Origin of the sequence: Janthinobacterium sp. FW305-128 (assembly GCF_020858135.1) — a bacterium.
Classification (GTDB): Bacteria; Pseudomonadota; Gammaproteobacteria; order Burkholderiales; family Burkholderiaceae_D; genus Janthinobacterium.
In genome coordinates this window covers 12,992-65,527 of the sequence record NZ_JACYMK010000017.1, presented here as the reverse complement: position 1 = coordinate 65,527, position 52,536 = coordinate 12,992, and the positions used below count along the sequence as shown (strand labels likewise).

Here is a 52,536-nt window from a genome sequence, read left to right as displayed (position 1 = left end):
TTACCGTGGTCGACGTGGCCGATGGTGCCGACGTTGACGTGCGGCTTGGTCCGTTCGAATTTACCTTTTGCCATTTTATTCTTCCTTAGAACAATGATTTAAATGTAGGGACCGGCATTCTCGTGAAAGCCGGCCCGGAACTTCTATTACTTAGCTTTCGAGCTTACGATTGCTTCAGTCACATGCTTAGGTGCTTCAGCATAGTGCTTGAATTCCATCGTGTAAGTCGCACGACCTTGGGTCGACGAACGCAACGATGTAGCGTAACCGAACATTTCCGACAGAGGTACTTCGGCCTTGATGATCTTGCCGCCACCGCCAGCAATTTCATCCATACCTTGCACCATGCCGCGACGCGACGACAGATCGCCCATCACGGTACCGGCGTAGTCTTCCGGCGTTTCCACTTCCACGGCCATCATCGGCTCCAGGATGACTGGCGATGCTTTGCGGCAGCCATCTTTGAATGCCATCGAAGCGGCCATGCGGAATGCATTTTCGTTCGAGTCAACATCATGGTACGAACCGAAGAACAGCGTGACTTTCACGTCAACGACTGGGTAGCCAGCCATCACGCCCGAAGTCAGCGTGTCGCGCACACCTTTTTCAACTGCAGGGATGTATTCGCGAGGAACGGTACCGCCCTTGATCGCGTCAACGAATTCGAAGCCCTTGCCCGGTTCTTGCGGTTCGATCTTCAGAACCACGTGACCGTATTGACCACGACCACCCGATTGCTTGACGAATTTGCCTTCCGACTCTTCGCACACTTTACGGATCGTTTCGCGGTAAGCCACTTGTGGCTTGCCGACGGTCGCTTCAACGTTGAATTCGCGCTTCATGCGGTCAACGATGATGTCCAGGTGCAACTCGCCCATACCGGCGATGATGGTCTGGCCCGATTCTTCATCGGTACGCACGCGGAACGATGGATCTTCTGCAGCCAGGCGGTTCAGTGCCAGGCCCATTTTTTCCTGGTCGGCCTTGGTTTTTGGCTCGACTGCCTGCGAAATCACCGGCTCAGGGAAGACCATGCGCTCCAGAACCACGCTGGCTTTTTCGTCGCAAAGCGTATCGCCCGTGGTGGTGTCTTTCAGACCCACAACGGCGGCGATGTCGCCAGCGCGCATTTCCTTGATTTCTTCGCGTTCGTTCGCTTGCATCTGCACGATACGGCCGATACGCTCTTTCTTCTGCTTCACGGAGTTCAACACCGAGTCGCCCGAATTCAGGGTACCCGAGTAGCAACGGATGAAGCACAACTGACCGACGAACGGATCGGTTGCGATCTTGAACGCCAATGCCGAGAATTTCTCATTGTCGTCAGCTGCGCGCTCGACTGGCTGCTCGTCGTCATCCAGACCTGGGACAGGCGGAATGTCGATAGGCGATGGCAGGTACTCGATGACCGCGTCCAACATGGCTTGCACGCCCTTGTTTTTAAAGGCGGTACCGCACAACATTGGAACGATTTCGCTGGCGATGGTACGCTGACGCAGAGCAGCCTTGATCTCGGCTTCCGACAGGTCGCCTTCTTCCAGGTACTTGTTCATCAGGTCTTCGGACGCTTCAGCAGCGGCTTCAACCATGTTCTCGCGCCACTTGGCAGCATCAGCGGCCAGGTGTGCAGGAATGTCGCCGTATTCAAACTTCATGCCTTGCGACGCGTCGTCCCAGATAACCGCTTTCATCTTGACCAGATCGATCACACCGGTGAAGACGTCTTCAGCGCCGATAGGCATCTGAATAGGTACTGGGTTCGCTTTCAGACGCGAACGCATCTGATCGTAGACCTTGAAGAAGTTGGCGCCGGTACGGTCCATCTTGTTCACGAAGGCCAGACGCGGCACTTTGTACTTGTTAGCCTGACGCCATACCGTTTCCGATTGTGGCTGCACGCCGCCGACTGCACAGTAAACCATGCAGGCGCCATCCAACACGCGCATCGAACGTTCCACTTCAATGGTGAAGTCAACGTGGCCTGGGGTGTCGATGATGTTGATGTGGTGCGCTGGGAAGTTGTTTGCCATGCCTTTCCAGAAGCACGTAACAGCAGCCGAGGTAATCGTGATACCGCGCTCTTGCTCTTGTGCCATCCAGTCGGTGGTGGCTGCGCCATCATGGACTTCGCCCAGCTTGTGGTTCACGCCTGTGTAGAACAGGACGCGCTCGGTCGTGGTCGTCTTACCTGCATCGATGTGAGCGGAAATACCGATATTGCGGTAGCGCTCAATGGGGGTCTTGCGGGCCATAATTAATCCTAAATGAATGGACAAAACCGAGCAGCATTTTTTTGCAAAAATGAGCCCGGCCTCGAACAACAGATGCTTGACAGCCGCCTTGCGGTAGCTGGCTTTATATTAGAAGCGGAAATGCGAGAACGCTTTGTTCGCTTCAGCCATACGATGGACTTCGTCGCGTTTTTTCATCGCGCCGCCGCGGCTTTCAGCCGCTTCCATCAGCTCACCGCCGAGGCGTTGTGGCATCGATTTTTCGCTGCGCTTGTTAGCAGCTTCACGCAACCAACGCATGGACAGAGCCATACGACGGACTGGGCGAACTTCGACCGGCACCTGGTAGTTTGCACCACCGACGCGACGGGATTTCACCTCAACCAGCGGCTTGGCGTTGTTGATTGCGGTAGCAAAAACTTCGAGCGGATCTTTGCCCGATTTTGCTGCGATGTGCTCGAAAGCACCGTAGATGATGTTTTCTGCAACCGATTTCTTACCGGACAGCATCAGCACGTTTACAAATTTAGCGACATCAGTGTTGCCGAATTTTGGATCTGGCAAAATTTCGCGCTTGGGTACTTCACGACGACGTGGCATATCAATTCCTTTCAATCTTCAGTTGAGCGCGCGTTCTTCGCACACTCGCGGACGACCATCATAGTCTTCCACTTACTCGACCAGATGCGGTCGACTACATTCACTTAGCTAGTTGCCACTGAGCGAAACTTGGGTTTGCTGCGTACAACTTATTACTTCTTGCCAGCTTTAGCGCGCTTGGTACCGTACTTCGAACGCGATTGCTTACGGTCTTTGACGCCTTGGGTATCGAGGGCACCGCGAACCATGTGGTAACGCACACCCGGCAAATCCTTGACGCGGCCGCCGCGCAACAGCACAACACTATGCTCTTGCAGGTTATGGCCTTCACCGCCAATGTACGAAATGACTTCGAAACCATTGGTCAGGCGAACTTTAGCGACTTTACGCAGAGCCGAGTTAGGCTTCTTTGGAGTCGTGGTGTAAACACGTGTGCAGACGCCACGTTTTTGCGGGCTGTTTTCCAGCGCCGGCGATTTGCTCTTCACGGTCAAAGCGACGCGTGGATTGCGAATCAATTGATTGATGGTTGGCATCGTTATAAATCCAACAAAAAACTACGATTAATAACCCGGGCAAGATGCCCGGCGACTAAAACCTCGTCCCGCTTTCATCTACTGCGCACCGGAGGCGCCCGCAGCCACTCGATAAGGAGCGGCCATGAAATGCCAAGTAATGCGTAAACGATGAGCAGAATAAAATCGAGAACTCGCTAGTTTAGACCTTGTGTTACAGGGGGTCAATCAGTTTACCGCTTTTTGCTATAAAAAAAGGCAAAAATCGCGGGCATTTGTGGTGTTTTGACTAATTTTCGGCAGCGAGGCGCGGACGCCGCCACGCGCAAACGCTTGATGATTTGGCACTCTTTCCCTGCGGCCAAGCATCTGGCACGCACATTCTTGTATGACCGCAAGACAACAAAAGGATTGATAATAGCGGACATTTTTCGCTGCCCTCCCGCCCTCCTTTATGCGCTCCTTGCTTCGCCCCGCCAATCTGTTCCTGCTCCTGACGTATGCCTTGCTGACGGCCGTGCCCTTCATCCCCACGCTGCTGGGGCGCGCGCTCGAGCATCCGTGGCAGATGTTCACGTTCGAGCTGCTGGCCTGGCTGGCCGTCTGGAGCGTGTTCCAGCGCCCCGCCTACTTCCACTGGCTGCTGGTGCCCGCCTTCCTGGCCCTGCCGACGGAAATCTACCTGTTCATCTTCTATGGCCAGGGCATTTCCACGCACCACCTGGGCATCATCTTCGAAACCAGTCCCAAGGAAGCGATGGAATTTCTCGGGCAAAAAGTATGGCTGATGGGCGCCGTCATGCTGGGCGTGATCGCCTGGTGCGCCCTGAGTTGGTATGCGGCCACGCGCACGCGCGACCTGGACTGGCGCGGCAAGACGCGCCCGGCCGCCTTCGTGCTGCTGATCCTGCTGGGCGGCTTCTGGTGGTATGGCTACGAATTCGGTTTCGAGGCCAAGGTGCTGCACAGCGCCGCCGCATCCGCCAAGGCCAGCCATCCGGCGGCCAGCGGCAAGGCGGGCGCCTCCGGCTTCGGCGACGCCAGTTCGGCCGACGACGAAACGGCCGAGGAAGACGAAGAGAGCAGCAAGCCCGAGAACGCCAGCATCGCCGGCGCCGACGAGACGGGCCTGGGCTGGCCCAGCCTGCCCCACTGGGCGCGCCTGCCCTACGCCTTCGACACCGTCAGCAATTCCTGGCCCTTCGGCCTGGCCGCGCGCGGCTTCGATTTCTACAAGGAACGCAGATACCTGGCCGAGCTGGGACAGAAAAGCAGCAGCTTCCGTTTCGGCGCGCACCAGCAACAACCCGATCCCCATCCGGAAGTGGTGGTCATGGTGATCGGCGAATCGTCGCGTTACGACCGCTGGAGCCTGAACGGCTACGAACGCGACACCAATCCCCTGCTGAAACAGGAAAGCAACCTGGTGCCGCTGGCCGACGTCATCACGGCCGTTTCCGCCACGCGCCTGTCCGTGCCCGTCATCATCTCGCGCAAGCCGGCCACGCAAAGCCTCAAGGATGGCTTCTCGGAAAAATCCTTCCTCACCGCCTACAAGGAAGCGGGCTTCAAGACTTACTGGCTGTCGAACCAGATCTCGTTCGGCCAATTCGACACGCCCGTCTCCGTATTCGCCAAGGAAGCGGACGTGGTGCAATTCCTGAACCTGGGCGGCTTTACCAACAGCTCGAACTTCGACCAGATCCTGTTCGCCCCGTTCAAAAATGCGCTGGCCGACCCGGCGCCGAAAAAACTCATCGTGCTGCACACCCTGGGCAGCCACTGGAACTACAGCCAGCGCTATCCGAAATCGTTCGACAAGTGGCAGCCGTCGCTGTTCGGCGTCGACAAGCCCGTCTACACGGACACGGCCATCAAGCCGCAGCTGAACAACAGCTACGACAGCTCCATCCTGTACACGGACTGGTTCCTGTCGAACGTGATCGGCATGCTGAAGGACGACGGCCAGCGCACCGCCCTGCGCAGCTCGCTCGTCTATGTGGCCGATCACGGCCAGACCCTGTACGACGGCACCTGCCGCCTGGCCTTCCATGGGCATAACACGCAGTTCGAATTCCACGTGCCCGCCTTCGTCTGGTATTCGCCGCAATTCCAGCAGCATTATCCGGACAAGGTGACGCAGCTGCGGCGCCATCAGAAGGCGCGCCTGTCGACGGAAAACATGTTCCACACCCTGCTCGACCTGGGCGACATCCGCTTCGCGGGCGAACAGCCCGAATGGAGCATCGCCAGCCCCCGCTTCAAGCAGCACAAGCGCTACGTCGACAGCTATGGCTGGACCAACTACGACAACGCCATCATCCGCGGCGATTGCCGCGAAGTGATCGACAAGAGCACGCCGGAAAAGCAGGACAAGTAAGGGCGGTCATCAGGCCCGTTCCAGCACGCCGCCGCAATCGGCCGGTTGCGCCATGTGCGTGCTGAGCCAGTCGAAGACGCGTTCCGCCTTGTCTTCGATGGCGCTGTCAAAGCCCCGCTGCGCCAGCAGGGCGATTCCGTTCGTGGCCTGCAGCACACCGCGCGCCAGCAGCAGCGCGCCCGCATCGTCGCGGCGCACGCACCACGGCGCCAGGCAGTCTTCCAGCAAGGGCCCCAGCACCAGGTTGTGCGACGAGACGATCACCAGGTGGCGCGCGGCCAGCGTATGCAGCACGGCGGCGGCCGCCGCCACGGATTCGAGGTGGTTCGTGCCGCGAAAAATCTCGTCGATCAGGAACAGCGCCGGCGTCCCCTCCTCGGCCAACGCCAGCAATTCGCGCGCGCGGCGCAATTCGGCGATGTACAGACTTTCGCCGCCATCGAGCGAGTCCTCGTTCTGCATGCTCGCATACACGGCCAGGCGCGGCACATCGGCGCTGTGGGCATGACAAAAGCCAAAGGCCCGCGCGCAGACCAGGTTCAAGCCTATGCAACGCAGCAAGGTGCTCTTGCCGATACCGTTCTGTCCGGAGATGAAGCCCCCCTTGCCCTGCACGCCGAACGACAGCGGCGCGGCGTTCGCCAGCAGTGGATGCCGCATGCCCTGCAAGGCCAGGGAGCGCGGCGCCGCGGTGCCCGCCCAGCAAAACACGGGAAGCGCGCGCAGGTGCCGCGCCAGCGCCAGGTCCGCTTCCAGCTGCGCCACCTGGGTGAAGCTGTCGCGCAGAAAGGGCAGCTGCCGCGCCACCAACTGGCGCGTGCGGAAATAGCGCTTGATGTTTTTCAGCAGGAGCCAGTCGCCATATTCGACCAGTACCGTATCGATGAAGGGCACGTAGTGCAGCAGCGAGCGCTCGATGGCGCGCGTCAGCCTGGCCGCCTGCGCGCCGCCGGCAGCCCATGGCAAGGCTGCCGGTCCATCAAGCCGCGCCAGCGCGGCACGGGTTTTCAGCAGGAGGCGCAAGGTATCGAGCGTGCGCTCCCATTGCTTGGCGCTTTCGTAAAAACGCACCTGTACGGCCATCAGCGCGACACAGGCGGCCAGCACGCCAAACAGCGCCGGCCAGCCCACCAGCCAGGCGGCGGCGATGGCCAGCAACAGGGCCAGCGGCACCAGCCATAGCCAGGCGCTCCACCATGGCGCCGGTGCCAGCACCGCGCCGAACAGGGTCTCGCTCACCTCTGTATCGGCCTGGCGCAAGGGCAGGCAGGCTCGCTCCAGGCTGGCCACTTGTGCCGGGTCGTCCAGCAATCGCCGGACGCGCGCGACAGAGGCGGGATCGGCCTGGCCGCCGCTCAGACGCCGGTGCAGCTCCTGCTGGCCGAAGATGCTGGTCTCGCGCGCCAGCTGCGCCGCATACTGGTCGAGCAGCAGCTCGTCCCAGGTCTGGCCATCGAGCGATGGCGCCTCACCCGTCAGCCGCTGCAGCATCGCCACGTCGCTGCGCGCGAAAGGATAATCGAGCGCCGGCGCGAAGGCGCTGGCAGGGAAAAGTTGCTGGAGGAACGGATGCATGGCGCCTGCGGAGGAGTCGATGAAGGGAATGCCACAGCAGATGCAGGCGATTGCCAATTTATCAAGTGCCGCCTGCGCCCGCGGACATGCCGGACGGCACGGACACAACGGACAACCGGACGCTCGATATTTTTCCCATTCAAATCAACGACTTAATCATTGGCATGGATTGTGCATTGGAAAAGTCATCCTTCACGAGACATGACCATGATCCGCGATACCTCCTCTCAAGACGCCGTACTGTCCGCCCCGCCGGGCCAGCGCCACAAGCAACGCGCCCTGCTGCTGGCCGGCGCCGTCATCGTCATCGGCGCCGCCGTCGCGGTCGTTGCCGGCTGGCGCAACAGCGAGCATTCCGTCAACAGCAGCCGCCTGCGCATCGCCGACGTCACGCGCGGCACCCTGATCCGCGACGCGGCCGTCACGGGCCGCGTGGTCGCCTCGATCAGCCCCACCCTGTATTCGACCACGGTGGCCACCGTCACGCTGAAAGCGAAGGCGGGCGACACGGTGAAAAAGGGCGACATCCTGGCCGTGCTGGAGTCGCCTGATCTGTCCGACGCCCTCAAGCGCGAGCAGTCGAGCGTGCAGCAGCTGGAGGCGGAAGTGGCGCGCCAGCAGATCCTGGCCAAGAAGCAGAAACTGCTGGCGCGCCGTGAAGCCGACACGGCCGAGATCGAGCGCCTGTCCGCGCAGCGCACGCTCGAACGCTATGAGAGCGTGGCGCAGGTGGGCATCATCGCCAAGATCGATTACCAGAAGGCGAAGGATGCCTTGAATTCCGCCGATATCCGCAGCAAGCACGCGTCGCAGGCGGCGGGCCTGGAAAGCGAAGACGTGACCCTGGCGCTGAAGACCAAGGTCAACGAACTGGAACGCCAGCGCCTCGTCCGCGACAACGCCCAGCGCAGGGTCGACGAGCTGACCGTGCGCGCGCCCGTCAACGGCTTCATCGGCACCCTGTCGGTGGCCAACCGCAGCGTGGTGCAAGCCAATACCGCGCTGATGACCCTGGTCGACCTGTCGCAGCTGGAAGTCGAGCTTGAAGTGCCGGAAACCTATGTGGCCGACATGGGCCTGGGCATGCGCGCCGAGATCGAAACGGGCGCAGTCAAGGCAACCGGCAAGCTGTCGGCGCTGTCGCCCGAAGTGGTGAAAAACCAGGTGCTGGCGCGCGTGCGTTTCGACGGCGCGCAGCCGGCCGGCCTGCGCCAGAACCAGCGCGTGGCGGCGCGCCTGCTGATCGATGAAAAACCGGATGTGCTGATGCTGGCGCGCGGCTCCTTCGTCGAAGCCGAAGGCGGCCGTTTCGCCTACGTCGTGCGCAACGGCGTGGCGATGCGCACGCCGATCAAACTGGGCGCGACCAGCGTGGCGGCCGTGGAAATCCTCGACGGCTTGAAGCTGGGCGACAAGGTGGTCGTCGCCGGCACGGAAAACTTCGAGAACGCCGCCCGCGTCTCGCTCAACTGAATCTCACTCATCTCACCCCACAAGAGGCCCCGCCATGCTGCGCATGCACAACCTGAGCAAAGTCTACCGCACCCACATGATCGAAACCCACGCGCTGCGCGGCTTCGACATCCACGTACAACAAGGTGAATTCGTCACCGTCACGGGGCCGTCCGGCTCGGGCAAGACGAGCTTTCTGAACATCGCCGGCCTGCTCGAGGAATTCACCGACGGCGAATACATCCTCGACGGCGTCAACGTCAGGGGCATGGACGACAATGCCCGTTCGCGCCTGCGCAATGAAAAGCTGGGCTTCATCTTCCAGGGTTTTAATCTGATTCCCGACCTGTCGCTGTTCGACAATGTCGACGTGCCGCTGCGCTATCGGGGCTTCAACCGCGCCGAGCGCAAGGAGCGCATCGAGGACGCGCTGGCCAAGGTGGGCCTGGCGTCGCGCATGAAACACTATCCAGCCGAACTGTCGGGCGGCCAGCAGCAGCGCGTGGCGATCGCGCGCGCGCTGGCCGGGTCGCCCAAGCTGCTGCTGGCCGATGAACCGACGGGCAACCTGGACACGCAGATGGCGCGCGGCGTGATGGAGCTGCTGGAAGACATCAATGCGCAAGGCACCACCATCCTGATGGTCACGCACGATCCGGAACTGGCGCTGCGCAGCCAGCGCAATGTGCACATCATCGACGGCCAGGTGTCGGACCTGGTGCAGCACGGCGCCTCGCTGTCGGCCAGGCCGCAGCACGCCGCGACCGCGTAAGGAGAGACCATGTTCCGCTACTATTTCACGCTGGGCCTGCGCAGCCTGCGCCGCAACCGCGCCCTGACCGCGCTGATGGTGCTGACCCTGGCCGTCGGCGTGGCCGCCAGCGTGTCGACCGTCACCATCCTGCACGCCATGTCGGGCGACCCGCTGCCGCACAAGAGCGACCGCCTGTTCGTGCCGATGATCGACATCCTGCCCGTCAAGGGCTACGTGCCCGGCCAAAAGCCCGGCTTCGCGCAATCCCAGATGAGCTATATCGATGCGCGCAACTTCATGGCCAGCAAGATGGGCGTGCTCCGCACCGTCATGTATGGCGTGGCCGGCCCGGTCGAGCCGGCACGTACGGATATCGGCGCCTTCCAGGCCCAGGGCCTGGCACCCACGCGCGATTTCTTCGCCATGTTCGAAGTCCCCTTCCTGTATGGCCAGCCATGGAGCGAAGCCGATGACGCCAGCGGCGCCGACGTCATCGTGCTGAGCCGCTCGCTGGCGGAAAGACTGCTGGGTACGGTCAATCCCGTGGGCCGGCGCGTGACGGTACTGGGACAGTCTTATCTGGTCAGCGGCGTGCTCGATCACTGGGATCCCGTGCCGCGCATACACCGCATCATCGGCAGCAAGGGCGCCTTTGGCACGGAAGATGAATTCTTCATTCCGTTTGCCAGCGCCATCCGCCATGAAACGCGGCATGACGGCGGCATGGCCTGCAGCGGCGTCGAACGCGGCCCCGGCTTCCAGGGCACCCTGGCGTCGGACTGTACCTGGCTGCAGTTCTGGTTCGAGATGGAAAACGCGGGCCAGCGTGGCGAGCTGCAGGCATATCTCGACAGCTATGCTGCCGAGCAGCGCAAGCTGGGCCGCATGCCGCGCCACGCGCCCAACGCGCTGTACAACGTCAAGGAATGGATGGTGTTCCTGAACGTGGTCGACAACGACAACAAGCTGGCGGCCTGGCTGGCCTTCGGCTTCCTGCTGCTATGCCTGGTCAATACCATCGGCCTGCTGCTGGCGAAGTTTTCCGTGCGCGCCAGTGAAGTGGGGATCCGCCGTGCGCTGGGCGCCACGCGGCGCGACATCTTTCGCCAGTTCCTGATCGAGACGGGCGTCATCGGCCTGGCCGGCGGCGTGCTGGGCCTGCTGTTGGCGTATGCAGCGCTGGCCGTCGTGCGTTCGCAATCGAAGGAACTGGGCACCGTGGCGCACATGGATATCCCGATGCTGCTGCTGACGTTTGCCGTCTCCGTGCTGGCCGCCCTGCTGGCGGGGTTGCTGCCCACCTGGCGCGCTTGCCAGGTGACGCCGGCGATACAGCTCAAATCCCAATGACATTCACCGTACCGCAATGAGGTTCAACATGGAAATCCGCCCCATCCTGTCGGCACTGATGCGCAGCAAAACCGGTGCCGTACTCGTCGCCGTGCAGGTCGCCATCAGCCTGGCCATCCTGGCCAACGCCCTGCATATCGTTAACCTGCGCCAGGCGATCGCCGCCCGCCCCACCGGCGTGGCCGCTGAAAACGACATCTTTTATGTCAACATCCAAAGCATGGACAAAGGCAGCCACCAGCGCCAGCTGGCCGACCAGAAACGCCAGGCCGCCTTGCTGCGCAGCCTGCCCGGCGTGCTCTCCGTGGCGCAGACCTCGCAGGCCGTGCTGTCGCGTTCCGGCAGCAGCACCAATGTCTCCATCAAGCGTGGACAGCCCACGGCCAGCGCCACCACGTCGATGTATTTCACGCCTGACTCGCTGGTCAAGACATACGGCCTCAAGCTGGTGGAAGGCCGTGATTTCCATCCCGACGAGGTGCTGGAAATCGATGAAAAAGTCGATGAGACCTTTCCCAAGGTGGTCATCGTGACGCTCGCCGCAGCGCAAAAAATCTGGCCTGGCGAAAGCAGCTTTGTCGGCAAGACCCTGTTCAACGGCACCGGCGACGATGACGACGAAATGCGCGTGATCGGCGTGGTGGAGCGGTTGCAGACACAGGTCGGCCAGGTCAGCGCGCATGGCGAGCATTCGCTGATCCTGCCGGCGCGCCTGACGGGTTCGCGCGACTCGCTGCTGTACGCCGTGCGGGCCGAGCCTGGACAGCGCGACCGCCTGATGAAGGAGGCCGAGCAAGCCATCCGCAACGCCACCAGCGAGCGCCTGCTGGTACGCACGGACACCTTGGAAAAGCACCGCACGTCACGCTACCGGGCCGACCAGGGCCTGTCCTGGATGCTGATCGCCGTGTCGACCCTGCTGCTGCTGGTGACGGCCAGCGGCATCGTCGGCATCGCCAGCCTGTGGGTGACGCAGCGCAGGAAGCAGATCGGCGTACGGCGCGCACTGGGCGCCCGCCGCGTCGACATCCTGCGCTACTTCCTGACCGAGAATTTCATGATCACCAGCGCCGGCGTGGCGTGCGGCGTGCTGCTGGCCCTGGGCTTGAACCAGCTGCTGGTAAGCCAGCTGGAAATGGCGCGCCTGCCGCCCGGCTACCTGCTAGCCGGCGCGCTCGTGTTCTGGCTGCTGGGCCTGGGCGCCGTGTACGGCCCGGCATGGCGCGCGGCCAGCATTTCGCCGGCCACTGCCACCCGCAGTACCTGAGCCGGCACCTGAGTGATATGCTGCGCGCATGCCTACCGTACTGATTATTGACGACAATGCCGCCGTGGCCATCGCGCTCGACGTGCTGTTTTCCCTGCACGAGATCGACGCCGTGCGCGCCGCCTCGCCCGAGGAAGGCTTGCACCTGCTCGAGCGCCACGCCATCGACCTGGTGGTGCAGGACATGAACTTCACGGCCGACACCACGTCGGGCGAGGAAGGCAGCGCGCTGTTCCACGCGATCCGCGCGCGCTACCCCGACCTGCCCGTGATCCTGCTGACGGCCTGGACCCAGCTCGACGCGGCCGTCGACCTGATCAAGTCCGGCGCGGCCGACTACCTGGCCAAGCCCTGGGATGACCGGCGCCTGATCGCCAGCGTGCAGAACCTGCTGGAACTGGGACAGGCCAACCGCGCGCTGCGCCAGCGCGTGCTGTCCGAACAGCGCCAGCGCCACGCTCTGGAACACGACTTCGACTTGCGCGGCATGGTATGGCAAGACCCGGCCACGGAAAGAGTGGTGCACCTTGCGTGCCAGGTGGCGCGCGCCGACGTGCCCGTGCTCATTTCGGGGCCGAACGGCAGCGGCAAGGAACGCATCGCCGCCATCGTGCAAGCCAATTCCCAGGTCGCCGGCGGCCCCTTCGTCGTGCTCAATTGCGGCGCCGTTCCCGTGGAGCTGATCGAGGCGGAACTGTTCGGCGCCGAGGCCGGCGCCTATACCGGCATCACGCGGGCGCGCGACGGCAAGTTCGACGCGGCCGACGGCGGCACCCTGTTCCTCGACGAGATCGGCAACCTGCCGCTGGCCGGACAAATGAAACTGCTGCGCGTGCTCGAAACGGGACGCTTCGAACGCCTCGGCTCGAACCGCGAGCGGCAAGTGAAAGTGCGCGTCATCAGCGCCAGCAACGCCGACCTGCCCGTGATGATCAAGGCCGGCACGTTTCGCGAAGACCTGTTCTACCGCCTGAACGTGATCGAACTGCGGCTGCCGCCGCTGGCCCAGCGTCCGCTGGACATCCTCGTGCTGGCGCGGCATTTTCTGGGCGGCGAAAAAACGCTGGATGCGCAGGCGCAGGCTAGCTTGCTGGCCCACGGCTGGCCGGGCAATGTGCGCGAACTGAAAAACGTCATGCAGCGCGCCAGCCTGCTGACGGCCGGCCCGGTGATCGGCGCGCTGGAAACGGGCTTGCCGCTGGCCGGTGCGGCATCGCCGCGCGCGCCGCAGGATGCCGCCGCGGCGGAACCGGACCGCGACAGCGTCACCGCGGCGCTCGCGCGCGCGCACGGCGTGGTGGCGCAGGCGGCGCAGGAACTGGGACTGTCGCGCCAGGCCCTGTACCGGCGCATGGAGCGCCTGGGCATCGCGCGCGGCTGATGGCAGACCGCCCCATGCGTCTTTCCCTGCTCACGCGCTGGACGGCGCTGATCGTCACCTTGCTGGTACTGGGCATCGTCATCGCCCTGCTGCTCGCGCATTTTTTGCCAGGCCAGCCGCTGCTGGTGCTGGCCGGGACCCTGCTGTGCGTGCTGCCGGTGGCCGTCATTACCATCCGCGCGCAGCTGCAGGCGATGCTGTCGCTGTTTCGCGCCTTGAGCGGCACGGTCGCCAGCTACCAGGACGGCGACTTCGGCTTCAGCCTGCGCTGGCCGCAGAACGATGAACTGGCCGACCTGGTGGCGGCCCACAATGCGCTGGGCGACGTGCTGCGCAAGCAGCGCCTGGACCTGGTGCAGCGCGAACTGCTGCTCGACACCATGGTGCAAAACACGCCGGTGGCCATGCTGCTGGTGGCCGAGGGTAGCGCCATCGTCTACGCCAACCTGGCCGCGCGCCAGCTGCTGCACCACGGACGCCGGCTCGAAGGGCATCATCTGGCCGACATCGTGCAGCAGGCGACGCCGGCCCTGGCCGAAGCGCTGGCGCGCCGCAACGACGGTTTGTTTACCAGCGGCGAAGGGGAGCAGGAAGAGGTGTATCACCTGGCGCGGCGCAGCTTCAGCCTGAACGGGCGCAAGCACGAACTGCTGCTGCTGCGCCAGCTGACGCTGGAGCTGCGGCGCCAGGAAGTGCAAACCTGGAAAAAGGTCATCCGCGTCATCAGCCATGAGCTCAACAACTCGCTGGCGCCGCTGGCCTCGCTGGCCCATTCCGGCGCCGAGCTGGTGCGCCGTGGCCAGACGGAGCGCCTGCCGCAAATCCTCGCCACCATCGAGGAGCGCACGCGCCATCTGGAAACCTTCATCCTCGGCTACGCGCGCTTTGCCAAGCTGCCCGCACCGCGACTGGCACCGTGCGAATGGCAACCCTTCCTCGACAGCCTGGCCTCGCAAGCGGCCTTCACGCTGGACGGTCCGCCTCCCGCGCAGGCTGCCGTGTTCGATGCGGCGCAAATGCAGCAGGCGCTGCTGAACCTGCTCAAGAATGCGCTGGAGTCCGGCTCCAAGCTCCAGCATATCGGCCTGCACGTCAGCCAGGCGCAAGGGCAGCTGCGCATCGAAGTGAGCGACCGCGGGCCGGGCATGAGCGGCGCCGTGCTGGAAAACGCGCTGGTGCCGTTTTATTCCACCAAGCGCAGCGGCACGGGACTGGGCCTGGCCCTGGCGCGCGAAATCGCCGAAGCCCATGGCGGGCGCATCACCCTGGCCAACCGCGAGGACGGCGGCCTGGCGGTGACCTTGATTCTTCCCTTACTCGACAGAAATTAGTTCCTTGTGTAACGATTTTTAAATCACATCATCCGCGATTAATTTTCAGTGCAACACTGACAATTATCATGTCCAGTATTGCAACTGAGCGAGCCCCATGCCCGTGTGTTAGAAATAAGCTATTTGAGTTTGCATAATGATATCAAAATAACTAATTGACAATGACTAGTCTCGGCGATAATTTATCAACGCGGTACGGTTTTTTTGAAACATTAATCGTTTTTTCGCGGGGATCAATATGAAATTAAAATCACTCATCGCAGCGGCAGTCCTGAGCGCTGCTTCCATTGGCAGCGCCAGCGCCACCGCCTACACAGTCAACCTCGTCAATACCACGGGCAATCTGTGGACCAGCGGCTTCAGCGCCGTTCCCAGCCCGCTCGGCGACTTCACCGATACGTTCACGTTCACGCCCAACGCGACCTTCGGTTCAACCGCGCAAGCCTTCCTGGCCAATCTGTCTGTCACGGGCTCGGACAGCTCTTCCATCAGCTTCAGCAGTGCCAACCTGAACGGCATTTCGCTAAGCGGCTTTGGCGGCCCCACCGTCTTTGGCTATGCCCAGGGCGAAGTCCTGGCGCCTACGAGCATCCTGTTCAACGGCCCGCTGGTTCTGACCGTGATGGGCAACACCAAGGGCGGCAGCTATGGCGGCGTCTTCAACCTGAACCTGGCGCCCGTTCCTGAACCGGAAACCTATGGCATGCTGCTGGCAGGCCTGGGCATACTCGGCTTCCTGGCACGACGCCGCAAGCAATCTTGAGCGCACCACCCAAAAGACGCTACGGCGTCTTTTTCTTTGGCGGCTGCTAAACTGGCGCCATGACGACCGACTTTATCTCCACCAGCCACACCGCTTTCAGCCACCCGGGCCACCCGCCCGCCACCACCACCGAACACCGCGGCATCCGCTACCTGCACCTGGGTACCAAGTGGGTGCAGGGCGCCATGCGCCTGGACAAGCCCGACGCCATCGAGCTCGAATACGTGCAGATAATGATGATGTGGATGCTGTTCAAGACGCAGCCCAAACGCATCGTGCAGCTGGGCCTGGGCAGCGCCGCGCTGACCAAGTTCAGCTACCGCCGCTTTCCCGACGCCACGGTCACGGCCATCGAACTCAATCCGAACGTGATCGCCATCTGCGGCGCCCAGTTCGCACTGCCGCCGAACGACGCTCGCCTCGACGTGCGCGAAATGAATGCGCTCGACTTCGTGCTCGACCCGGCCAACCACGGCACGGTCGACGCGCTGCAAGTGGACCTGTACGACGAAGACGCTCGCGGCCCCGTGCTCGACACGCCCGAGTTCTACCAGGCCTGCTTTGACTGCCTGACGGACGACGGCATCATGTGCACGAATGTCTTCGGCGACTTCCCCAACTACGACAAGAACTTGCAGGCGATGGAACTGGTCTTCGACGCCGTCGTCTGGGTGCCGGAAATGGAAGATGAAAACATCGTCGTGCTGGCCTTCAAAAAATCGCCATCGCTCGACTTCAGTGAGCTATATGAACGCGCCGCCACCATCAAGAAACAGTTCAACCTGCCCGCCAAGAACTGGGTCAACGGCTTGAAGCAGTGGATGCAGGATCAGCAGTAAGCCCCATCGGGCGCGATGCCCGTGCGATCTCATTCAAGAGCCTCTTCCCATCGCCCTTCGGCGCGATAAAACCCCAGCTTCTTGTCGCCCTTGAAGCGCCCGGCCTTCATCAGGCCAGCGAGCTCGCTGGAGATCAACAGGTCGCCCGATTGCGCATCCCTGGCAACCTGCCTGGGCGCCATGGCATCGTCGCGGAAAAACCTGCTCGTGAAATAGATGATGTTGCCCTTGTCATCTCTTTCCGCGATTGAACGCTCGAGGTCCACCGTCTGTACTTGTTGCGCCGCATTGACGATGTAAAACGGCTGCTCCACCGGTTCGCCGCCCGCCATGATGCAGGCGGGGGCGAGCAATTCCACGTCCTGGCCGGCGGCGCCGGCGAGGAACTCCGCCAGGCGGGCCGAGACCAGCGGCACCTCACCGAGCAGCCACAGGCAGTCATATTTCAGCAGCCGTTCCCTGGGACAGACAAAATGCACGGGTGGCTTGTCCATACCGCTCGGAAAAGGCGCACCCTGCAGCAGGTCCAGATAGTCGAAGTTCGATCCGGCCGTCTCATACGACCCACGTTCCTTGTCGTAGGAACCGGTGAGTTTGTCATTGTAATAAATCGGGGCTTTCCAGCTCAGTATCATGGGTAGTACTCTTCCGCAGCCTGGCAAAAGCCTATTGTGCCAGCCTCGCCTGTCCAGCCGCGCCAGCTTGCGCAAGCACTGCGCCCAAGCGGCGCGCCAGGCCATCCATGTTCTCGGCCGGCACCTGCGCATAACCGAGCAGGAAACCGTTCCAGCCTGGTCCCTCGCCGGTGCCATGCGCGGACAGCGCCAGCGCCACGATGCTGTCCTGCGCGGCGCGGCGGCTCAGCGCCAGGTCATCCCATGCGCTATCGTGAAAACGCAGCGCCAGGTGCATGCCGGCCGTGCCGCCATGGATGGCCGCGCCCGCACACGCATGGCGCCGCAAGGCCTCGCTCAAGGCGTCGCGGCGCTGGCGGTACAGCCTGCGCATGCGGCGCACGTGGCGCGCAAACAGGCCACTGCGCAGGAACTCGGCCAGCGCCAGCTGCTCGGCGACGCGGCCGCGTGCGGCGCCCTGCGCCTGCATCTGCGCGAAGGCGCCGGCCAGCGCGGCCGGCACGACGATAAAGGCAATGCGCAAGGCGGGGAACATGGTCTTGCTGAAAGTGCCCAGATACACGACGGGCGCGTCGGCCACCAGTCCCTGCATGGCCGCCAGGGGCGGTCCGCCATGGCGAAACTCGCTGTCGTAATCGTCTTCGATGATCAGCGCTCCGGCCGCGCGCGCGCGTTCGAGCAGCGCCATGCGGCGCGCGGGACTGAGCACGCTGCCCGTCGGATACTGGTGCGACGGCGTCGTGTAGATCAGACGCGGCGGCGTATCGCGCCAGTCGGCGTCCGTCGGCGCGATGCCATCGATGTCGACGGCGACGCCGGTCACCTGCAAGCCGGCGCCACGGCCCGCCGCCAGCGCGCCGCCATAGCCGGGATGCTCGATCCACAAGGTGTCGCCCTGGTCGGCAAACGCGCGCAGGCAGACATCGAGACTGCTCTGCGTGCCGTCCGTGATGAACACCTGGCCCGCATCGCAGACGACGCCGCGCGCGGCGCGCAAATGGTCGGCGATGGCCATGCGCAGCTGGGGCTCGCCGGCAGGGTCGCCGTAATTGAGCTGGCGCGGCGTCAGCGCGCGCCACGCGCGGTCCAGCATGCGCCGCCACTGCGCCAGCGGAAATGCGTCGAGCGCCGGTACCCCAGGCGCGAACGCGCCCATGGCGTCGGCGGGAAACACCAACGCCGCGCTGGCATCCTGTCCTGACACGCCGCGCAAATGCCGGGCGCGGAGCGACAAGCCATCCTGGCCGCCGCTCACTGGCGACGTCACCGGCATGCCGGCGCCGCCGGCGACGACGGTGCCGCGCCGGTCCGGCAAGACAAACCCTTCGCTGGCCAGCTGCTCGTAGGCATACAGCACGGTATTGCGCGCCACGCCCAGTTCGGCCGCCAGCACGCGCGTGGCGGCCAGGCGCGTGCCCGGCGCCAGCTGGCCGCCGCGGATGGCCGCGCGCAGGCATTCATGCAGCAGGCGCTGGCGCGGCCAGCCCCGCTCGCGGTGCGTGCGCTCGAACGCGCCCAGCAGCAAAGCGAAATCCATGCGCCCCTTTCATCGTGGCTCTATATTATTTGGCAGTTCTGGATCTTTTTTCAGGGCCAGATGCCGATTATAGTGCGGCCTGCTTCTTCAACCAACCGGATTCCCGCCATGACCGCTACCGCCCTGCCTCCCAGCCCCCGTACCCGCGTGCGCCGCGTCGCCGAACTGGCCAGCTACGAGCAAGCCGCCCTGTACGCCATCGTCGATGCCGCCTACCTGTGCCATATCGCCTTCCACGACGACAAGGGCAGCCATTGCATCCCGACCGCCTGCTGGCGCATCGATGGCCACCTGTACATCCATGGCTCGAACGGCAGCCGCATGCTCAAGCGTTTGCAAGAGAGCGACGTCTGCGTGACCATCACCCATCTCGACGGCCTGGTGCTGGCGCGCTCCGCCTTCAACCACACGATGAACTACCGCTCGGCGATGGTGTATGGGCAGTTTGAAAAAGTAAGCGATATCGGCCGGCAGCATGCGGCGATGGATGCGCTGATGGAAAAACTGGTGCCGGGACGCCTGGCGCACGTGCGCGGCGGCAGCGCCAAGGAATACGCGGCCACCACCGTGCTGCGCATCGCGCTCGACGAATATGCCGTCAAGCAGCGCCAGGGCGGCCCGCTCGACGACGCGGACGACATGGCGCATGCCGTGTGGACGGGCGAACTGCCGTTTACGCACGGCCGTGGCGCGGCCACCGCCGATGCGCTTAACACCAGCGAGATGCCCGCGTATGCCGCCGCATGGGGTATGGAATCCGCTTGACCGGCCGGCGTGCTTGACCGATGATCGGCGTTGATGGCGATCGCCACCAATTCACCAACCGATCCAATCACGCATGGAGCATATGATGATGAAGCGAGTATCCCTGGCTGCGGCCCTGACGGTCATGCTGGCCTGTGGCGGCAGCGGCGCGGCGCTGGCCGCCGATGCGGGCGACGCGGCCCTGAAGGCGGCCATCGCCGGCAACGCGCGCACGCCGGCCAATGCGCTGCGCGACAGTGCCCGCCACCCGTATGAAACCCTGACGTTCTTCGGCATCAAGCCGACCATGACGGTGGTGGAACTGGCACCCGGCGGCGGCTGGTACACGGAGATCCTGGCGCCCTACCTGCGCGACAACGGCAAGCTGATCGCGGCCGGCAACGACCCGCAATCGGCCAGCGAAGGAGCACGCCGCGGCGCGGCGCGCTTCCAGCAAAAACTCGACGCCAACCCGGCCGCCTTCGGCAAGGTGGAAATCGGCGCCTTCGCACCGCCCACCACCTACCGCATCGCGCCCAAGGGCACGGCCGACATGGTGCTCACCTTCCGCAATATCCACAACTGGATACCGATCGGCGAAGCGGGCATGCAGACCCTGTTCAAGGAGGTGTATGACAGCCTGAAACCGGGCGGCGTCTTCGGCGTCGTCGAGCATCGCCTGCCGGCGAACAAGGCGCAGGACGCCACGGCCAGCAGCGGCTACATGCACGAAGCGTATGTGATCAAGCTGGCCGAAGGCGCGGGCTTCAAGCTGGCGGGCAAGTCGGACATCAACGCCAATCCGAAAGACACGGCGGACCATCAAGGCGGCGTCTGGGCGCTGCCCCCCACCTACGCCAACAAGGATGTGGACCGGGCCAAGTACACGGCCATCGGCGAGAGCGACCGCATGACCTTGAAGTTCGTCAAGCCATAGTCAATCCAACGGCGGCGTGCCAATCCGGCGCGCCGCCCGAGCGCGGATTTACCTGCCGGCTACAGGTGGATGCCGTACACGCCGCACAGGCGACGCACCAGCGCGCAGTCGTTTTCATTGCCATCGGCGAGACAGGAATCGCGGGCTTCCTCGCAGGTTTCGCGCGACGGCAGGGCATACGCCGAAGAACTGACGGCGCCGGCAAAACCGACGGCGGCGCAAAAGACAAATACGGCTTTTTTCACATTGATCATTTTTATCCCATTCCCAAGAGTTGAGTCGTTATAAAAAACATGGCACCAGCGCCAGCCGCCCGCATGCATCGGTCTCCAAGCATAGGGCGCATGGAAATAGTAGCACCTTGAAAAGTTAGTAAATACGCAAACTACAAATCAAGATAACGTTTATTTTTCGCCCCATTTCATGGAATAAAAACCGGCCCGCCGCCCTTGCGCCGCGCATTTGCATGGCAACGGGCGAAAAAAAACCGCAGCACAGGCTGCGGTTTTGGTATCGATCCTTTATTTCTTCGCTTCCTTCGGCTTCACCGGCACCAGGCTCAGGTCCTGGAAGTCGTAGCTGAAATCCGTCTCGGCCGACACGGGCGCCATCTTCACCCGGTCGATGCTGCCATCGGGATTGAGCGAGAACGTCACGTAAGCGTCGGCGTTGAAATTGCGCTCTTTCCAGCGCACGATGAAGGTGTCGTGCTGCCAGTGTTCCAGCTCGCCCGTCAGGTCCGGCGTGCGCGTAAAACTGAGGATATGTTTTTTCCCTTCCGGCTTGATCACGACCTTGCCGTACCAGGCGTCTTCATACTCGCCGTCATACGCCGCCAGCGGCAGCGATGGCTGCGATTTCGCCGCGCGCGCGCTCGACGCCTTGCCCTGCTTTTTCACTTCTTCCGCATGCTGGTCCTGCTCCACCTTGGCTACCAGCGCCAGCCAGTCCAACGGCGCCGCCTGCAGGTAATGGTCGAGGATGCGCCATTGCAGCGCCGTCATCGAACCGCCATTTTCCGCATTGGTGAGGATGGCCACGCCCAATTTCGCTTCCGGCACCATCACCACGCGCGAATAGAATCCCTGCAGCGCGCCGCCGTGCATGGCGACCTTCATGCCCTTGTAGTCGCGCAGCTGGAAGCCCAGACCATACGCGCTGAAGTTCGGTTTCGTCGCGGCCAATGCCGGTTTCGGCTCGGGGATCTTGATCGGCGTTTGCGCCGTCCACATTTCGCGGCCCTGCTTTTCGCTGAACAGGCGCGCTTCCTTGCCGTCCTTGTCCTGCACGCCGGCGATCTTGCCGCCATCGAGCAGCACCATCATCCACTTGGCGATGTCTTCCGCATTCGTGTTGATGCCGACGGCACCCACGGCGTTCGGCACGGGCATCGACTTGACGGCGGCGATCTTGCCGTCGATCTTGCTGTGCGCGCTGGCGACATCGGGATTGCCCGCATTCTCGGCCAGGCTGGTGGTGGTGCCCGTCATGCCCAGCGGCGCCAGGATGCGCTCATGCATGGCCTCGCCCCAGCTTTTCCCCGCCTTGTCGGCGATGATCTTGCCGGCCACGATGTACAGCAGGTTATCGTAGGCATAGCTGTTGCGAAAACTCGTGGCCGGACGGATGTAGCGCAGCTTCTCGATGATCTCGTCGGTGCTGAACGTGGTGGTGGGCCACCACAGCAAGTCGCCGGCACCCAGCCCCAGGCCGCTGCGGTGCGTCAGCAAATCGCGGATGGTCATGGCGCCCGTCACGTAGGAATCGTGCATCTGGAAGCCGGGCAGATGCTTGGTGACGGGATCGTCCCAGGCCAGCTTGCCCTCGTCGACCAGCATGGCCAGCGCGGCTGCCGTAAAACCCTTCGAGTTCGATGCCACCTCGAACACGGTCTGCGCATCGACGGCGGCCGGTTCGCCCAGCTTGCGCACGCCAAAACCCCTGGCGGTGACGACTTTGCCATCCTTGACGATGGCGATCGCCATGCCGGGCACGTCGAACACTTTCAGGGCGGTGGCGACGTCGCGCTCAAGATCAAAGGCCGGCGCGGGCGCGGGCGCAGCGGCAACGACGGGGGCGGCGTCAAATGCCAGCGCCGGCACGGCGATGCTGGAAAACGCCAGCACGATGGCGGCGGCGAGGCGGTTCATGGTATGCATGGTCAGGTTATCCAAAGAAGATTCAATGCGCTTGCGCGGCCATCAATTTATCGACGCTTTCCTGCGTCACCGGGTGGTAGCGTTCGCGCGCCTGCGCATACACGTCCTTGGCCCAGGCATGGCCTTGCGGCGTCTTCATCAAGGCGCTGTACAGGGGCACGACGAACTTCTGGCGGCCCACGCTCAGCAGGAATGCCTGCAAGGGCTGGCGCACGTCGTAGCCGGCGTTCACGGAGGCCAGGTAGAAGCGGTAGGCCACTTCATTGTTGCCGCTCTTGCCCACGCCATACGCCTGATCCAGCTCACGCAATTGCGCCGCGCTGGCCTTGTTGTTGATGTCGTTCAGGAAGTGCATCGATTCGATGGCGATCCACTTGTCCATGCCCAGATCCCTGGTGGACAGCTCACCCTTGAGCCAGGCGTCGCGGTGCTGATCGAGCAGCGCCAGGCGCGGCGAGACGACGCGCTGCGCGCTGGCCGGCACGCCCGTGCCATACAGCCATTCCTCGAGTTCCGCTTCCGGCATCACGTCCGGATGCTGTGCCAGCAGGTTCTTGCGCAAGTAGGCGATGAACTGCTCCGTCGTCACGCTCTGGAACGCATGCTGGTCGAACCAGCCGCGCAGGAAGGGGTCGAACACGGCGCGGCCGGCGCGGCGCTCCATGGTGGCCAGGAACCAGGCGCCTTTCGGGTAGATGATGCCGTCGTCCGTGTACGTTTCCGCCGGGTTGGCATCGGCGTCGCGCGTGATCAGCGCCGTTTTCGCCGCCGGCAACTCCTTGATCGACGCGGCCAGTTCTTCCTGGTCGACCTGCACGCCCATCTGCGCCACGTCGCTGCCATACAGCTGCTCGACGATGCGCGTCGTGACGTAGGTGGTGAAGCCTTCGTTGAGCCACATGTGCTTCCACGAGGCGTTGGTGACCAGGTTGCCCGACCATGAGTGGGCCAGTTCATGCGCGATCAGGTCGACCAGGCTGCGGTCGCCCGCGATCATGGTCGGCGTGAGGAAGGTCAGGCGCGGGTTTTCCATGCCGCCGTAGGGGAACGATGGCGGCAGCACGATCATGTCGTAGCGCCCCCAGCCATACGGGCCATACAGCGCTTCGGCCGCCTGGATCATCTTTTCCGTGTCGGCCAGCTCGTATTCGGCCGCCTTGATGCGCGGCGGTTCCGCATACACGGCGGAGCGTGGGCCGAGTTTGCGCACTTCCAGTTCGCCGATGGCGATCGCCAGCAGGTACGAGGGAATCGGCTGCGGCATCCTGAATTTCCAGCCGCCCTTGCCGGTCGCCTTTTCGTCGTTCTCGGCGCTCATCACGACGCGCATGCCGCTTGGCGCCTCGATGCGCGCGCTATACGTAAAGCGCACGGCCGGCGTATCCTGCGACGGCACCCACGAGCGGGCGTTGATGCTTTGCGACTGGCTGAACATGAACGGCAGCTTGCCCGACATCGTCTGCTGCGGCGTGAGCCACTGCAGGGCGATGGCGTTCGGCGCCGTGTGATAGTAGACGCGCACCTTGCCCGGCTGGCCCGTGGTGGTGATGCGCAGCGCCTGGCCCTTTTCCGGGTCGGCCTTGTCCAGCTGATACGGCGCCATCTGCCAGGCGCCGCGCTTGTCCTGTACCTGCACCTTGGCGATCGACAGATCGCGCGTGTCGAGCACCAGCGTGCGCGCCGCCGGATCGATCCAGTTCAAGGACAGCTCGGCATAGCCGGAGAGCGTCTTTTGCTTGAAGTCGGCTTTCAAGTCCAGCTGCAGGTCGCGCGTGCGCACCTGGTCGTAGCGCGCATAGCTGAGGGGATCGGCGTGCGCAGCCAGCGTTAGCTGGCAAAATAGCGCACAGCCCAGCGCGCGCAGGAAGGTCAAAGTTTGCATGGTCGTCTTTTGAATGATTTGCGAAAGCCCCGGTCCGTGTGCGCCGGGGCGTCGCGCAGAATAGCACTTCCGGCGCGGGCCGGCAGAAAAAAGCGCCGGACCGGCCGGCGCTGTTTTCCTATTTTGCTTCTGCCCTGGCTTGCGGCTTGGCCTCGGGCGCCTTCAGCGGCGTATTCAAATCCTTCATCAGGTTATGCTTGTCCCGGTCCTGCTTGAACAGCTCCAGGCGCGACGGCGTGATTTTTCGCGGCCAGCTATTGTTGCTCGTGTCGATGTCGGCCGTCTCCCAGTACGGGTCCTGCACCAGGCCCACCATCGGCTCGTCCGTGATGATCACCTTGCTGATCTTGTGCGGCGCGTAGCGCCACACTTCGGCCGGCACCCGCTCGATGATCTTCTTGCCGCTTTGCAGTTCGATTTCCAGGATCAGCGGCATCACCAGGCCGCCGAGATTCGAAAAGTCGACCAGGTACAGATGCTTGCCCATGTTGCGCTGTTCCAGCAGCTTTTTCTCCCACGGCTCCAGCGTTTCCTGCTCTTCCGCATAGCTGTTGCGGTCCTTGTTGGTGACCGTGAATTCATCGTGCCGGTTATAGAAATCCTTCAGCGCGGGATCGGCATCGACCTTCTTCGGCAGGGCCTTGTTGCGCTGGTCCGAGATCGAGATGGGCTGCGCGTCCTTCTGCGTCTTCTTCCACGCTTTCTCGACTTCCGGATTCTTCGTGCTCACGCCGTATTCGCTGATGCCGTCGATGCTGATGTCGACCGCGTCGGTGGTATAGAACCAGCCGCGCCAGAACCAGTCCAGGTCCGTGCCGGAAGCGTCTTCCATGGTGCGGAAAAAGTCGGCCGGCGTCGGGCGCTTGAACTTCCAGCGCAAGGCGTACTGCTTGAAGGCGAAGTCGAACAGCTCGCGCCCGAGGATGGTTTCGCGCAGGATATTGAGCGCGGTGGCCGGCTTGTCGTAGGCGTTCGCCGTGAACTGCAGCAGGGACTCGGAATTGGTCATGATGGGCACCTGGTTCTGGCTGCGCATGTAGTCGACGATCTTGCGCGGCTCGCCATTCCAGGACGGGAAATGCTCTTCCCACGCCTGCTCGGCCAGGTACTGCAGGAAGGAGTTGAGGCCCTCGTCCATCCACGTCCACTGGCGCTCGTCCGAATTGACGATCATGGGGAAATAATTGTGCCCCACTTCATGGATGATCACGCCGATCAGGTCATATTTGGTCGTCTTCGAATACGTGAGTTCCCCCGTCTTCTTGTCCTTCACGGGGCGCCCGCCATTGAACGCAATCATCGGATACTCCATGCCGCCCACGGCGCCATTGACGGAAATCGCGTTCGGATACGGATAGTCGAAACTGTATTTGTTGTACTGCTCGATCGCATGCACGACGGCGCGCGTGCTGTACTGCTGCCACAGCGGATTGCCCTCGTTCGGATAATACGACATGGCCATCACGCGCTTGCCGCCGCTATCCAAACCCTGCGCATCCCAGATGAACTTGCGGCTCGAGGCCCACGCCACGTCGCGCACATTGGCCGCCTTGAAGTGCCAGGTTTTCATGCCCGTCGGCTTGCCCTTTTCCGCCGCCAGCGCCTCGGCGGGCGTGATCACCAGCAGCGGCGTAGCGCTGTTTTTCGCCCGCGCCAGGCGCTCGCGCTGCGCCGCGCTCAATACAGCGCCAGGGTTTTGCAGCTCGCCCGTGGCGGCCACCACATGGTCGGCCGGCACGGTCAGGTACAGCTCGTAGTCGCCAAACTCGAGCGTGAATTCCCCAGAGCCGAGAAATTGCTTGTGCTGCCAGCCGACGGCGTCGTAATACGCGGCCATGCGGGGAAACCACTGCGCGATCTGGAAAATCGTGTTCTTGTCGTCTTCAAAATACTCGTAGCCGGAGCGCTCGACGAGCACCTTCTGGTCATTGATCTGATACGACCAGTCGATGTTGAACGTGACGCTCTGGCCGGGCGCCAGCGCCACCGGCAGATCGATGCGCAGCATGGTCTGGTTGACCACATACGGCAGCGGCTTGCCGCTGGCCGCTTTCACGGCGGTCAGCTTGAAGCCGCCGTCAAATTCGCGCCCCGCATGGATGGCGCGCAAGTCCTCGAATTTCAGCGCTTCGTCTTCGTTACCGCTCAGCCAGGCCTGGCGCGACGGTGCGCTCAATACGCGGCGCTGGTCGGCATCCTGGCGCAAACCGTTCTGGTCCAGCTGCAGCCACAGATACGCGAGGCTGTCGGGCGAACGGTTGTGATAGGTGATCTGTTCGCTGGCCGTGATGGCGCGGCGCGCTTCATCAAGCGTGGCGCGGATCACGTAATCGGCGCGCTGCTGCCAGTAGGCGTGACCGGGCGCGCCGGACGCCGTGCGGTAGCTGTTCGGCGTGGGCAGCAGTTCTTCCAGCTGGCGGAACTTGTCGTCGAAGGGCGCGGCGGCGCACAGGCCGGTCAAGGGAGCAAACAAGGTCAAACACAGGGCAAGCAAGCGGACAAGGACCGGCATGGCGCATTCCATCTGGGAGTCGTGGACAGAACTGCATTCTAAGTCGAGTCTGTTTGCAATCGATCATTGTTGTGGAAGTTCCACACGCAGCACGGCGCCCGGGGCCGGCGGCACTGGCGCAGAAACAGGCATAGGCGTATGATGCGCCTCGAACATTGGGGAGTAGTCGTCCCGCGGTCCTGCCGCGGGAACCTGTATCAACATGATTGGCCCGCAGGCCATGGTGCAGGTGGTTGCAAAACTTGACGAGACCATTGATCCAGGGCGGCCGCATGGGCCGGAGTCGCCCGTGGATCATTGGTTAATTCGTCCGGCCCGCGTACCTCTTGCAATCTCATGGAAGCATTCCTCATCTCCACCGGCATCGTCGGTCTCGCTGAAATCGGCGACAAAACCCAACTGCTGGCCTTTCTGCTGGCCGCCAAATTCCGCAAGCCTTTGCCCATCGTGCTGGCCATTTTCGTCGCCACCGTCGCCAACCACGCGTTCGCCGCCGCCGTCGGCGCCTGGATCACCAGCATGCTGGGCCCGGACGTGCTGCGCTGGGTGCTGGGCGTCTCCTTTTTGGCCATGGCCGCCTGGACCCTGATCCCCGACAAGCTCGATGAAGACGAGACCAAGCTGGCCAAATACGGCGTCTTCCTGACCACCCTGATCGCCTTCTTCATGGCGGAAATGGGAGACAAGACGCAGGTGGCGACGGTGGCGCTGGCGGCGCGCTACCACGATATCGTTTCCGTCGTGCTGGGCACCACCTTCGGCATGATGCTGGCCAACGTGCCGGCCGTCTACCTGGGCGACAGGATCGCCAACCGCGTCCCGCTGCGCCTCGTGCATGGTATCGCGGCCCTGGTCTTTGCCGTGCTGGGCGTGGCCACCCTGCTGGGCGCGGGCGCCGCCCTGGGATTTTGAGACAACCCTGTATAATTTCCAATTTACAATATTCATGCTCATAATTACAATATCGTCGGCATGAATACCGGCGCGCCGATCCGGAACGGTCAGCGCGCTTTCTTGAGGAATGTATGCAGTTGAATAGAAACGTGGCGGCGCTGTGCCTGGCCGCTTGCGCCAGCCAGCCTGCCGCCGCCATGGCGGCCCCCTTGCGTCACCACCAGACGGCGACACCATCCGCGCCCGAAGTGCGCACGCGCGATTTGCTGCTATTTGGCGCCGGCCTGATCCTGCTGGCTGGCCGGCGCCGTCCCGAACACGAGAAGTGGCAAAACTAGAGCAGCAGTAGCACCGCATACTCGCGGCCCTCGTCGCGCAGGGCGATGCTGTTGCCGCCCTGTGCCACGCCATCGAGCGACAACCCCGCGGGCCGCCCCTGCGCCTGCTCCACCGTGATGGCATAGATGCTGGCGCCGAAGCGGTAGTGCAGCTTGAAGCTGTCCCATTCGGCCGGCATGGCCGGCGCCAGGCGCAGCACGTTCGCTTCGCGCGTCAAGCCGAGCAGGGATTCGACGATCAGGCGGTACAGCCAGCCCGACGATCCCGTGTACCAGCTCCAGCCGCCGCGCCCCACGTGCGGCGCCACGGCATACACGTCGGCCGTCACCACGTACGGTTCCACCTTGTAGCGCGCCACCGCCTGCGCGTCGACGCCATGGCGCACGGGATTGATCATGCGCAGCAATTCCCACGCCTTTTCGCCGTCGCCCATGCGGGCAAACGCCATCGCCGTCCAGATGGCAGCATGCGTGTACTGGCCGCCGTTCTCGCGCACGCCCGGCACATAGCCGCGGATGTAGCCGGGATTGAGGTCGGCCTTGTCGAACGGCGGATCGAGCAGCTGGATCACGCCGGAATCCCGGCGCACGAGGCGCGCATCGACCTGGCGCATGGCGCCGGCGACCCGCTCCTTGTTGGCGGCGCCCGACAGCACGCCCCAGCTTTGCGAAATCGAATCGATCTGGCATTCCTCGTTCGTGTGCGAACCCAATGGCGTGCCGTCGTCGAAATACGCGCGCCGGTACCACTCGCCATCCCAAGCATGTTCCTCGACGTTGGCCGCCAGTTTCACGGCTTCGTCGCGGCAGAACTGGGCGAATGCGGCGTCGCCGCGCAGCATGGCCACCTCGGCGAAACGCTGCAGCACTTCGTACAGGAAGAAGGCCAGCCAGACACTCTCGCCCTTGCCATGTTCGCCCACCTTGTCCATGCCGTCGTTCCAGTCGCAGGAACCGATCAGCGGCAAGCCGTGCACGCCCATGCGCAAGCCATGGCGGATGGCGCGCACGCAGTGCTCGTACAGGTCGGCCGACTCGCCCGAACGCATGGGCAAGTCATAGTAGGAATCCTCTTCCGGCTTGACGGCCCGCCCCTCGATGAAGGGCGCCACTTCCGAAAGCACGTTGACGTCGCCCGTGGCGATCACATAGCGGCAGGCGGCCAGCGGCAACCACAGGTAATCGTCGGAGCAGTGCGTGCGCACGCCCCGGTCCGACGGCGGATGCCACCAATGCTGCACGTCGCCTTCGACAAACTGGTGCGCCGCACACAGCAGCAAGTGCTTGCGCAGCAATTGCGGCGCCGTGTGGATCATCGCCATCGCGTCCTGCAGCTGGTCGCGGAAACCGTAGGCGCCGCCCGACTGGTAATAGCCGCTGCGCGCCCACAAACGGCAGGCGATGGTCTGGTACATCAGCCAGCCATTGGCGATCACGTCGAGCGACGGCTCGGGCGTTTCGATGCGCACCGCGCCCAGAGTGGTGTCCCAGTGCGCGCGTACCGCGTCGAGCGCCATGCGGGCCGCTTCCTTGCCCGCATGGCGCTGCACCATGGTGCTGGCGTCGGCATTGCGGCGCCCGCCCACGCCGAGCAGGAAGACGATTTCGCGCTCCTGTCCCGGCTGCAGTTCGAACGGCACCTGGATGGCGGCACACTGGTCCAGCCCCGTGCCCGCCTTGCCGGACAGGCGCACGCGGCGCAGCGCCGCCGGCTGCGCCAGGCTGCCGTTGCGGCCGATGAATTCATTACGGTCGCAGGTGATGGAGCGGATGCTGGCGTCCGTATTGAAAAAGCCGACGCGGCCGGAAAACTCCGTGTTGTAGTTATTGCGCGCAAACAGCGCGCCGCTGATCGTATCGACTTCGGTGGCCACATGCATGCCGGACTTGGCGCGCAGGTCGGCCATCACCCATTCCACGTAGCCGGTGACGGACAAACGGCGCGGCACGCCGCTGTCGTTGCGCACCTTGATCACCGAGTATTTGACGGCCGCATCGAGCGCCACATAGGTGCACAACTCGGTGGCGATGCCGCCCTCGCTGTGCTCAAAAATGCTGTAGCCGAAACCGTGGCGCGTCACGTAGTCGCCGCTGCCGCGCGCGGGCAGGGACGAGGGCGACCAAAACTGGCCGGTCTGCTCGTCGCGCACATAAAACGCCTCACCCGACAGGTCCGACACGGGGTCGTTCTGCCATGGCGTGAGGCGGAATTCATGCGCGTTCTCGCTCCACGTGTACGCCTGGCCGGCTTCGGACACCACCGTGCCGAACTGCGCATTGGCCAGCACGTTCGACCACGGCGCCGGCGTCTGCTTGCCTTCTGCCGTGGTGATCACGTATTCGCGCCCATCGGGCGTGAAACCGCCGAGGCCATTTTCCAGGATCAGCTCGCGCTGCGGCGCCCGGTGCGGCACGCCGCCATGCTCGCGCGCAGGGTCCTGCAGCAGCGGCGGCATGCGCAGCACGGGGCTCGGCGGGCGCTTGACCTGCTCGGCCAGAGTGCCGCGCAAATCGCTGATGATGGCGCGCGCCACCGATTGCAGCAAGATGCGGTCTTCGTTGGCGATCTGCTCGGCCAGGCGCACGAAGATGCCGCCTGGGCGGTCGATCGCCTGCGCATCGATGCCCGAGGCGATCAAGCCCATGATCTGGTCGTGCAGCAGCTGGCGGTAGCCCGACTGCTCTTCGTACCAGATCACCAGGTCGACGATCAATCCTTTCAGGCGCCAATAGGCATGCGCCTGCACCATCTGGCGCGCCAGTTCGATATTGGCCGCGTCGCGTATCTGCAGCAGCACGATGGGCAGGTCGCCGGAAATCGCATACGCCCACAGGCCGGACTGGCCGCGCTGGTTCTTGATCAGGATGCTCGCTTCCGCGCGCAGGGCCGCATTCGGGTAGATCACTGCGTTGGCCAGGCGCGCATACAGCTGCGCGTCCGCTTCGCTGGCGTTCAACTGGCGCAGCACCACCTGGCTGTGCGTCCAGGCCAGTTCGAAGACCCGGTCGGCCAGATGGCGGTCCTGGTATTTGTCGATCAGGTGCAGCGCCGCCTCGCGCTGCTCCACCATGCCGGTGACGCTGTCGACGGTGACGGCCTGGTCGGGTTCGAGCGTGATGACGTAGCGGATGGCCACGATGGGGTCGAGCACGGAGCCGTGGCCGCCGCTGAGCGGCCCGTCGTCCTGCAGCGCCTGCGGCAGCTGCGCCGTGTTGCCGCGGCCGATGAAGCGCGCGCGGTCCGTCTCGAACGACACTTCGTAGCGCTCGATATCGTGCACCGTCATCACATGCAGCAGCCACGGCATCTGCTCGTCTTTCGAGCGGGGCCGGCGCGTGCATAAAATCGCCTTTTCATGCGCGAGGATTTCCGTCTGCACGAACAGCTTGCTGAATGCGGGATGGGCCGCATCGGCCGCCGCCGGCGCCATCACCACTTCGGCAAAACTGGTGATCTCGATGCGCCGCTGGCGGTTCGAATTATTGCTGATGCGCGTGCGGCGGATTTCGATGTCGTCCTCGGGCGAGACGACGATTTCCGTGTACAGGTCGAGGCCATGGTCGGCACGGCGGAACTCGGCCCGCCCTTCCGAAAAAATCACTTCGTATTTCTTCGGTTCGGCCAGGGTCGGCTGGTACATGGTGGACCAGACTTCACCGTCGTCGAGGTCGCGCAGGTAGCAGAAATTGCCCCAGTTGTCGCGCGTGCTGTCTTCGCGCCAGCGCGTCACGGACAGGTCTTTCCAGCGGCTGTAGCTGCCGCCCGCATTGCTCACCATGACGTGGTAGCGGCCGTTTGACAGCAGCTGCGTTTCGGGCACGGCGCTGTTGGCCTGCGTGAGGATGCGCATCGGCATGGCCTGCTCGGGCGCGCCGCTGCGCAGCACCGCCAGTTCGGCCGTGTTCGAGTAAAACGCGCCGGCCTGCGGCGTGCGTTCCTGCAGCACCAGCAAGGCCGATTGCAGCAGCGGATCGGACTCGAAACGGCGCTGCATCGGCCGGTCGTGCAGCAGGTAGCTGAGGGCCAGAAAGCCCATGCCCTGGTGGTGCACCATGAAGGAGCGGATGATGGCGCTGCCCTGCCCGCGCGGCAGGCGCGCGGTGGTGAAATCGATCGCTTCAAAAAAGCCGTAGCGACCCATGTAGCCGGCCGCCTGCATGCGCTGCAGGTTCTGGCACGACGCTTCCGGCTGCACCATCAGGCCCATCATGCTGGCGTACGGCGCCACCACCAGGTCGTCGGCCAGGCCCCGCTTCAGGCCCAGGCCGGGCACGCCAAAGGCGCGGTACTGGTAATTCAGGCTGGCGTCGACCGTGTTGTAGCCGGATTCGGAAATCCCCCACGGCACGTCGCGCTGGCGCCCGTAATCGATCTGCGCCTCGATGACGGAATGGTAGGTCTGGTCGAGCAGGGTGTTCGGGTAGTTCGGCATCACCAGCAGCGGCATCAGGTACTCGAACATCGAACCGCTCCACGACAGCAGCACGGGCTGGCCGGCCACCATGCACAACTGGCGGCCCAGGGCGAACCAGTGCTCCTGCGGCAGCTGGCCCTGGGCGATGGCGATGAAGCTGGCCAGACGCACTTCGGAAGCCAATAAATCGTAGTAGCTGGGGTCCAGGCGCCGTTCGCTGACGTTGTAGCCGATGGCCAGCAGCTTGGTCGACGGGTTGTACAGGAAACCGTATTCGATCTGCGCGAAGTCGCGCGCCTGGCCCGCCGCGTGGGCGATGTCGCGCATGTGGCGGCCCGCCTGTTCGCGGCCTTGCGCCAGCAGGGCGGCCAGCTCGGATGGCGTGCCTTCGGACACTTCCAGGTTGGCCAGTTCGCGCAGGGTCGGCATGCGCAGCCAAGCAGGATCGACACCCGCCTGCGCCGCCCACGGCGCCAGTTGCAGCAATTCGGCCAGCGCCGCGCGGCACTGGCGCGCCAGCGCGCCCGTCCACATGGACAGCTCGCCATCCTCGCTTTGCAGGGTCAGCGACAGCAGCGCATCGGCCGCGCCGTTCGCGGCGGCGAGATAAGCATGCCATTCGGCCAGGGTGGCGGGCGCGGCCTGCGCCTGCAACAGGCTCATGCTCTCGCGCATGCCCTTGCCCTCGCCTTCGGCGGCGATGAATTCCTGCAGCACCTGCGCCGTCGTGCGGATGCCCTGCACCACTTGCGCGCCGATGATGGGAGCGTCGTACAGTTCCACCAGTCCCGGCTGCAAGGTCAGCAGATGGCCGGCCAGGTTGCCGCTGTCGACCGTCGAGATGTACATCGGCTGCAGCGCCTTGAGCGTTTGCGTGTCGTACCAGTTATAGAAATGGCCCTGGAAGCGTTCCAGCTCGCCCATGCTGTGCAGGGTGGCGCGGCTGCGCTCGATCAACTGGCCGAGGGTGATGTAGCCGAAATCGTAGGCCGTCAGGTTGGCCAGCAGCGCCAGGCCGATATTCGTCGGCGAGGTGCGGTGCGCCACCACGAGGTTCGGGTGTTCCTGCATGTTATCGGGCGGCAGCCAGTGGTCGTCCGGCCCGACGAAGGTATCGAAATACGCCCAGGTCTTGCGCGCCACGCCATGCAGGAAACGCCCCTGCTCGGCCGACAGGCGCGCCACGGCCCGCTCGATGGGGCGGCTGATCCACCAGGCGATGGCGGGCGCGGCCAGCCACAGCAGCAACACCACGGCGGCGGCCGGCAAGGCGGCCGGGCGCCAGTAGAGCAAGGCGCCGAAGGTGGCCAGCGCCAGCGCGGGCGAGCACCACATGGCGCGCCAGCTGTCGGCTTGACTGCCGGAAGAGCTGTGCAGGTTCGAGGCGCGCCAGTCGAGCAAATGCTTGTGCGACACGCCCAGGCGCCACAGCGTGCGCGCGATGGCGTCCAGGCTGATCCACGCTTCATACGGCAGGAAGACGAGGGTCAGCATGGCGTGCGAAAACTGCACGCCGCAGCGCCGCTCGAACGCGGCCAGATGCTGGCGCCACAGGGTGTCGCGCGGTTTGCGCAGCAGATCGTACAGGGCCGAAAACACGGGCGGCAGGAAGATGATGGCCAGCACGGCCGCGCTCCAGAAGGCCACGTGCGGCAGAAAGCCCCACACCAGCAACAGGGACACGGTGGTGGCCGGCGCCACGACGCTGCGGCGCAGGTTGTCGAACAGCTTCCACCGCGACAGCATCGACAAAGGATTGCGTTCGCGCTTGCCGGCGCGGCCCGGCACCCGGCCCAGCAGCCAGCCGATCAGCTGCCAGTCGCCGCGGATCCAGCGCTGGCGGCGGCTGACGTCGGCGTCGTAGCGGGCCGGATATTCTTCATACAGCTGCGAGTCGCTGAGCAGGCCGGCGCGCAAATAACAGCCTTCCAGCAAATCGTGGCTGAGGATTTTATTGTCGGGCAGGCGCTGGCCCAGCACGCGCTCGAACATGTCGAGGTCATAGATGCCCTTGCCGATGAACGAGCCTTCATAAAACACGTCCTGGTACAGGTCGGAGACGGTGCGCGTGTACGGGTCGATGCCCGGTTCGCCGCCGCACAGCAGCTCGTAGCGCGACGCGTTCGCGCTGGGCAGCGCCACGGCCACGCGCGGCTGCAGGATGCCGTAGCCGGCCACCACGCGCGTGCCGGCCGCGTCGAGCACGGGACGGTTCAGCGGGTGCATCATGGTGGCGATGAATTCGCGCGCCGCGTCGCGCGGCAGCTGAGTATCGGTGTCGAGCGTTATCACGTATTTGATCGTGCGCAGGCCGCGCAACTCGCCTTCCACCAGCGAGAATTTGTCGCGCGCGCCGCCGCGCAAAAACGCGTGCAGGTCGGACAATTTGCCGCGCTTGCGCTCTTGCCCCATCCACGCGTTTTGCTGCGAATTCCACAGGCGCGGACGATGCAGCAGCAGGAACGGCCCCGCATGGCCCAGCTCTTCCGGATCGGCCGGGTCGCCGTTGTCCTTGAACTCGGCTCCCTCCACGCGGTATTTCTCGTTCAGGCCACGGATGGTCTCCTGCGCCTGGTTCAGCAGGGCTTCGTCGCCGGGCAGGGTTTGCGCCTGCGCGTCGACAAGATCCGTCAGCAGGCAGAAACGCAGGTTCGGGTCGCGGTTGGCGAGATAACGCACTTCCAGCGCCTCGCACAGGGCCGCCACGTTTTCCGCGCTGTAGATCAAGGTCGGCACCACGACGATGCCGCGCGCATCGGACGGAATGCCGGACCGGTAATCCATGCGCGGCAGCGGATGCGGCGACGTCATCAGGGTTGCCAGCCAGTTCACCACGGCCACGGCCAGCTGGCTGCTGCCCAGCAGCGCCAGCGCGCCCAGCGCCGCCAGAGGCCAGCCCTGCACGCCATGGCGCACGGCGCGCTCGAGCAGCAGGGCGCTCGTCGCCAGGGTCAGGAACGCAATGGCGCCCAGATAGCTGGCCAGCGGCGCGGCGCGCGCCGTATGCTGCAGCGCCTCGATGAACGGCAGCCTGGCGCCAGCCTGCTTTTCCAGTACCAGCACGCCGCGCCCCACCAGGTAAAAGCCGATGTGGCCGCGGCGCGCGTCATTGCCATTGCCGTGCGTGTGCGCCAGCTGCACCGCCATCTCGGCCACTTCCACTTCGCTGCGCGCGCTGCGCTTGGCGATGCGTTCGATGGCGTGGCGGTAGCTGTCGCGCGTGGCGAAATCCATCAAGCCATATGTGCCGGCCGGGTCCAGGCGCAAGGTTTGCTCGACCACGCTCATGGTCTCGACGAACTCCTGCCAATCCATGGTGCCGAGAAAACGCAGGCTGCCGATGCTGTTGGCGATCGAGACCTGGTCGGCCGCCTGCTGCCCGATCTCGGACTGGATCTGCTGCTCGATGGTGAGGCCCGATTCGGCCAGCTTGTGCGTCAGCCACGACAGCGCCAGGGTCAGCGAGGAACTCTGTCCCTGCAGGCGGCGCGACAATTCGGCCACGAAGGCGCTGGTCATCGGCGGATTCGAACGGGCCATGTCCGCCACGAGCAGGATCAAGCCGCTGGGATTGCGCTCGGCGATCTCCGTCATCTGGTCGGCCCAGGTGTTGGCCAGGTCGCGCTGCATGCGGTCGTCGGCCACGCGCGCGGCAACGCGGCGCAGGTTTTCGATCAGCGCCAGGCGCAGCATGATGGGCACGGCCCACAGTTCACCCAGGGTCAAGGTGGCCACGTCCTGGTAAGCCTCGACGAAGTGGCAGAGGTTTTCCAGGTCGACCCTGCCATCGCCGTGCGAGATGATTTCCAGCGCGATTTTATACACGCGCGGGCAGCCCGCATCCACGCCGGAACTCAGCCGTGGCAACTCCTTGCTGTAATTCTTCGGCAAGTGGCGCCGCGTGGTGCGGATCTGCTCTTCGATCAGATAAAAATTATCGAGCAGCCACTCCGAGGCGGGCGTGACCTGGCGCCCGCTTTTGACAGTCGCCGTCAGTTCGTTGACGGTGGCCGTGATGAGGGCCGCATTGTCGGCCAGGCGCGCCAACAGGCGGTCGCGGCCATGATGCCTGCCCACCGCATGGCCGGCGGCCACATGCTTGCCGTGGGCGGCCATCTGCATGGCGCTGAATAACTCGGAACGCAGGGGCAAGGCATCGTCGCGCGCGGCGTCGAAGGTGTCCGGTGCAAGGGAATGGTCGCGGAAGATTTCTTTGACTTTGGAAACCTGTTCCTTGATCTGCTGCGTGACAACTGCTGTGTACTCTTTCAACTTTAGCCTCGCTAGGTGCGCGCAGGCAGCCAGCGGCCACCGTCATGCGGGCCCAGTCTGGAAGAACACGATCGGACACTGGCGAAGACGGAAAGCGAAGCGCCGGAGCGTTGCGACGAATCTCAGGGTATAGGGAGATTTTCTGAACTTCATCGTAGGAGGGCGACGCAGGCAAGACCGTGCGCTAGCGTACATACTCCGTGTTTTAGGGACGTTTCAGCAAAGAAATCAGCGTGTTGAATGGCAGAAAAATGCCGGTGGGAAATGAACGGAAAAAAAGGCGCGACGCGCACCGTGCCGATGATGGCACGGTGCAATATTTCATGAAAGAAAGTTCAAGCAGTTCAGGCCGCAATCGCCAGCGGATGGCGCGTCGCCTCCGCCATCGCCATGCCGCCGTTGAGTTGCCATGCCGCGCCGTGACCGAGGCGGCGCAGGCAGGCGGCGGCCCGTGCGCTGCGGTTACCGCTGCGGCAGAAAAACACCAGCGGGCGCTGCGGCTGCTGCAGCCAGGCCGCCACCTGCCCCGCCAAGCGGCTCAGCGGTACGCTGCGCACTTCGCAGCCCTCGAAGACCGTGCCGGCGCACGCCGCGTGTTCATACGCTTCGCGCACGTCGACGAGGATGGCGTCGGGATGCTGGCGCAGGAAGGCGGGCAAGGCGGCCGCGTCGAGCTGCAGTTCGGCGGCCGGCACGCTACCGTTCTGCACCGTGCGCACGGTGCCGCAGATGCTGCCGTCGTCGCCGGACGCGCACAGCACCGTGTCTTGCGTCAGCAGCGCCGCATCCAGCAAGGGGGGCAGCGCCTCGGGCGCCAGGGAGCCGATGAAGGCGAAGCGCTGCTCCAGCAGGTACACATGGGTTTCGCCGCACTCGATGCGGCGCAGCCGCTGCCGGCCCAGCGCCAGCTCGCCATCGATATCGACGCGGCCCACCTGCTCGATAGCGAGTTCCTGCAGCAGCGCCAGACGCGCGGCGCCATGGTCCGCTGGCGCCGTCGTGTGCACGATGGCGCGCAAGGCCAGGTGCTGGCAGCGGATGAAAGCGGCCAGACGCGGCACGAGCGCGGCGGCGGGATCGATGACGACGCAACTGGCGCTGGCGGCGTCGCTGAGCAGCCAGGTGCACTGGCCGTCGACGCTCAGCTGGATTATGCCGTCCTGCGGCGATGGCGCCAGCGCCGACGGCAGCAGACAGCTGCTGCGCAGCGCTTCGCCGCAGCGCTCGATGCGCGCGCAGGCGGAAGCGACCGTCGCCGCATCGATCAGGGGACCGAACGACAGCCGGATGGCGGAACTGGCGCGCCATTGCGGCACGTGCATCGCTTCCAGCACATAACTGGGCAGCGCCTTGGCGGCGGAACAGGCGCTGCCAGAGCTGACGCGCACGCGCGCCGCGTCGAACAGGTCCAGCAGCTCTTTCGAGGACAGGCCCGGCACGGAAAAATTGAGCGTCGTCGGCAAGGACAAATCGAACGGCATATTGAACACGATGCCAGGGAAAGCGTGTTCCAGGCTGGCCACCAGCTGCTCGCGGAACGCGGCCAGGTCGGCGTGGCTGCGGAAGGTCTTGCCATCGTCCAGCGCGGCGAGCACGGCGCCCAGCGCGGCGATGCCGGCCATGTTTTCCGTGCCAGAACGCAGGCCCGCTTCCTGGCCGCCGCCCATCATCAAAGGCGTAAACGGCGCGCCGGCGCGCACATACAGCATGCCGATGCCCTTGGGCGCATACAGCTTGTGGCCGGAAAACGGTGCGTAATCGATACGCGTGGCGGCCAGGTTCAGTTTCAGCTTGCCCAGCGCCTGCACGCAATCGACCATCCAGTAGGCGTCGGCACCGCGTTCCTGCAACAGCTGGGCGATGGCGGACAAATCGCTGACGACGCCCGTTTCATTATTCGCCGCCATCGTGCACAGCATGGCCGCCTCGCCGATCAGCGCATCGAGCGCCTGCAGGTCGTGGCGCCCCTGCGCATCGACGGGCAGCTTGCGCACTTCCAGGTTCAGGCCCAGTAAACGGTTCCAGTGCGCCAGGCTCTCCGGCACGGCCTTGTGCTCGGTCGCGCCATACAGCAGCAGGCTGCCGATGCGCTTGCCCGCGTCGCGCCGTTCGCGCAGCGCACACAGGGCCGACAGCACGGCCGTCTGGATGCCCTCGGTGGCGCCGCTGTTGAACATCAATCGGCCATCGCCCACGCCCAGCAAGCCGCTGGCGCGCTGGCGCACGCCATCCATCATGGCCTTGGCCTGCAAACCCGTCGCATGTGTGCTGCTGGGGTTGCCATAGCCCTGCTCCATCGCTTGCCGGGCGGCGGCAACGGCGGCGGGCAGCACGCAAGTGGTGGCATTGCTGTCGAGGTAGATTTCTTTCATGATGGCAGTCCGAATATTTTTTAAAAAGGGCGCAGTTAAAAAGGCGCAGCGCAGGCGGCTGGGCCATCTCGATAGTCTACCGGCCGGTCCCCGTGAAGATATGCCAAAAGACACTGCAACTACGCTACTATGCAGCATGTTCATGCTATAAAAACCGGAATATTAAAATGAATTCACCAAACGCCTCGCTCGACAAATTCGACTGCGCCATCCTCGCCGCCCTGCAGCAGGACGGCACCCTGTCGATCGCCGCCCTAAGCGAAAAGATCGGCCTGTCCAGCACGCCGTGCTGGAAGCGGGTCAAGCGCCTCGAGGAAGACGGCTATATCGAGAGCCGCGTGGCCATCGTCAACCGGCAAAAAGTGGGTTTGCCCGTGACGGTGTTCGTCAGCGTGCGCACGGGGCAGCACGATGAAAAATGGCTGCGCCGCTTCGCCGCCGCCGTCATCGTCTTGCCCGAGGTACAGGAATTTCACCGCATGAGCGGCGACATCGACTACCTGCTGAAAGTCGTCACCACCGACATCAAGGGCTATGACACGTTTTATAAAAAACTCATCAAGGCCGCGCAACTGACGGGCGTGTCGTCCGCCTTTTCCATGGAACAAATCAAGTACAGCACGGAATTGCCGCTGGAATTGATCGCCCACGGCTTGCCTGCCTGAACGATTTTCCACCCCGTGCCGGTATACATGAAAAGCACGCATGTTAACACCTTATAATCGTTGCCATACAGCAACACAACCCCATTAAATACGGCATACCTCCACTATATCGCCCTTATCCGTCGCTATACTGCGCACTTGCCCGTACCTTTCTAGCAACCTCTGCCGGTCGCGCGGGCCCATTCCCAGGGTCGTCCATGCATCTGCTTCGCCATCTTTCCATCCAGAAAAAACTGATGTTCAGCATGGGTTTGTGCCTGCTGCTTTTCATGGGCATCTCATCGTTCCTCAGCGTGCGCATGAGCAGCGATTACGTGCGCGAGCGCGTCGTCAGCCAAGAATTGCCGGCCCAGGTGGGCGAGATCCGCAACGACGTGCTGCGCCAGATCAATCAGCCGCTGTCGGTGGTGCAAACGATGGCCAATGATGTCTTTCTGCAGGACTGGGAAGACGCGGACCTGGCCGACAGCGGCTTGCCCACTTTTCAGCGCTACGCGAAGATGATCAAGGAAAAAAACAAGGCGGCCGTCGTCAGTTGGAGTTCGCAAACTGCGTCCCGGTACATGACCGATGCGGGCCTGATCCGCACGCTGGACAAGCAACAGCCCGCCGATCATTGGTTCTTCAGCATGCTCGACGAAAACAAACTGCACACGGTGAATCTGGACCGCGATCCGGCCTCGGGCAGCTTCATGCTGTTCCTGAACGCGCGGGGCCAGACGGCTGGCGGCAAGGCCGTCATCGCCGGGATGGGCCTGAGCGTCGACGCCATGGCCGAAACCATCCGCAGCTACAAGGTCGGCCAGACCGGCTATGTCTACCTGGTACGCGCCAACGGCAGCCTGCTGATCCACCGTGACCCGGCCCTAGCCGACGGCAAGCATCAATTGAAGGACTTGCCAGGTTTTGACGAAGCGTTGAGCAAGACTCTGCTGACCGGCAACAAATACACCTATGTCAGTTATGCGGCGCCCAGCGGCAAGCAACTCGTAGCGGCCTCTTTCATACCGGAATTGAACCTGTACGTGGTGGCCGAAGTGCCGGAAGCGGAAGTGCTGGGCAATGTCACGCGCTCGGCCCTGATCGCCGCCCTGATTGCCGGCCTGGTCGGTGGCGGTATCGCCCTGGCAATCATTTATGTCATCAGCCGCGCCATCGCCGCGCCTGTTGCGCGGGCAGCGGACATGCTCAGTGAAATCGCCAGCGGGAATGGCGACTTGAGCCGCCGCATGCCCGTGGAATCGGAAGACGAGGTCGGCGCGCTGGCCGCTGCCTTCAACCGCTTCGTCGCGTCGCTGAACGTGACGATACGCGAAGTTCGCGACAGTACCGGGGCCATTGCCAGTGCATCGAGCCAGATCGCGTCGGGCAACCTGGACCTGTCGGCCCGCACGGAAGCCCAGGCATCGAGCCTGGAAGAAACAGCGGCGGCCATGGAAGAGCTGACGTCGACCGTGAAACAGAATGCGGACAACGCGCGCCAGGCGAATCAGCTGGTGGTGTCGGCCTCGGGCCACGCCGTCAAAGGCGGCGAAGTGGTCGGCCAAGTCGTGCAGACGATGGGCGCGATTACGGAAAGTTCGCGCAAGATCGCGGATATTATCGGCGTGATCGACGGCATTGCCTTTCAAACCAATATCCTCGCCCTGAACGCTGCCGTCGAGGCGGCCCGCGCGGGCGAACAGGGCCGCGGCTTTGCCGTGGTGGCAACCGAGGTGCGCAGCCTGGCGCAACGCTCAGCGGCAGCAGCCCGGGAAATCAAGGACTTGATCGTCGACTCGGGCAGCAAGGTCGAAGCGGGCAGCAAGCTGGTCGACTCGGCCGGCGCCACCATGCAGGACATCGTCGTGTCCGTCCAAAGAGTCGCCGACCTGATGGGAGAGATCGCCTCAGCCAGCCAGGAGCAGAGCCAGGGCATCGCGCAAGTCAATGCCACGGTCACGCAGATGGATGACGCGACCCAGCAAAATGCAGCGCTGGTGGAAGAAGCGGCGGCGGCGGCCCAATCGCTGCAGGACCAGGCGGGACGCCTGGCGCAGGTGGTCAGCGTTTTCAAGCTGGAAGAAACGGGGCATGCGGCGCAGCAGCAGCAGCAGCAGCCTCGGCAGCCAGCGCACAAGCCTATGCTGCCCACGCCAGCGCGCCCGAAAGCGCCGGCCAGCGATGCGTGGGAAGAGTTTTAAGGAAGTTTGAAAACGATTAAATCGCCGGCGCTTTCACGCTGGCGGCCTGCTTGAAGAAATCATAGATGCCGCTCTCGCTCATGCGGCGGGCATTCGCCAGTTCGCCGCCCTTGGTGGCGTACAGCACCTGGTTGTTGTCGCTCGAGACCAGCACGGCGGCGGGGATGCCTTTCTTGAGCGGATTGCCATAGGCTTGCGCCACGTCCAGGTTATGGTCGAAGTTACCCACGTCGACCTTGACGACCTTGAACTGCTGTTGCATCAGCTCGGCGTTCTTGCCTTCCTTCAAGGCCTTGTCGAGTGCGCGGCAATCCTCGCACCAGTTGGCGCCAAAGATCAGCAAGACAGGCACGTGCGCCGCCTTGGCCTCGGCCAGCGCGCGGGCCACGTCGGCCTTGGCGTCGGCCGCCGCGTTGTACGGCAGATGCGGCGTGGCGACCGGGTTGGCCGGTGTGGGGGCGGCGGCAATGGCGGTACCGGCAAGCAGCAGGCTGGCAAAGAATGGGGCGACGAAACGGGAAAGGCGCATGCGGGGCTCCTGAGAGAAATCGTGAAGCCAGCTGAACAGCTGCCAGCGGGCGTGATTGTCTAGAATATGCCTGCTTGTAAGAAATATCCACCATTTAATTGCACTGTGCTTATGTGGAAAACGTATAAACGCCGCGAAGGAGTACCTGCTTGACCATGCCAGAGACCCTGCACCCAACGCTGTCCGGCGCCGCGCGCATGTTGCGCGACGCCTATCCCGGCGGCATGCCCGATACGGCATATTTCGCCGTGCTGGCCCTGCTATATGATCACTTTTCCGACCGCAACCTGGCCGAGCTGATGGCCGCCGTCACGGGCAAAGATGCGGCGGTGGTCCTCAATGACATCTATGCCTGCGCCAGCAGCGAGCCGGCGCCGTCCGCCATCGCGGCCGCCAGGACACTGCTGGCACGGCACGGCTTGCAGGCGGTCTGCGCCGAGGATTAATGCCCACCGGCAGCGAAATGGAACGCATGGGATAATATCGGGCTCACACTGACACTGAGCAACGCGACCCGAACGCGCCCTCCCCATGACGACTTCTTTCCTGGCACGCTGGCTGCCGCAACCGAACAACGGCAGCCGCCGCGAACAATTGCGCGCCTGCGCGGGCGCCATCTGCGGCCTGCTGCTGACGGGCCTGATCTGCCATTTCCTGCTGGCCCCGGACAGCGCCAGCGTCTATCTGATCGCGCCCATGGGCGCCTCGGCCGTGCTGCTGTTCTGCCTGCCGGCCAGTCCGCTGGCGCAACCGTGGTCCGTGGTGGGCGGCAACGTCGTCTCCGGCCTGGTCGGCATGGCCTGCGTCAAGTGGCTGGGATCTGGCGTGGGCGTGGCGGCGCTGGCCGCCTGCCTGGCCATCGGCGCCATGTTTGCCCTGCGCTGTTTGCATCCGCCGGGCGGCGCCGTGGCGCTCACCACCGTCGTCGGCGGCGCCAGCGTGCATGCGGCCGGCTTTGAATTCGTCTTCATCACCGTACTGTTCAATTCCGCCGTGCTGGTCGCTTGCGCCGTGCTGTACAACAACCTGACGGGACGCCGCTACCCGCACGTCCAGCAACTGGTCGCGCCGCATCCGCACGCCACCAAGGATGAGGTGCCCAGCAACCGCCTGGGCTTTTCACCGGATGACCTCGATGCCGTCTTGCGCCAGCACAGCGAAGTGCTCGACATCAGCCGCGACGATTTGCAGGCGATCTTCCTGCAAACGGAAATGCGCGCCTACCAGCGCCGCTTCGGCGTCGTCACTTGCGCCGACATCATGTCGAAAGACGTACTCAGCGTGGAATTCGGCACGCCGCTCGATGTTGCCTGGCGCACCATGCGCGAGCACGATGTGGGTGCGCTACCCGTCGTGAACCGGGCGCGCCGCGTCATCGGCATCATCACGCAGACGGATTTCCTGCGCCATGGCGGGCTCGACGATTACCAGGGCATGCGCCAGCGCCTGCGCGGCTTGCTGCAGCGCAGCGGCCTGTCCCACGGCGACAAGCCGGAAGCGGTGGGCCAGCTGATGACGCCGTCGCCGCACACGGCCCGCCTGGGCACGCCCATCATCGATCTCGTGCCCTTGATGGCCGACGCCGGCTATCACCATATCCCCATCCTCGACGAGGAAGAACGCCTGGCCGGCATCATCAGCCAGTCCGACCTGATGGCCGCCCTGTACGAAAGCCGCTTTGCCGAGGCCGCAGCATGACGCCATTCCAGGCACTGCTGGCCGGCCCCGATGGCGGCCCGGCCGGCACGGCCGTCAGCGCGCATTTCTTCGGCAGCCAGCTGGCCATCGATGCGCCCGGCCCCACGCTGGACGTGGCGCAGCTGGTCGTCAGCGTGGGCGGTGTCGACGGGCCGGAACTGTTCCTCAACTGGCTCGATGCGCAAGGCAGGCAAGCGTCGCTCAAACCGCTGACGGCGGACGACATCGCCATCGTCTTGCGCGAAGCGCCGGCCGCGCTGCAGCCGCAACTGCAACGCCTGTGGGGCGAGCGCCAGCGCAACCGGCGGCAGGTGTCGGGCTGGCTGGCCGGCTTGACGGGCGCGGCCGTCGTCGCCTCTGCCCTGTTGTGGTGGCAAGGAGGCAACGCCATCGGCGCGCTGGCGGGATGGATTCCCCTCTCGACGGAAAAGCAGCTGGGCGAACTGGCCCTGGCGCAAGTGCGCGCGCAGGGCGGCATCGTTGAGAACGGCGTGGCGCAGCAGACGGTGCAGGACATCGGCCGCACGCTGACGGCCGGGTCGCGCTACCAGTACCGCTGGCTGGTCAAGCAGGACGACACGGTCAACGCGTTTGCCATGCCGGGCGGCATCGTCGTCGTGCATACGGGCTTGCTGCGCCAGGCGGGGGACCCGGGCGAGCTGGCCGGCGTGCTCGCGCATGAAGTGCAGCATGTGGAACAGCGCCATTCGTTGCGGCAGATGATCAGCAGCCTGGGCTGGGGCGCCCTGGTGGGCGTGACCATCGGCGACATCAGCGCCGTGGCCGCCATGCTGGCGCACCAGGCCGGCACCCTGTATTTCAGCCGCGACATGGAGGAAGAGGCGGACCGGCTCGGTTTGCTGGCCTTGCAGCGCGCACAGATCCGCCCCGACGGCATGCTGCGCTTTTTCCAGAAGCTCAGTGACAAGGACCAGGCCAAGGTGCCGGGATGGATTTCCTCGCACCCGCAAACGGCGGCGCGCACGGAGCAGATCGAGAGCCTGATCGCCGCCACGCCCTGCCCGGCCTGCCGTCCCTTGACCAGCAGCCACTGGCAAGCGATGAAAGCGGCCCTGCCGCCTACGGCAAAATAGCAACATTCCTTCCGCACAATTTATCCAAACGCACTGGGCAATGGCGTATGCTTACGCCCCGGCTGCTCCATCGCGACCGGCCACCCCGACCCCCAACGCCTCCGTTCATTCCCTCCTTACAAAGGACATCGCGCATGAAGCATCGTTTTGCCGCCGGCACCCTCGGCACCCTGGCCATCTCCCTGTTGCTCGCCCATGCGCCCATGGCGCAAGCGACCCCGTCCGCTGGCAAAACCGTGGCCGTCAGCGCGCCCAAAGCGAAGCAGCAGCTGCGAGTGCTGGCCGACCAGTACTACGATGCGCAGGCCCGTTTCGAGCCGATCAATGCCACCGAAAGCGGCGACAACCGTTTTGACGACCAGCTCGGTTCAGCCATCGTGCCCGCCGCGCGCGCCAAACAGTTCGCCCTGTACCGCCAGTACCAGAAGACCCTGCGCAGCATCGCCCGCGCGCAGCTGTCGCACCAGGACCAGATCAACTACGATATCCTCGACTATGAACTGGCGACGGCGCTGAGCTTCGAGCGCTTCCCCGAATACCTGTTGCCTTTGAACCAGATGGACAGCATGCCCGTCACCCTGGCCAATTATGCGGGCGGCGAGGCATCGCAGCCTTTGACCTCGGTCAAGGAGTATGACGCTTACCTGAGCCGTATCAGCCAGTTGCCGGGCTGGATAGACCAGGCCATCGCCAACATGAAAGTCGGCATGCAAAAGGGCATCGTGCTGCCGAAGGCACTGACGGAGTCGGCCCTGCCGCAATTCAAGAAGCTCGTCAGCGCCACGCCGCAGGACAGCGTGTATTACACGCCCATCAAGAACTTGCCGGCCAGCTTTTCCGAGGCGGACAAGGCGCGCCTGACGAAACAGTACACGGCCGCCATCCAGGACAAGCTGATGCCCGCGCTGCAGCGCCTGTCCGCCTTCATGGAACGCGATTACCTGCCGGCAAGCCGCACGAGCAGCGGCTGGAGCGCCCTGCCCGATGGCGCAGCCTGGTACCAAGCGCGCGTGGCCAGCAGCACCACCACGGATTTGAAACCGGACCAGATCCACGCCATCGGCCTGAAGGAAGTCGCGCGCATCCAGGAACAATACGCGATCGTCGGTCCGAAGATGGGCTACAACGGCCCGGCCGCCGGCTTGCCCGTGTGGGTGTCGGAACAGGCGAAATACCGCCCGTTCAAGACGGAGCAGGAAGTGCTCGACGTCTACCGCAAGCTGAACGTGCTGCTCGACAGCAAATTGCCAGCCCTGTTCACCCTGGTGCCGAAGGCACCGCTGGACTTGCGCCTGGAACCTGAACTGAGCCGCGATACGGCCGCCGACCATTACACGGCACCGGCCGCCGACGGTTCGCGCCCGGGCGTATTCTGGTCCGTCGTCACCGATCCGAAACTGTATGGCGACACGGGCATGACCACCTTGTTCCTGCACGAAGGCAAGCCTGGCCACCATTTCCACCTGGCGCTGGTGCAAGAGATGGACTTGCCGAACTTCCGCCGTTTCGGCGGCAATAATGCTTTCACGGAAGGCTGGGCCCTGTATGCGGAAACCCTGGGCAAGGAAATGGGCCTGTTCGACGATCCGGCCCAGTATTTTGGCCACTTGAACGACGAGATGCTGCGCGCCGTGCGCCTGGTGGTCGACACGGGCTTGCACACCAAGGGCTGGACGCGCGAGCAGACGATCAAGTACATGCGCGATACCCTCGGCTACGACGCCGTGGCGAAAAGCGAAACGGAACGCTACATGGCCTGGCCGGGCCAGGCGCTGGGCTACAAGATCGGCGCGCTGAAAATCGTCGAACTGCGCCAGCGCGCCCAGCAGGCGTTGGGCGACAAGTTCAGCCTGCCGAAGTTCCACGAAGTGGTGCTCAGTGACGGCACCCTGCCCCTGAAACTGCTGGAAGCCAAGGTCGACCGGTGGATCGCGCAGCAGAAGTAAGCTAGCCCACTCTTGCGAGGACGGCAGCGCCAGTTGGGGCTGCCGTTTTTTTTCGTGCCGATATTTGATCTGGCACAGATCCAGCGCATCTCGCACACGCCTGCCGGAACGCGTACCAGGCAATGCTGCCTAACTCCCAGACACAGAAGGGAGGCAGCATGCAAAGCGAAGACAGGAACGACGCCGCCACGGCTGGCCCGCCCGCCTGGCAAACATCAGCGGAGATGCCCGATCATGGGCATGACGCCATTCTTCACTACACCAGTGCGCGCGGCCAGACCAATGGACGGCCGCAGCGGCACATTCCCGACGATACCGCACGCGGCAACCATGCCATGATCACGGCGCTTGGCTGGCTCAGCATCGGCCTGGGCCTGGCCCAGCTGGTGGCGCCGCGCGGCCTGGCGCGGGCCAGCGGCTTGCGCGGCGTCTCGTCTTTCTGGATACGCGCCATCGGCTTGCGCGAAATGGCATGTGGCGCGGCCTTGCTGCGCGGCGAAACCGCTCCGGCATGGCGCTGGTCGCGCATCGCCGGCGACGCCATGGACCTGTCACTGCTGGGCGTGGCCATGGCCAGCCGGCGCCACGCGCGCACGCGCCTGGCGGCGACGGCGGCCGTGGTGGCAGGCGTGACGGCCATCGACTATATCGCCAGCGCCCAACTGGCGCCGCGCAAGCTGAGCGAATTGCCCGCGCCAGGCGAACAGGGACTGGCGCTGCAAAAGAGCGTAATCGTCAACCGGTCGGCCGACGATTGCTACCGCGCCTGGCGCGACCTGGAAAACCTGCCCCGCTTCATGCCGGGCCTGCAGTCGGTGCAGGTGATCGATGCGCGCCGCTCGCGCTGGCACAGCGTCGAAGGCGAGTGGATAGGCGAACTGACGCAAGAGCGTCCGGGCCAGGGCATGCGCTGGCGCGCGGCGGAAAACCATGCCGAAACGGGAGCGCTGGAACTGTCGCCCGCACCGGGCGGACGCGGCACCGTGGTCACCATGCAACTGCACATGCAGCCGCCAGCCGGCAAGGTGGGCGCGGCCGTGGCCGGCCTGTTCAGCCAGGCACCCGCCTACCAGATCGAAACCACCTTGCGCCGCTTCAAGCAGTGGATGGAAACGGGCGAGGTCAGCACCACTGAGGGCCAGCCATCGGGCAAGCGCAGCTTCAAGGCGCGCCTGCTGCACAAGGCTGGCGGCGCGGCCGCTGCCCCTCGACCGCAAGCAAACGGAGGTGTGTCATGAAAGCCAATTGCTGGCACGGCAAGCGCGACGTGCGGATCGAACAAGTGCCCGATCCCGCCATCCTCAATCCCGGCGACGCCATCGTCAAGGTCAGTTCCACGGCCATCTGCGGCTCCGACCTGCACCTCTACAATGGCGTCGTGCCCACCATGGAACAAGGCGACATCCTCGGCCACGAGTTCATGGGCGAGGTGGTGGAAGTGGGTTCCGCGGTGCGCAAGCGCAAGGTGGGAGAACGGGTGGTCGTGCCGTTTCCCATCGCCTGCGGACGCTGCTTCTTTTGCGAGCAACAGCTGTACTCGGTGTGCGAGAATTCCAACCCCAACGCCTACATGGCGGAAAAGATGTGGGGCCACTCGGGCGCGGGCATCTTTGGCTATTCCCACCTGACGGGCGGCTATGCGGGCGGCCAGGCCGAATATGTACGCGTGCCGTTTGCCGACGTCGGCCCCATCCAGGTTCCGGACGAGCTCAAGGATGAACAAGTGCTGTTTCTCTCTGACATACTGCCGACTGGCTACATGGCGGCCGAAGCGTGCGCCATCGCGCCGGGCCAGGTGGTGGCCGTGTGGGGTTGCGGCCCCGTGGGGCAGTTCGCCATCCAGAGCGCCTTCCTGCTCGGCGCCGAGCGCGTCATCGCCATCGACCATTACCCGGAACGCCTGCGCATGGCACGCGAACTATCCGGCGCCGAAACCCTGCATTTCGATGCGGTGGACGTGCCCGATGCCCTGCGGGAAATGACGGGAGGACGGGGGCCCGATGCCTGCATCGATGCCGTCGGCATGGAAGCGCACGGTTCCGGCGTCAGCTATATCTACGACCGCCTCAAGCAGACGATGAAACTGGAATCGGACCGCCCCACAGCCCTGCGCGAAGCACTGATGGCATGCCGCAACGGCGGCGTCGTCTCGGTGCCGGGCGCGTATGGCGGCTTCAGCGACAAGATCCCGTTTGGCTCCATCATGAACCGTTCATTGACCATCAAGACGGGGCAAACCCACGTGCAGCGCTACATGCAGCCGCTGCTGGAACGGATACAACGGGGCGAGCTCGATCCCGGTGCCATCATTTCCCATCACTTGAGCCTGGACGAAGCACCGCACGGCTACGAGATCTTTCAGAAGAAGCAGGAGCAATGCATCAAGGTCGTACTGCATCCCGGCCCCTGACCGGTCCCGGCAGGCATGCTGGCAGACGGCGTGGGCGGGTCAGACAAGCAATACGCTGACCTCAGACGAGCAGCGCGGCACTCATCGAGCGTACTTCCTCGTCCGATTCGGCCAGGATGCTTTGCAGGGTCTCGTTGTCGATAATGAAATCGATGACGGAATCGGAGGGCGTGAGCATTTCCACGTACGTCACCTGCAAGGGCGAGGGCACGGGCGACAGTTGCTTGGCCAACAACAAGGTGTCGAGCAGGGAGTCGGGCGGAATGGACAGCAAGCCATCGCGCAAGCCTTCGATGGCTTCGCTCACGGCCCGCGGAATCAGCAGCTTCTTCATGACTTCGCGGGAAATAATTTCTTCGGCGGACTCCATCCAGTGATCGGCATCGTCGTCGAGCAGGCCGGGAAATTCATCGGCACGCGACAACAGGTAAAAACCGCCCACCTCATGCACGATGCCGGCGAACAGCGCCGTATCGGCATCGACGTTCGTCACGCGGCGGGCCAGCACGTGCGCCAGCGCCGCCACGTGGGCAGTGTGCTCCCACAGCTGGGTCGCCTTCTGGCGCAGCACGGGGTCGATGATCTTGCTGCCGAACTGGCGCACCACCATGGCCGCCACCAGCGCGTACAGATTGCGGTAGCCCATGCGCATGACGGCGGCGCGCACGCTGGTCACGGGCGCCGCATCGCCGCGGCTGTACACGGCCGAATTGGCCAGCGCGACCGTGCGCGCCGCCAGCAAGGGCTCGGCCAGTACCAGCTTGATCGCATGGTCGATATGGCAGTCCGGTTCAGCCAGGGCCAATTGCAATTGCAGTGCTGAATTAACGCTCGTGGGAAACGTTAATTCTCCGCGCACCGCTTGGGAAACAATTAAACCGAAAGCCTGTAGTTTATTCATCATACGATCAATCCGCCTCAGATATTATTCTGGCCAACAATTTCATGTACCTGAAATTGAATGCCAGGCCCGGCCTTTAGAATACAGATGGCATGTCATTCGCTTGTAATGAAGAATCCGGTAATGCCAGCGCCTGCAATAGCGATTCATCGCCGATGACAAACAACTTCGGCTGCTGTAATACCTGCAGCAGAAATGGCTGGCCTTCACGCAGCCGCCGGCGATAATCGGCCAGCGTATATAGGTTGGGATTGATTTTACGCCGTAAGGTTCGCTCGGCCGGGGCCAATCCCGTCAATAGATCGCCATAATTGGCTTCTTCGCCTACCAGCAGCAAATCGATGGCGCTGCCGGGCAGGTCCTGCCCCTTCGCCGCGGCGCCCGACACGAATGCCAGGTGCAGCTGGGCACGCAAGGGAGCCAGAGTCATGCTGAGCACGCCGACGATGCCGAAGGTTTTTTGCACCAGTCCGCTCAACTCCGGATACACGAGACTTTCCTTGTTAGGCCAGAAGCGCCGCACATTGCCGATCCGCTCCGATATGATCAGGCCGGACTCATGCAAACGGCGCAGCTCGCGCTGCGCCGACGCGCTGCCCAGCCCCGTCAAGCGCATGATCTCGTTCAAGTGAAAGCCTTCATTCACGCGGACAAAGAGCAAACCCAGCAGTTTTTGCTGGGCGGGAGTAAACAGGGCTTGGGCAATCATGCGCCAAATCTTAGCATGAATGAACTGAAAACTGGCGTGGCGCAGGCAACGGGGCGTGACGCCACAACAACGCCGTGATGCGTCATCACCAGCAGTTGGGCGAGCCCATGGGCAGCAAAGCGGGATGACGCAACAGCAGTAGCCAACAGCCGTCAACGGCAAGCAGCCATTCTTGTAAGCGCTCACTTCAAATTCGTCGGCGCCACGTCTACCCATCCTGCCTCGCACCTGCACGAGTCTGGCGTCAACCGCGTTACACGGTTTTAGTCCATCAATTCAAACATGCTCGACGTAATTTAACTCGGCCGTATTAAGCTATCAGCGTATCAGGATGCATGCCTGCATAGGAATCTTGTTCGTCATCTTGGCCAGTAATAAGAGCATGACTTCTAATGCATGCGTTGACCTTCCATTTTACGCTTGCCATTTATATAAATAGGCTGCGAAATACAAATGAATGGGTGCGAACAAGCGACAGCCGAAAATCGTGTTTTTCAGTGAGCGATATAAATGATGTGCTGCCGTAGCGATATGCATGCCAATCGAATAGACAAATGGAATGGGCTGCCATCATTTACCGCCTGCCACGCTATCTTTTCGCGCATGGCAATGCGGACAGGCATAAAAAACGGCACCCGAAGGTGCCGTTCTTGTCAGCTAGCAGCGGTCAGCTAGCAGCGTGTTCGTTTGCTCGCAGAATTGACCCACTCTGTTTGACCCGCCTTCCACTGCCTGGCAAACGCTGCCACGCGGTCGTATGACCCTGCATAGCCCAGCTCTTTCAGGTCCTCATGGATCTGCTTCAAATTGCGCCGCTGCTTACGCGGCTTAGTCGTCTCGGCCTTGAGCCACCCGGATAGCTGCACCGAGTATTTGTCTAATCCGCTAACTGATCGCCGCTCCGCATAGGAGGGCTCAGTGCTTTCAGAGCGCAGATAGCGTAGGACGGTATTGCGTGAAATATCCAGTCGCCTGGCGATTTCTCGTATTGGGATCTGGTCACGAAGGTGCCAGCGTCGAATGATACCGAGTAGAGCCACGTTGATCACTCCGATCTCCTGCCGATAAGACAGGTGGAATTGTGCTACTAACGTGGGTCAGATTCCGTTGCAAATTCGTGGGGAAAGTGGGTCAATTTTCAGTGCAACTCAACACTTCTTTCTCTTTGCGTGCATCGTGGAAGGCCGCGCAACGGGCATAAAAAAACGGCACCCGAAGGTGCCGTTCTTGTCAGCTAGCAGCGCAGATTACGCTTCGTCGCCGTGG

At 63.6% G+C, this 52,536-nt stretch carries 36 protein-coding genes, 2 pseudogenes and 1 riboswitch; of the genes and pseudogenes, 21 read left to right on the top strand and 17 right to left on the bottom strand.

The annotated features are described in order from the left end of the window. From IGS60_RS27320 to rpsL, 4 genes and pseudogenes are all read right to left on the bottom strand, one after another. Window positions 1-74 (bottom strand): annotated as a pseudogene (locus tag IGS60_RS27320) (elongation factor Tu); the annotation flags it as partial. 72 nt (window positions 75-146) lie between these two features. Next, window positions 147-2,252, bottom strand: a complete 2,106-nt coding sequence (gene fusA, locus IGS60_RS27315) for an elongation factor G (RefSeq protein ID WP_070223447.1) — start codon at window positions 2,250-2,252, stop codon at window positions 147-149. A gap of 108 nt (window positions 2,253-2,360) precedes the next feature. After that, a complete protein-coding gene (gene rpsG, locus IGS60_RS27310; RefSeq protein ID WP_010394377.1) occupies window positions 2,361-2,831 on the bottom strand; it encodes a 30S ribosomal protein S7 in 471 nt (156 codons plus the stop codon). Between the two features lie 152 nt (window positions 2,832-2,983). Beyond that, entirely contained in the window at window positions 2,984-3,367 is a 384-nt protein-coding gene (gene rpsL / locus IGS60_RS27305) for a 30S ribosomal protein S12 (RefSeq protein WP_010394376.1), read from the bottom strand. Between the two features lie 433 nt (window positions 3,368-3,800). Between rpsL and IGS60_RS27300 the strand changes: the two genes are divergently transcribed. After that, entirely contained in the window at window positions 3,801-5,726 is a 1,926-nt protein-coding gene (locus IGS60_RS27300) for a phosphoethanolamine transferase (RefSeq protein WP_230506762.1), read from the top strand. A gap of 9 nt (window positions 5,727-5,735) precedes the next feature. Here the strand turns inward: IGS60_RS27300 and IGS60_RS27295 are convergent, their stop codons facing one another. Then, window positions 5,736-7,301: a DNA mismatch repair protein MutS gene (locus IGS60_RS27295; protein ID WP_230506761.1), complete on the bottom strand. Its 1,566-nt coding sequence runs from the start codon at window positions 7,299-7,301 to the stop codon at window positions 5,736-5,738. Between the two features lie 207 nt (window positions 7,302-7,508). On the opposite strand from IGS60_RS27295, the gene IGS60_RS27290 reads away from it, so the two are divergent. From IGS60_RS27290 to IGS60_RS27255, 8 genes are all read left to right on the top strand, one after another. After that, window positions 7,509-8,774, top strand: a complete 1,266-nt coding sequence (locus IGS60_RS27290; protein ID WP_230506760.1) for an efflux RND transporter periplasmic adaptor subunit — start codon at window positions 7,509-7,511, stop codon at window positions 8,772-8,774. 34 nt (window positions 8,775-8,808) lie between these two features. Continuing rightward, entirely contained in the window at window positions 8,809-9,525 is a 717-nt protein-coding gene (locus IGS60_RS27285) for an ABC transporter ATP-binding protein (protein ID WP_070223441.1), read from the top strand. Between the two features lie 9 nt (window positions 9,526-9,534). Next, on the top strand, window positions 9,535-10,857 hold the full coding sequence (locus IGS60_RS27280; RefSeq protein ID WP_230506759.1) for an ABC transporter permease: 1,323 nt from the start codon (window positions 9,535-9,537) through the stop codon (window positions 10,855-10,857). 28 nt (window positions 10,858-10,885) lie between these two features. After that, complete coding sequence (locus tag IGS60_RS27275) at window positions 10,886-12,124, top strand: ABC transporter permease (protein ID WP_070223437.1); 1,239 nt, start codon at window positions 10,886-10,888, stop codon at window positions 12,122-12,124. 28 nt (window positions 12,125-12,152) lie between these two features. Then, window positions 12,153-13,505, top strand: coding sequence for a sigma-54 dependent transcriptional regulator (locus tag IGS60_RS27270; protein ID WP_230506758.1), 1,353 nt, complete (start codon window positions 12,153-12,155; stop codon window positions 13,503-13,505). A 14-nt stretch (window positions 13,506-13,519) separates the two neighbouring features. After that, window positions 13,520-14,836 carry a PAS domain-containing sensor histidine kinase gene (locus IGS60_RS27265; RefSeq protein WP_230506757.1) on the top strand — a complete coding sequence of 439 codons (1,317 nt, stop codon included), beginning with the start codon at window positions 13,520-13,522 and terminating at the stop codon, window positions 14,834-14,836. 238 nt (window positions 14,837-15,074) lie between these two features. Continuing rightward, window positions 15,075-15,599 carry an FxDxF family PEP-CTERM protein gene (locus tag IGS60_RS27260; protein WP_070310038.1) on the top strand — a complete coding sequence of 175 codons (525 nt, stop codon included), beginning with the start codon at window positions 15,075-15,077 and terminating at the stop codon, window positions 15,597-15,599. Window positions 15,600-15,658: 59 nt separating this feature from the next. Continuing rightward, entirely contained in the window at window positions 15,659-16,438 is a 780-nt protein-coding gene (locus IGS60_RS27255; protein WP_230506756.1) for a spermidine synthase, read from the top strand. Between the two features lie 29 nt (window positions 16,439-16,467). Here the strand turns inward: IGS60_RS27255 and IGS60_RS27250 are convergent, their stop codons facing one another. Both IGS60_RS27250 and IGS60_RS27245 read right to left on the bottom strand, forming a co-directional pair. Continuing rightward, window positions 16,468-17,073: a hypothetical protein gene (locus IGS60_RS27250; RefSeq protein WP_230506755.1), complete on the bottom strand. Its 606-nt coding sequence runs from the start codon at window positions 17,071-17,073 to the stop codon at window positions 16,468-16,470. Window positions 17,074-17,104: 31 nt separating this feature from the next. Continuing rightward, window positions 17,105-18,610, bottom strand: coding sequence for a PLP-dependent aminotransferase family protein (locus tag IGS60_RS27245; protein WP_230506754.1), 1,506 nt, complete (start codon window positions 18,608-18,610; stop codon window positions 17,105-17,107). Window positions 18,611-18,718: 108 nt separating this feature from the next. On the opposite strand from IGS60_RS27245, the gene IGS60_RS27240 reads away from it, so the two are divergent. Together IGS60_RS27240 and IGS60_RS27235 are read left to right on the top strand one after the other, a co-directional pair. After that, window positions 18,719-19,375 (top strand): pyridoxamine 5'-phosphate oxidase family protein, encoded by a 657-nt coding sequence (locus IGS60_RS27240; protein ID WP_230506753.1) that lies wholly within the window; start codon window positions 18,719-18,721, stop codon window positions 19,373-19,375. A gap of 88 nt (window positions 19,376-19,463) precedes the next feature. After that, entirely contained in the window at window positions 19,464-20,291 is an 828-nt protein-coding gene (locus IGS60_RS27235) for a class I SAM-dependent methyltransferase (protein ID WP_230506765.1), read from the top strand. Window positions 20,292-20,350: 59 nt separating this feature from the next. Here IGS60_RS27235 and IGS60_RS27230 read toward each other — a convergent pair whose 3' ends face one another. The 4 genes from IGS60_RS27230 to IGS60_RS27215 all read right to left on the bottom strand — a co-directional run bounded on the left by IGS60_RS27230 (window position 20,351) and on the right by IGS60_RS27215 (window position 26,844). After that, a complete protein-coding gene (locus IGS60_RS27230; RefSeq protein ID WP_230506752.1) occupies window positions 20,351-20,536 on the bottom strand; it encodes a hypothetical protein in 186 nt (61 codons plus the stop codon). A gap of 276 nt (window positions 20,537-20,812) precedes the next feature. Then, the gene (locus IGS60_RS27225; protein ID WP_230506751.1) at window positions 20,813-22,450 is read right to left on the bottom strand and encodes a serine hydrolase; all 1,638 of its coding nucleotides are present in this window, start codon (window positions 22,448-22,450) and stop codon (window positions 20,813-20,815) included. Between the two features lie 22 nt (window positions 22,451-22,472). Beyond that, window positions 22,473-24,332 carry a M1 family metallopeptidase gene (locus IGS60_RS27220; RefSeq protein ID WP_230506750.1) on the bottom strand — a complete coding sequence of 620 codons (1,860 nt, stop codon included), beginning with the start codon at window positions 24,330-24,332 and terminating at the stop codon, window positions 22,473-22,475. Window positions 24,333-24,450: 118 nt separating this feature from the next. Beyond that, on the bottom strand, window positions 24,451-26,844 hold the full coding sequence (locus IGS60_RS27215) for a M1 family aminopeptidase (protein ID WP_230506749.1): 2,394 nt from the start codon (window positions 26,842-26,844) through the stop codon (window positions 24,451-24,453). 145 nt (window positions 26,845-26,989) lie between these two features. Further along, window positions 26,990-27,171, top strand: a riboswitch (yybP-ykoY riboswitch). A 9-nt stretch (window positions 27,172-27,180) separates the two neighbouring features. Between IGS60_RS27215 and IGS60_RS27210 the strand changes: the two genes are divergently transcribed. Both IGS60_RS27210 and IGS60_RS27205 read left to right on the top strand, forming a co-directional pair. Then, window positions 27,181-27,756, top strand: coding sequence for a TMEM165/GDT1 family protein (locus IGS60_RS27210; protein ID WP_070223416.1), 576 nt, complete (start codon window positions 27,181-27,183; stop codon window positions 27,754-27,756). Window positions 27,757-27,869: 113 nt separating this feature from the next. After that, window positions 27,870-28,076 carry a hypothetical protein gene (locus IGS60_RS27205; RefSeq protein WP_070223414.1) on the top strand — a complete coding sequence of 69 codons (207 nt, stop codon included), beginning with the start codon at window positions 27,870-27,872 and terminating at the stop codon, window positions 28,074-28,076. On the opposite strand, the gene IGS60_RS27200 is transcribed toward IGS60_RS27205, so the two are convergent. Together IGS60_RS27200 and IGS60_RS27195 are read right to left on the bottom strand one after the other, a co-directional pair. Further along, on the bottom strand, window positions 28,073-36,763 hold the full coding sequence (locus IGS60_RS27200; RefSeq protein WP_368858627.1) for a glucoamylase family protein: 8,691 nt from the start codon (window positions 36,761-36,763) through the stop codon (window positions 28,073-28,075). The genes IGS60_RS27205 and IGS60_RS27200 overlap by 4 nt on opposite strands. A gap of 344 nt (window positions 36,764-37,107) precedes the next feature. Beyond that, window positions 37,108-39,135 (bottom strand): aminotransferase class V-fold PLP-dependent enzyme, encoded by a 2,028-nt coding sequence (locus IGS60_RS27195; RefSeq protein ID WP_230506748.1) that lies wholly within the window; start codon window positions 39,133-39,135, stop codon window positions 37,108-37,110. Between the two features lie 167 nt (window positions 39,136-39,302). On the opposite strand from IGS60_RS27195, the gene IGS60_RS27190 reads away from it, so the two are divergent. Both IGS60_RS27190 and IGS60_RS27185 read left to right on the top strand, forming a co-directional pair. Then, the gene (locus tag IGS60_RS27190) at window positions 39,303-39,800 is read left to right on the top strand and encodes an Lrp/AsnC family transcriptional regulator (RefSeq protein ID WP_230506747.1); all 498 of its coding nucleotides are present in this window, start codon (window positions 39,303-39,305) and stop codon (window positions 39,798-39,800) included. Window positions 39,801-39,997: 197 nt separating this feature from the next. Further along, on the top strand, window positions 39,998-41,983 hold the full coding sequence (locus IGS60_RS27185) for a methyl-accepting chemotaxis protein (RefSeq protein ID WP_230506746.1): 1,986 nt from the start codon (window positions 39,998-40,000) through the stop codon (window positions 41,981-41,983). Between the two features lie 16 nt (window positions 41,984-41,999). Here the strand turns inward: IGS60_RS27185 and IGS60_RS27180 are convergent, their stop codons facing one another. Further along, on the bottom strand, window positions 42,000-42,512 hold the full coding sequence (locus tag IGS60_RS27180; protein ID WP_205602315.1) for a co-chaperone YbbN: 513 nt from the start codon (window positions 42,510-42,512) through the stop codon (window positions 42,000-42,002). A gap of 155 nt (window positions 42,513-42,667) precedes the next feature. Here IGS60_RS27180 and IGS60_RS27175 point away from each other — a divergent pair, with 155 nt between their 5' ends. The 6 genes from IGS60_RS27175 to IGS60_RS27150 all read left to right on the top strand — a co-directional run bounded on the left by IGS60_RS27175 (window position 42,668) and on the right by IGS60_RS27150 (window position 49,660). Continuing rightward, window positions 42,668-42,958 (top strand): DUF3349 domain-containing protein, encoded by a 291-nt coding sequence (locus IGS60_RS27175; protein WP_230506763.1) that lies wholly within the window; start codon window positions 42,668-42,670, stop codon window positions 42,956-42,958. A gap of 85 nt (window positions 42,959-43,043) precedes the next feature. Further along, on the top strand, window positions 43,044-44,210 hold the full coding sequence (locus tag IGS60_RS27170; RefSeq protein ID WP_230506745.1) for an HPP family protein: 1,167 nt from the start codon (window positions 43,044-43,046) through the stop codon (window positions 44,208-44,210). Then, window positions 44,207-45,304 (top strand): M48 family metallopeptidase, encoded by a 1,098-nt coding sequence (locus IGS60_RS27165; protein WP_230506744.1) that lies wholly within the window; start codon window positions 44,207-44,209, stop codon window positions 45,302-45,304. The genes IGS60_RS27170 and IGS60_RS27165 overlap by 4 nt, the downstream gene beginning before the upstream one ends. Before the next feature lie 134 nt (window positions 45,305-45,438). Next, window positions 45,439-47,250, top strand: a complete 1,812-nt coding sequence (locus IGS60_RS27160) for a DUF885 family protein (protein WP_230506743.1) — start codon at window positions 45,439-45,441, stop codon at window positions 47,248-47,250. A gap of 158 nt (window positions 47,251-47,408) precedes the next feature. Next, a complete protein-coding gene (locus tag IGS60_RS27155) occupies window positions 47,409-48,488 on the top strand; it encodes an SRPBCC family protein (protein WP_230506742.1) in 1,080 nt (359 codons plus the stop codon). Next, window positions 48,485-49,660 carry a zinc-dependent alcohol dehydrogenase gene (locus IGS60_RS27150; RefSeq protein ID WP_230506741.1) on the top strand — a complete coding sequence of 392 codons (1,176 nt, stop codon included), beginning with the start codon at window positions 48,485-48,487 and terminating at the stop codon, window positions 49,658-49,660. The genes IGS60_RS27155 and IGS60_RS27150 overlap by 4 nt, the downstream gene beginning before the upstream one ends. A 61-nt stretch (window positions 49,661-49,721) precedes the next feature. Here IGS60_RS27150 and IGS60_RS27145 read toward each other — a convergent pair whose 3' ends face one another. From IGS60_RS27145 to IGS60_RS27135, 3 genes and pseudogenes are all read right to left on the bottom strand, one after another. Beyond that, a complete protein-coding gene (locus IGS60_RS27145) occupies window positions 49,722-50,561 on the bottom strand; it encodes an HDOD domain-containing protein (protein ID WP_070223450.1) in 840 nt (279 codons plus the stop codon). Window positions 50,562-50,637: 76 nt separating this feature from the next. After that, window positions 50,638-51,486, bottom strand: coding sequence for an ArsR family transcriptional regulator (locus tag IGS60_RS27140; RefSeq protein ID WP_230506740.1), 849 nt, complete (start codon window positions 51,484-51,486; stop codon window positions 50,638-50,640). A gap of 506 nt (window positions 51,487-51,992) precedes the next feature. Beyond that, window positions 51,993-52,319, bottom strand: a pseudogene (locus IGS60_RS27135) (helix-turn-helix domain-containing protein); the annotation flags it as partial. Window positions 52,320-52,536 lie beyond the last annotated feature (217 nt).

Bases quoted from the DNA above. Each gene is read 5' to 3' on its own strand.
- fusA (WP_070223447.1), bottom strand. From the start codon at position 2,252: ATGGCCCGCAAGACCCCCATTGAGCGCTACCGCAATATCGGTATTTCC.
- rpsG (WP_010394377.1), bottom strand. From the start codon at position 2,831: ATGCCACGTCGTCGTGAAGTACCCAAGCGCGAAATTTTGCCAGATCCA.
- rpsL (WP_010394376.1), bottom strand. From the start codon at position 3,367: ATGCCAACCATCAATCAATTGATTCGCAATCCACGCGTCGCTTTGACC.
- IGS60_RS27300 (WP_230506762.1), top strand. From the start codon at position 3,801: ATGCGCTCCTTGCTTCGCCCCGCCAATCTGTTCCTGCTCCTGACGTAT.
- IGS60_RS27295 (WP_230506761.1), bottom strand. From the start codon at position 7,301: ATGCATCCGTTCCTCCAGCAACTTTTCCCTGCCAGCGCCTTCGCGCCG.
- IGS60_RS27290 (WP_230506760.1), top strand. From the start codon at position 7,509: ATGATCCGCGATACCTCCTCTCAAGACGCCGTACTGTCCGCCCCGCCG.
- IGS60_RS27285 (WP_070223441.1), top strand. From the start codon at position 8,809: ATGCTGCGCATGCACAACCTGAGCAAAGTCTACCGCACCCACATGATC.
- IGS60_RS27280 (WP_230506759.1), top strand. From the start codon at position 9,535: ATGTTCCGCTACTATTTCACGCTGGGCCTGCGCAGCCTGCGCCGCAAC.
- IGS60_RS27275 (WP_070223437.1), top strand. From the start codon at position 10,886: ATGGAAATCCGCCCCATCCTGTCGGCACTGATGCGCAGCAAAACCGGT.
- IGS60_RS27270 (WP_230506758.1), top strand. From the start codon at position 12,153: ATGCCTACCGTACTGATTATTGACGACAATGCCGCCGTGGCCATCGCG.
- IGS60_RS27265 (WP_230506757.1), top strand. From the start codon at position 13,520: ATGCGTCTTTCCCTGCTCACGCGCTGGACGGCGCTGATCGTCACCTTG.
- IGS60_RS27260 (WP_070310038.1), top strand. From the start codon at position 15,075: ATGAAATTAAAATCACTCATCGCAGCGGCAGTCCTGAGCGCTGCTTCC.
- IGS60_RS27255 (WP_230506756.1), top strand. From the start codon at position 15,659: ATGACGACCGACTTTATCTCCACCAGCCACACCGCTTTCAGCCACCCG.
- IGS60_RS27250 (WP_230506755.1), bottom strand. From the start codon at position 17,073: ATGATACTGAGCTGGAAAGCCCCGATTTATTACAATGACAAACTCACC.
- IGS60_RS27245 (WP_230506754.1), bottom strand. From the start codon at position 18,610: ATGGATTTCGCTTTGCTGCTGGGCGCGTTCGAGCGCACGCACCGCGAG.
- IGS60_RS27240 (WP_230506753.1), top strand. From the start codon at position 18,719: ATGACCGCTACCGCCCTGCCTCCCAGCCCCCGTACCCGCGTGCGCCGC.
- IGS60_RS27235 (WP_230506765.1), top strand. From the start codon at position 19,464: ATGAAGCGAGTATCCCTGGCTGCGGCCCTGACGGTCATGCTGGCCTGT.
- IGS60_RS27225 (WP_230506751.1), bottom strand. From the start codon at position 22,450: ATGCATACCATGAACCGCCTCGCCGCCGCCATCGTGCTGGCGTTTTCC.
- IGS60_RS27220 (WP_230506750.1), bottom strand. From the start codon at position 24,332: ATGCAAACTTTGACCTTCCTGCGCGCGCTGGGCTGTGCGCTATTTTGC.
- IGS60_RS27215 (WP_230506749.1), bottom strand. From the start codon at position 26,844: ATGCCGGTCCTTGTCCGCTTGCTTGCCCTGTGTTTGACCTTGTTTGCT.
- IGS60_RS27210 (WP_070223416.1), top strand. From the start codon at position 27,181: ATGGAAGCATTCCTCATCTCCACCGGCATCGTCGGTCTCGCTGAAATC.
- IGS60_RS27205 (WP_070223414.1), top strand. From the start codon at position 27,870: ATGCAGTTGAATAGAAACGTGGCGGCGCTGTGCCTGGCCGCTTGCGCC.
- IGS60_RS27195 (WP_230506748.1), bottom strand. From the start codon at position 39,135: ATGAAAGAAATCTACCTCGACAGCAATGCCACCACTTGCGTGCTGCCC.
- IGS60_RS27190 (WP_230506747.1), top strand. From the start codon at position 39,303: ATGAATTCACCAAACGCCTCGCTCGACAAATTCGACTGCGCCATCCTC.
- IGS60_RS27185 (WP_230506746.1), top strand. From the start codon at position 39,998: ATGCATCTGCTTCGCCATCTTTCCATCCAGAAAAAACTGATGTTCAGC.
- IGS60_RS27180 (WP_205602315.1), bottom strand. From the start codon at position 42,512: ATGCGCCTTTCCCGTTTCGTCGCCCCATTCTTTGCCAGCCTGCTGCTT.
- IGS60_RS27175 (WP_230506763.1), top strand. From the start codon at position 42,668: ATGCCAGAGACCCTGCACCCAACGCTGTCCGGCGCCGCGCGCATGTTG.
- IGS60_RS27170 (WP_230506745.1), top strand. From the start codon at position 43,044: ATGACGACTTCTTTCCTGGCACGCTGGCTGCCGCAACCGAACAACGGC.
- IGS60_RS27165 (WP_230506744.1), top strand. From the start codon at position 44,207: ATGACGCCATTCCAGGCACTGCTGGCCGGCCCCGATGGCGGCCCGGCC.
- IGS60_RS27160 (WP_230506743.1), top strand. From the start codon at position 45,439: ATGAAGCATCGTTTTGCCGCCGGCACCCTCGGCACCCTGGCCATCTCC.
- IGS60_RS27155 (WP_230506742.1), top strand. From the start codon at position 47,409: ATGCAAAGCGAAGACAGGAACGACGCCGCCACGGCTGGCCCGCCCGCC.
- IGS60_RS27150 (WP_230506741.1), top strand. From the start codon at position 48,485: ATGAAAGCCAATTGCTGGCACGGCAAGCGCGACGTGCGGATCGAACAA.
- IGS60_RS27145 (WP_070223450.1), bottom strand. From the start codon at position 50,561: ATGAATAAACTACAGGCTTTCGGTTTAATTGTTTCCCAAGCGGTGCGC.
- IGS60_RS27140 (WP_230506740.1), bottom strand. From the start codon at position 51,486: ATGGGTAGACGTGGCGCCGACGAATTTGAAGTGAGCGCTTACAAGAAT.